Annotated in this window: 60 protein-coding genes and 1 riboswitch (2 of these 61 cut by a window edge); of the genes, 57 read left to right on the top strand and 3 right to left on the bottom strand. The window is 57.4% G+C overall.

The features are described from left to right. The 13 genes from xseA to BCM02_RS06950 form a co-directional block, all read left to right on the top strand. Positions 1–28, top strand: partial view of an exodeoxyribonuclease VII large subunit gene (gene xseA, locus BCM02_RS07010; protein WP_148928349.1) — the end only. 1,325 nt of this gene lie to the left of the window's left edge; only the last 28 of its 1,353 coding nucleotides appear in the window; the start codon falls outside the window, past its left edge; the stop codon is at positions 26–28. Positions 29–32: 4 nt separating this feature from the next. After that, entirely contained in the window at positions 33–278 is a 246-nt protein-coding gene (xseB, locus tag BCM02_RS07005; RefSeq protein ID WP_148928348.1) for an exodeoxyribonuclease VII small subunit, read from the top strand. A 2-nt stretch (positions 279–280) separates the two neighbouring features. Further along, positions 281–1,192, top strand: a complete 912-nt coding sequence (locus BCM02_RS07000) for a polyprenyl synthetase family protein (RefSeq protein ID WP_148928347.1) — start codon at positions 281–283, stop codon at positions 1,190–1,192. Positions 1,193–1,297: 105 nt separating this feature from the next. Continuing rightward, positions 1,298–3,202 (top strand): 1-deoxy-D-xylulose-5-phosphate synthase, encoded by a 1,905-nt coding sequence (gene dxs, locus BCM02_RS06995; RefSeq protein ID WP_187434058.1) that lies wholly within the window; start codon positions 1,298–1,300, stop codon positions 3,200–3,202. Positions 3,203–3,217: 15 nt separating this feature from the next. Continuing rightward, on the top strand, positions 3,218–4,036 hold the full coding sequence (locus BCM02_RS06990; RefSeq protein WP_148928345.1) for a TlyA family RNA methyltransferase: 819 nt from the start codon (positions 3,218–3,220) through the stop codon (positions 4,034–4,036). A 237-nt stretch (positions 4,037–4,273) separates the two neighbouring features. After that, complete coding sequence (locus tag BCM02_RS06985) at positions 4,274–4,741, top strand: hypothetical protein (protein ID WP_148928344.1); 468 nt, start codon at positions 4,274–4,276, stop codon at positions 4,739–4,741. A 23-nt stretch (positions 4,742–4,764) separates the two neighbouring features. After that, on the top strand, positions 4,765–5,214 hold the full coding sequence (gene ahrC / locus BCM02_RS06980; RefSeq protein WP_148928343.1) for a transcriptional regulator AhrC/ArgR: 450 nt from the start codon (positions 4,765–4,767) through the stop codon (positions 5,212–5,214). Positions 5,215–5,247: 33 nt separating this feature from the next. Next, entirely contained in the window at positions 5,248–6,948 is a 1,701-nt protein-coding gene (gene recN / locus BCM02_RS06975) for a DNA repair protein RecN (protein ID WP_148928342.1), read from the top strand. 123 nt (positions 6,949–7,071) lie between these two features. Then, positions 7,072–8,397 (top strand): SpoIVB peptidase, encoded by a 1,326-nt coding sequence (gene spoIVB / locus BCM02_RS06970; RefSeq protein ID WP_187434057.1) that lies wholly within the window; start codon positions 7,072–7,074, stop codon positions 8,395–8,397. A 230-nt stretch (positions 8,398–8,627) separates the two neighbouring features. After that, a complete protein-coding gene (spo0A, locus tag BCM02_RS06965; protein ID WP_148928340.1) occupies positions 8,628–9,455 on the top strand; it encodes a sporulation transcription factor Spo0A in 828 nt (275 codons plus the stop codon). Positions 9,456–9,733: 278 nt separating this feature from the next. Beyond that, complete coding sequence (locus tag BCM02_RS06960; RefSeq protein WP_148928339.1) at positions 9,734–10,462, top strand: RNA polymerase sigma factor; 729 nt, start codon at positions 9,734–9,736, stop codon at positions 10,460–10,462. A 79-nt stretch (positions 10,463–10,541) separates the two neighbouring features. After that, positions 10,542–11,126: an ATP-dependent Clp endopeptidase proteolytic subunit ClpP gene (gene clpP / locus BCM02_RS06955; protein WP_148928338.1), complete on the top strand. Its 585-nt coding sequence runs from the start codon at positions 10,542–10,544 to the stop codon at positions 11,124–11,126. Between the two features lie 80 nt (positions 11,127–11,206). After that, positions 11,207–13,207, top strand: coding sequence for a methyl-accepting chemotaxis protein (locus BCM02_RS06950; protein ID WP_148928337.1), 2,001 nt, complete (start codon positions 11,207–11,209; stop codon positions 13,205–13,207). Positions 13,208–13,384: 177 nt separating this feature from the next. Here the strand turns inward: BCM02_RS06950 and BCM02_RS06945 are convergent, their stop codons facing one another. Next, entirely contained in the window at positions 13,385–13,696 is a 312-nt protein-coding gene (locus BCM02_RS06945) for a DUF2627 family protein (protein ID WP_148928336.1), read from the bottom strand. A gap of 271 nt (positions 13,697–13,967) precedes the next feature. Between BCM02_RS06945 and lpdA the strand changes: the two genes are divergently transcribed. From lpdA to BCM02_RS06915, 6 genes are all read left to right on the top strand, one after another. After that, the gene (gene lpdA / locus BCM02_RS06940; RefSeq protein ID WP_148928335.1) at positions 13,968–15,395 is read left to right on the top strand and encodes a dihydrolipoyl dehydrogenase; all 1,428 of its coding nucleotides are present in this window, start codon (positions 13,968–13,970) and stop codon (positions 15,393–15,395) included. 163 nt (positions 15,396–15,558) lie between these two features. Further along, positions 15,559–16,590, top strand: coding sequence for a thiamine pyrophosphate-dependent dehydrogenase E1 component subunit alpha (locus BCM02_RS06935; RefSeq protein WP_148928334.1), 1,032 nt, complete (start codon positions 15,559–15,561; stop codon positions 16,588–16,590). Position 16,591: 1 nt separating this feature from the next. Further along, a complete protein-coding gene (locus BCM02_RS06930; RefSeq protein WP_148928333.1) occupies positions 16,592–17,575 on the top strand; it encodes an alpha-ketoacid dehydrogenase subunit beta in 984 nt (327 codons plus the stop codon). Between the two features lie 259 nt (positions 17,576–17,834). After that, positions 17,835–19,190: a dihydrolipoamide acetyltransferase family protein gene (locus BCM02_RS06925; RefSeq protein ID WP_148928332.1), complete on the top strand. Its 1,356-nt coding sequence runs from the start codon at positions 17,835–17,837 to the stop codon at positions 19,188–19,190. Between the two features lie 16 nt (positions 19,191–19,206). Next, positions 19,207–19,929 carry a lipoyl(octanoyl) transferase LipB gene (lipB, locus tag BCM02_RS06920; RefSeq protein WP_148928331.1) on the top strand — a complete coding sequence of 241 codons (723 nt, stop codon included), beginning with the start codon at positions 19,207–19,209 and terminating at the stop codon, positions 19,927–19,929. Between the two features lie 170 nt (positions 19,930–20,099). Then, complete coding sequence (locus tag BCM02_RS06915) at positions 20,100–21,233, top strand: M20/M25/M40 family metallo-hydrolase (protein ID WP_148928330.1); 1,134 nt, start codon at positions 20,100–20,102, stop codon at positions 21,231–21,233. Positions 21,234–21,334: 101 nt separating this feature from the next. Here the strand turns inward: BCM02_RS06915 and mciZ are convergent, their stop codons facing one another. Beyond that, positions 21,335–21,475 (bottom strand): Z-ring formation inhibitor MciZ, encoded by a 141-nt coding sequence (gene mciZ, locus BCM02_RS06910; RefSeq protein ID WP_148928329.1) that lies wholly within the window; start codon positions 21,473–21,475, stop codon positions 21,335–21,337. Positions 21,476–21,643: 168 nt separating this feature from the next. Between mciZ and BCM02_RS06905 the strand changes: the two genes are divergently transcribed. From BCM02_RS06905 to fur, 4 genes are all read left to right on the top strand, one after another. Continuing rightward, a complete protein-coding gene (locus BCM02_RS06905) occupies positions 21,644–22,201 on the top strand; it encodes an NUDIX hydrolase (RefSeq protein ID WP_148928328.1) in 558 nt (185 codons plus the stop codon). Between the two features lie 3 nt (positions 22,202–22,204). Next, positions 22,205–23,413, top strand: coding sequence for an endonuclease Q family protein (locus BCM02_RS06900; protein WP_148928327.1), 1,209 nt, complete (start codon positions 22,205–22,207; stop codon positions 23,411–23,413). Between the two features lie 165 nt (positions 23,414–23,578). Then, entirely contained in the window at positions 23,579–24,232 is a 654-nt protein-coding gene (spoIIM, locus tag BCM02_RS06895) for a stage II sporulation protein M (RefSeq protein WP_148928326.1), read from the top strand. Positions 24,233–24,323: 91 nt separating this feature from the next. After that, on the top strand, positions 24,324–24,785 hold the full coding sequence (gene fur / locus BCM02_RS06890) for a ferric iron uptake transcriptional regulator (protein WP_148928325.1): 462 nt from the start codon (positions 24,324–24,326) through the stop codon (positions 24,783–24,785). Between the two features lie 88 nt (positions 24,786–24,873). Here fur and BCM02_RS06885 read toward each other — a convergent pair whose 3' ends face one another. Further along, entirely contained in the window at positions 24,874–26,073 is a 1,200-nt protein-coding gene (locus BCM02_RS06885) for a S8 family peptidase (protein ID WP_187434056.1), read from the bottom strand. A gap of 226 nt (positions 26,074–26,299) precedes the next feature. On the opposite strand from BCM02_RS06885, the gene ald reads away from it, so the two are divergent. From ald to BCM02_RS06715, 34 genes are all read left to right on the top strand, one after another. Further along, on the top strand, positions 26,300–27,415 hold the full coding sequence (gene ald / locus BCM02_RS06880; RefSeq protein WP_148928323.1) for an alanine dehydrogenase: 1,116 nt from the start codon (positions 26,300–26,302) through the stop codon (positions 27,413–27,415). Between the two features lie 146 nt (positions 27,416–27,561). Continuing rightward, positions 27,562–27,849, top strand: coding sequence for a DUF4227 family protein (locus BCM02_RS06875; protein WP_148928322.1), 288 nt, complete (start codon positions 27,562–27,564; stop codon positions 27,847–27,849). 86 nt (positions 27,850–27,935) lie between these two features. Beyond that, a complete protein-coding gene (gene xerD, locus BCM02_RS06870; protein WP_148928321.1) occupies positions 27,936–28,835 on the top strand; it encodes a site-specific tyrosine recombinase XerD in 900 nt (299 codons plus the stop codon). 39 nt (positions 28,836–28,874) lie between these two features. Then, complete coding sequence (locus BCM02_RS06865; RefSeq protein WP_148928320.1) at positions 28,875–30,050, top strand: phosphopentomutase; 1,176 nt, start codon at positions 28,875–28,877, stop codon at positions 30,048–30,050. A 51-nt stretch (positions 30,051–30,101) separates the two neighbouring features. Then, complete coding sequence (locus BCM02_RS06860; RefSeq protein ID WP_148928319.1) at positions 30,102–30,926, top strand: purine-nucleoside phosphorylase; 825 nt, start codon at positions 30,102–30,104, stop codon at positions 30,924–30,926. Positions 30,927–31,045: 119 nt separating this feature from the next. Next, positions 31,046–31,228, top strand: a complete 183-nt coding sequence (locus BCM02_RS06855) for a Spo0E family sporulation regulatory protein-aspartic acid phosphatase (protein ID WP_148928318.1) — start codon at positions 31,046–31,048, stop codon at positions 31,226–31,228. 36 nt (positions 31,229–31,264) lie between these two features. After that, positions 31,265–32,596 (top strand): pyrimidine-nucleoside phosphorylase, encoded by a 1,332-nt coding sequence (locus BCM02_RS06850; RefSeq protein WP_148928317.1) that lies wholly within the window; start codon positions 31,265–31,267, stop codon positions 32,594–32,596. A 737-nt stretch (positions 32,597–33,333) separates the two neighbouring features. Then, the gene (locus tag BCM02_RS06845; protein ID WP_148928316.1) at positions 33,334–34,518 is read left to right on the top strand and encodes a D-alanyl-D-alanine carboxypeptidase family protein; all 1,185 of its coding nucleotides are present in this window, start codon (positions 33,334–33,336) and stop codon (positions 34,516–34,518) included. A gap of 221 nt (positions 34,519–34,739) precedes the next feature. Further along, entirely contained in the window at positions 34,740–35,093 is a 354-nt protein-coding gene (gene spoIIAA, locus BCM02_RS06840; protein ID WP_148928315.1) for an anti-sigma F factor antagonist, read from the top strand. Beyond that, entirely contained in the window at positions 35,090–35,536 is a 447-nt protein-coding gene (spoIIAB, locus tag BCM02_RS06835; protein WP_148928314.1) for an anti-sigma F factor, read from the top strand. The genes spoIIAA and spoIIAB overlap by 4 nt, the downstream gene beginning before the upstream one ends. A gap of 20 nt (positions 35,537–35,556) precedes the next feature. Beyond that, positions 35,557–36,312, top strand: coding sequence for an RNA polymerase sporulation sigma factor SigF (gene sigF / locus BCM02_RS06830; RefSeq protein ID WP_148928313.1), 756 nt, complete (start codon positions 35,557–35,559; stop codon positions 36,310–36,312). A gap of 205 nt (positions 36,313–36,517) precedes the next feature. Continuing rightward, positions 36,518–37,201, top strand: coding sequence for a stage V sporulation protein AA (locus BCM02_RS06825; RefSeq protein WP_148928312.1), 684 nt, complete (start codon positions 36,518–36,520; stop codon positions 37,199–37,201). Then, positions 37,194–37,634, top strand: coding sequence for a stage V sporulation protein AB (locus BCM02_RS06820; RefSeq protein ID WP_148928311.1), 441 nt, complete (start codon positions 37,194–37,196; stop codon positions 37,632–37,634). The genes BCM02_RS06825 and BCM02_RS06820 overlap by 8 nt, the downstream gene beginning before the upstream one ends. A 31-nt stretch (positions 37,635–37,665) precedes the next feature. Continuing rightward, positions 37,666–39,390 (top strand): spore germination protein, encoded by a 1,725-nt coding sequence (locus BCM02_RS06815; RefSeq protein WP_148928310.1) that lies wholly within the window; start codon positions 37,666–37,668, stop codon positions 39,388–39,390. Between the two features lie 136 nt (positions 39,391–39,526). Further along, on the top strand, positions 39,527–40,858 hold the full coding sequence (gene lysA / locus BCM02_RS06810; RefSeq protein WP_148928309.1) for a diaminopimelate decarboxylase: 1,332 nt from the start codon (positions 39,527–39,529) through the stop codon (positions 40,856–40,858). 121 nt (positions 40,859–40,979) lie between these two features. Next, a complete protein-coding gene (locus BCM02_RS06805) occupies positions 40,980–41,411 on the top strand; it encodes a peptidylprolyl isomerase (RefSeq protein WP_148928308.1) in 432 nt (143 codons plus the stop codon). Between the two features lie 169 nt (positions 41,412–41,580). Next, entirely contained in the window at positions 41,581–41,925 is a 345-nt protein-coding gene (locus BCM02_RS06800) for a hypothetical protein (protein WP_148928307.1), read from the top strand. 249 nt (positions 41,926–42,174) lie between these two features. After that, a riboswitch (FMN riboswitch) is annotated at positions 42,175–42,383 on the top strand. Positions 42,384–42,559: 176 nt separating this feature from the next. Then, positions 42,560–43,639, top strand: a complete 1,080-nt coding sequence (gene ribD, locus BCM02_RS06795) for a bifunctional diaminohydroxyphosphoribosylaminopyrimidine deaminase/5-amino-6-(5-phosphoribosylamino)uracil reductase RibD (protein ID WP_425466157.1) — start codon at positions 42,560–42,562, stop codon at positions 43,637–43,639. A 35-nt stretch (positions 43,640–43,674) separates the two neighbouring features. After that, positions 43,675–44,352: a riboflavin synthase gene (ribE, locus tag BCM02_RS06790; protein WP_148928305.1), complete on the top strand. Its 678-nt coding sequence runs from the start codon at positions 43,675–43,677 to the stop codon at positions 44,350–44,352. Positions 44,353–44,367: 15 nt separating this feature from the next. Then, complete coding sequence (locus BCM02_RS06785) at positions 44,368–45,585, top strand: bifunctional 3,4-dihydroxy-2-butanone-4-phosphate synthase/GTP cyclohydrolase II (RefSeq protein WP_148928304.1); 1,218 nt, start codon at positions 44,368–44,370, stop codon at positions 45,583–45,585. 148 nt (positions 45,586–45,733) lie between these two features. After that, entirely contained in the window at positions 45,734–46,204 is a 471-nt protein-coding gene (gene ribH, locus BCM02_RS06780; protein ID WP_148928303.1) for a 6,7-dimethyl-8-ribityllumazine synthase, read from the top strand. Positions 46,205–46,251: 47 nt separating this feature from the next. Next, positions 46,252–47,034, top strand: a complete 783-nt coding sequence (locus tag BCM02_RS06775; protein ID WP_148928302.1) for a segregation and condensation protein A — start codon at positions 46,252–46,254, stop codon at positions 47,032–47,034. Beyond that, positions 47,003–47,620 carry an SMC-Scp complex subunit ScpB gene (gene scpB / locus BCM02_RS06770; protein ID WP_148928301.1) on the top strand — a complete coding sequence of 206 codons (618 nt, stop codon included), beginning with the start codon at positions 47,003–47,005 and terminating at the stop codon, positions 47,618–47,620. Before BCM02_RS06775 ends, scpB begins: the two co-directional genes overlap by 32 nt. A 96-nt stretch (positions 47,621–47,716) precedes the next feature. After that, the gene (locus tag BCM02_RS06765) at positions 47,717–48,412 is read left to right on the top strand and encodes a DUF2953 domain-containing protein (RefSeq protein ID WP_148928300.1); all 696 of its coding nucleotides are present in this window, start codon (positions 47,717–47,719) and stop codon (positions 48,410–48,412) included. Between the two features lie 98 nt (positions 48,413–48,510). Then, the gene (ytfJ, locus tag BCM02_RS06760) at positions 48,511–49,005 is read left to right on the top strand and encodes a GerW family sporulation protein (protein ID WP_148928299.1); all 495 of its coding nucleotides are present in this window, start codon (positions 48,511–48,513) and stop codon (positions 49,003–49,005) included. Between the two features lie 184 nt (positions 49,006–49,189). After that, on the top strand, positions 49,190–50,377 hold the full coding sequence (locus BCM02_RS06755) for a D-alanyl-D-alanine carboxypeptidase family protein (protein WP_425466154.1): 1,188 nt from the start codon (positions 49,190–49,192) through the stop codon (positions 50,375–50,377). Next, positions 50,377–51,090 (top strand): nucleoside recognition domain-containing protein, encoded by a 714-nt coding sequence (locus BCM02_RS06750; RefSeq protein ID WP_148928298.1) that lies wholly within the window; start codon positions 50,377–50,379, stop codon positions 51,088–51,090. The genes BCM02_RS06755 and BCM02_RS06750 overlap by 1 nt, the downstream gene beginning before the upstream one ends. Before the next feature lie 7 nt (positions 51,091–51,097). After that, the gene (locus tag BCM02_RS06745) at positions 51,098–51,631 is read left to right on the top strand and encodes a spore maturation protein (protein WP_148928297.1); all 534 of its coding nucleotides are present in this window, start codon (positions 51,098–51,100) and stop codon (positions 51,629–51,631) included. A 139-nt stretch (positions 51,632–51,770) separates the two neighbouring features. Further along, the gene (locus BCM02_RS06740) at positions 51,771–52,511 is read left to right on the top strand and encodes a pseudouridine synthase (RefSeq protein WP_148928296.1); all 741 of its coding nucleotides are present in this window, start codon (positions 51,771–51,773) and stop codon (positions 52,509–52,511) included. Positions 52,512–52,601: 90 nt separating this feature from the next. Further along, positions 52,602–53,135 carry a redoxin domain-containing protein gene (locus BCM02_RS06735; protein ID WP_148928295.1) on the top strand — a complete coding sequence of 178 codons (534 nt, stop codon included), beginning with the start codon at positions 52,602–52,604 and terminating at the stop codon, positions 53,133–53,135. A gap of 20 nt (positions 53,136–53,155) precedes the next feature. Continuing rightward, on the top strand, positions 53,156–54,820 hold the full coding sequence (resB, locus tag BCM02_RS06730; RefSeq protein ID WP_148928294.1) for a cytochrome c biogenesis protein ResB: 1,665 nt from the start codon (positions 53,156–53,158) through the stop codon (positions 54,818–54,820). Beyond that, positions 54,817–56,082 carry a c-type cytochrome biogenesis protein CcsB gene (gene ccsB, locus BCM02_RS06725; RefSeq protein WP_148928293.1) on the top strand — a complete coding sequence of 422 codons (1,266 nt, stop codon included), beginning with the start codon at positions 54,817–54,819 and terminating at the stop codon, positions 56,080–56,082. Before resB ends, ccsB begins: the two co-directional genes overlap by 4 nt. A 32-nt stretch (positions 56,083–56,114) precedes the next feature. Beyond that, entirely contained in the window at positions 56,115–56,831 is a 717-nt protein-coding gene (locus BCM02_RS06720; RefSeq protein ID WP_148928292.1) for a response regulator transcription factor, read from the top strand. A 3-nt stretch (positions 56,832–56,834) separates the two neighbouring features. Beyond that, positions 56,835–57,671 carry the 5' portion of an ATP-binding protein gene (locus BCM02_RS06715; RefSeq protein WP_148928291.1) on the top strand. Its footprint extends 615 nt past the window's final position, so the window shows 837 of its 1,452 coding nt (coding positions 1–837); it begins with the start codon at positions 56,835–56,837; its stop codon lies off the right edge, out of view.

Below are 57,671 nucleotides of genomic sequence, written 5' to 3'. Positions count from 1 at the left end.
AGTTTGGTCGATGAAAGGGGAAGCTTGAGCAGATGGAAGAACAGCAGCTAAGCTTTGAAGAAGCGATGGAACGGTTAGAATTAATAGTAGGACGGCTGGAGAACGGCGACGTCCCGCTTGAAACCGCGATCGAGCTGTTTCAGGAAGGGATGAAGCTCTCTCAATTGTGCGGCTCGAAGCTCGAAGAAGTAGAACGCAAGATCGAGGTGCTTATTGAGGGCGAGAGCGGTCTTCAGAAAAAACCGTTTGCGCCTGCAAACGAAGATAGAGGGGAATAGACGTGAGCGTTTCGATTTCGATCAAGGAATATTTGAAAACCGTGACCGCGGAGGTGGAAGAGGCGCTGCGCGATTCCTTCCCGGTCGAGCTCGGCGTGCCCGCTACGCTGCGCGACGCGATGATGTATTCGCTGGAGGCCGGCGGCAAGCGGCTCCGACCCGCTCTCTTGCTCAGCGCGGCCGAAGCGGTGCACGGCAGCAAGCCGCTTCGCCAAGCTGCGATGCCGGTTGCGTGCGCCGTCGAGATGATTCACACGTACTCCTTGATCCACGACGATTTGCCGGCGATGGACAACGATGATTTCCGGCGCGGCAAGCCGACGAATCATAAGGTGTTCGGAGAAGCGATGGCCATACTGGCGGGCGACGGATTGCTCACGCATGCGTTCTATGCGGTTGCCCAGGCCGCGAAGCTTGGCGTTCCGGCCGAGACGGTTCTTGCGATATCGTCGGACCTGGCTTTGCTCGCGGGAGCGCCGGGTATGGTAGGAGGCCAAGCCGCTGATATTTTGGGCGAGCAGGGCATTACGTCGCTCGCAGAGCTGGAATATATTCATCTTCGCAAGACGAGCGATCTGATGGTGTTCTCCGTCACCGCGGGGGCAAGGGTCGGCGGGGCTTCCCAGACGCAGTTGGCGGCCGTAGGCGAATTCGCCCGCAAGCTGGGACTCGCGTTCCAAGTTCAAGACGATATTCTGGACGTGACGGGCGATGAAGCGAAATTAGGCAAACCCGTTAACAGCGACGTCGATCAGCAGAAAGTAACATATCCCTACTTAATCGGGCTTGAAGAGAGCGCGGCGCTCGTGCAGCGGTTGACGCTGGAAGCGAAAGACGCGCTGAACAGAGCTAATCTGGCGGCGTCTGAGCGGCTGATCGATATCGCGGACTATCTGATGCGTCGGGACCACTAACTGCTAGCGGCTAACATATTGGGGATTTTGTAACACTGTGATATAATATGTCACAAAGTCAGAGGTAATCGTGAACCGGTAGCCGCCTGCCATGAAAGCGAGGAAATGAATGTGTTGCTCGAACATATCAACGGGCCTAAAGATTTGAAAAACTTAACAGTTCCGCAGCTGGATGAGCTCGCTGCTGAGATACGCTCATTTTTGATCGAGAAGCTCTCCGTTACCGGTGGTCACCTTGCGCCAAATCTGGGCGTCGTCGAGTTAACGCTTGCGATGCATTATCTGTTTGACAGCCCGACCGATAAATTCATATACGATGTCGGACATCAATCGTATGTCCATAAAATATTGACAGGCCGGAAAGATCAATTCGATACGTTGCGTCAATATAAAGGTCTCTGCGGATTCGTCAAGCGATCCGAAAGCGAGCACGACGTCTGGGAAGCGGGTCACAGCAGCACGTCGCTCTCGGCCGCGATGGGCATGGCGCTCGCGCGCGATTTGAAGGGCGAGACGAACAAAGTCGTTGCCGTAATCGGCGACGGCGCGCTAACGGGCGGCATGGCGTTAGAGGCACTCAACCATATCGGGCACGAGAAGAAGAATTTGCTGGTCATCCTGAACGACAACGAGATGTCCATTGCCCCGAACGTTGGCGCGCTTCATCATTACTTGTCCAAGATCCGCACCGACCGCCATTACCAGAAGGCCAAAGAAGAGCTGAACCAGTTCCTGAAGAAAATACCGGCTATCGGCGGAACGCTGTCCAAAACCGCAGAACGACTGAAGGACAGCGTCAAATATTTGCTCGTCAGCGGCATTTTGTTCGAACAGTTCGGCTTTACGTATTTCGGACCGGTTGACGGACACGATATTCCGCAGCTGCTGGAAGTACTGGAGCAAGCGAAGAACGCGACAGGACCGGTAATGGTCCATGTCGTCACGACCAAAGGCAAAGGTTATTCCCCTGCGGAAGCGGATTCGCATAAGTGGCACGGGATTTCGCCATACAAAATCGAATCCGGACAGGTGCTCAAAGCGGTCGGACCGCCGATGTACACCGAAGTTTTCAGCGAAGCGCTGATCGATCTGGCGAAGGAGGATAAACGAATTGTAGCCGTTACGCCTGCCATGCCGGGAGGATCGGGATTGCTGAAGTTCGCGGAGCTGTTCCCTGGCCGGATGATCGACGTTGGCATTGCCGAACAGCATGCGGCGACGCTGTGCGCCGCGATGGCGATGGAAGGCTTGAAGCCGGTATACGCGGTGTATTCGACCTTCCTGCAGCGTGCATATGACCAAGTGGTGCACGATATATGCCGCCAGAACTTGAACGTGATCTTCGCGATCGACCGCGCCGGCTTCGTCGGTCCGGACGGCGAGACGCATCATGGCGTCTACGACATCGCGTATCTGCGACACGTGCCGAATATGGTGCTCATGATGCCGAAGGACGAGAACGAGTTGCGCCGGATGATGAAGACGGCGGTCGACTACAACGACGGTCCGATCGCGATCCGCTATCCGCGCGTGAACGGCGTCGGCGTAGAGATCGAGAAGGAGATGCACCCGATTCCGATCGGCTCATGGGAAACGGTCCGCGAAGGCGACTCTTCGGTCATTCTGGCGATCGGTCCGATGGTGGCGGTTGCGGAAGAAGCGGCGGAACAGCTGAAGCGCGAAGGGCAGAACGTACGGATCGTGAACGCGCGATTCGTGAAGCCGCTGGACGAAGCCATGCTGCTGCAGCTGGCGAAAGAAGGTCAGAGCATGATCGTGCTGGAAGAAGGATCCGAACAAGGCGGTCTCGGCAGCGCGATTCTAGAGTTCTATTCGCAGCGCGGCATCAGCGGCTTGAATATCCGGATCATCGGCGTACCAGACGTATTCGTCGAACATGGCTCCATCAAAGAACAACGCCAGGAGACGGGACTTACGGCAGAGCGCGTCTGCAAGGAGCTGCGCGCCTTGAAACCCGTGCTGCGCCAGCGCGCGAACGGAACGGCATAAGAGCGGGAGAGAAGCATGACCTTAGGGAAAGAACGAATCGATATTTTATTGGTGGAACAAGGGTTTTATGAGAGCCGCGAGAAGGCGAAGGCCGCGCTGATGGCGGGCCTCGTCATCGTGGATGGGGAACGCGTGGAGAAGGGCGGCATGAAAGTGCCGCGCTCCGCATCGATTACGGTCAAAGGAGCGCCGCATCCGTATGTGAGCCGCGGCGGTCTGAAGCTGGAGAAGGCAATCCGCGCATTCGAGCTTGATATGAACGACGTTGTCATGCTGGACATTGGGGCATCGACCGGAGGTTTTACCGATTGCGCGCTCCAGAACGGCGCAACCTATGTATACGCCATCGACGTTGGATATAATCAACTGGACTGGTCGCTTCGTCAGGATGAACGGGTGAACGTGATGGAACGTACGAACTTTCGTTATATGACGCCTGAAGACCTGAAGGGGCCGATACCTTCATTCGCGACGATCGACGTTTCCTTTATTTCGCTCAAGCTGATTTTGCCTACGCTCGGCACGTTATTCGCGCCTGGATCGGGCGTTATGGCATTGATCAAACCTCAGTTTGAAGCGGGACGGGAGAAAGTCGGGAAGTCGGGCGTCGTTCGCGAACCGGCCGTTCATCGCGAGGTGCTGCGCACGATTACCGACTTTGCCGCCGCCGCAGGTTATGAGCTGCGTCATTTGACCTTCTCGCCGATTACGGGCGGCGAAGGCAACGTCGAGTTTCTGGCGCACTGGCTGTGGCGGGGCGCGCCGGTAGAGGAAGTCCCCGGCGATGAGCAAATCGCGGCGGTCGTTGCCGAAGCCGGATCGACGTTCAAATAAGATACGGATTGGCCTGAAGGAGTCTCTTGAGCATACATAAGCTTAAGAGACTTTTTTCGTCTTGTTCCCCTTTGCACGGAAGCGAATTTTTGTTAAACTGAAAAAGCAAACAAGCGTTCGTAATTCGGCGCGTTGTTCGCTTAGGCTCCTACATTGAATTCGACATCACGTTATGGCCAAGAGGGCAAGCGATTTCGAAGCAGTTCTGACAGGAGATGAGCGAACGGAGGGATCCGCTTGGGGAAATACGGAGACTGGCTCGTTATGCTGGTCGCGGTGATGCTAATTATCCTGTTGATCTATCGGCTCTTCTACCGATGGCTGCATGAGCCGCCATCTATGCATTCCGAAGTGCTGCTCAGCCGGGCGGAAGAGGTAGACGACGACGATGAGCACGTGAAGCTGCTGGAAGAGGATGGATTCGAGGTTACGCACGGTCGTTACAAGGTTCCGATTCATATAGAGATCGATACGGGCGAGCAGCTGCAGAGCAGGCTGTTCATTGACATGATCGCGGAGAAAGACGGGAAGCATTACATTGTAAAGACGGCGCGAGAGCGCATGCCGATAGAATGGACGGGCAGCGGTTTAAGGGACAAGCTGATGGTTTATGCCTTGTTGCTTCCGGAGGCGTCAGGCGTAGTTTACGTGAATGCGCGCGAACGAACGGTGCGAGTCATTACGTTTCAGTTTCCGGACCAGTAGGCGCGAATATTAGGGAGGATTCCATGAAGAGTGTACGACATATGAAGATACGCGAGATTATAACCGGCGGCATCGTCGAAACCCAAGAAGAGCTCGTTGACTCGCTGCGCGAAGCCGGACTTCAAGTGACGCAGGCTACGGTGTCGAGGGATATTAAGGAGCTTCAACTCATTAAGGTGCCGGCGGAGGACGGGCGCTACCGATACTCGTTACCGCAAGAGCAGCGCATGAATCCGGTACACAAGCTGAAGCGGGCGCTGGTAGATCATTTTCTGCATATCGACTCGACGGATAATCTGGTCGTCATGAAGTGCCTGCCCGGAACGGCGAACGCCATCGGGGCGATGATCGACAACATGGAATGGACCGAAGTCATGGGCACGATTTGCGGCGATGACACCATACTGATCATTTGTCGCTCCAAAGAGCAAAGCGGCGAGATTATCGAGCGTATGCTCGCCTACATGAACTAATTATTAGGCACCGTTAACAAGGAGGAATTCTGCATGCTTCGCGAATTATCTATTCGTAATTTGGCGGTTATTGAATCGGTATCGGTCCGGTTTCACGATGGGTTTCACGTTCTGACGGGGGAGACCGGCGCCGGCAAGTCGATACTTATCGATGCGCTATCCCTCATTGTCGGGGGCAGAGGCTCTTCGGATATGGTCCGATACGGCTGCGATAAAGCCGAAATCGAAGCGATGTTCGAACTGCCGGCCGTCCATCCCGTGTGGACGACGCTACACGGATTCGGCATTGAAGCATCGCCGGAGGAAGGATTGGTCGTCCGACGCGAGCTGTCTGCCCAAGGGAAGAACGTAAGCCGAATTAACGGCCGAATCGTCACGATGTCCATGCTTCGCGAAGTCGGCGAATTCCTCGTTAACATTCACGGTCAACACGAACATCAATCGTTATTCAAGACCGAGCGTCATTTGGATTGGCTCGACTTGTATGCCGGCGAACGCGTCGAAGGCCTAATCGCGAGCTACAAGGAAACCCACCGCAAATACGACGACGCGCGCCACAAGCTCAAGGAGCTCGAAGATTCATCGCGGCAGAATATGCAGATGCTCGATCTCTACAGATTCCAGATCGAAGAAATCTCCGGAGCGAAGCTGAAGCCGGGAGAGGATGAATCGCTCCAGGAAGAAAAGCAAAAACTAATGTATGCCGTAAAGCGCAGAGATTCCGCGTCCGAAGCGTATGCGCTATTGTATGGAAACAAGGGACTTGATGCGATAAGCCGTTCGATTTCGCGGCTCGAAGATATAAGGGATTACGATCCCGAAGTGCTGAACCCGTTGCTGGAGCAGGTTCAGTCCGCCTTTTACCAGCTCGAGGATGCCGCATTCCAATTGCGCGACTACCGCGACGGCGTGGAGTCCGATCCGGAGCGGCTTGCGGAGATCGACGACCGCCTTGATCTCATTCACAGCTTAAAGCGCAAGTACGGAGAGACGATTCCGGATATTCTGGCGTACTTGAAGCGAATCCAGCACGAGGCCGACAAGATGGAGAACCGGGACGAGCATATTGAACGTCTGCGCAAAGAAGAGGAGCAATTGTACGAGGAAGCGGTGCGTTACGGCCTGTCGTTGTCCGAGCTGCGCCGTGGAGCGGCCCATAAGCTTGCGGCTGCCATCGAATCCGAACTGCGCCAGCTGCAGATGGAGCGGACGACGTTCCGGGTCGAGCTGCTCATGCATAAGGTCGGCGATAAGTACAAACTGCTTCACAACGGGATCGATGAAGCGGTATTCCTGATTGCGCCGAATCCGGGCGAACCGCTGAAGCCGCTGAACAAAATCGCTTCAGGCGGCGAGATGTCGCGGATCATGCTAGCGCTCAAAACGATTTTCGCATCGATCGATCAAGTGCCTACGCTTATATTCGATGAGGTGGATACGGGAGTTAGCGGACGAGCGGCGCAAGCGATCGCGGAGAAAATGTCGCGTTTGTCGCGTCAATGCCAGGTGTTCTCCATAACCCATTTGCCGCAGGTCGCGTGCATGGCGGACCACCATTACGAAATTCGCAAGTCGATCGTAGCCGAACGTACGTCGACGAACGTGACGGAACTGGAGTTCGTGACGCGCGTCGAAGAACTTGCCCGCATGCTGGGCGGCGTGGAGGTCACAGAGAAAACAAGGCATCATGCGCAAGAAATGCTCGACTTGGCCAAACAACAGAAAGGCGCGTAGTGAAAGGGTTTCAGGGAATGTTTTTATCGACATAAAACATTAGGGGCAGGGTTACCTTATAAGTACGCAAATGGCGAACGCCTTTCTCGTCAAGCGAAAGTATGCACAGGGAGCGTGAAGTCATTGAATGCCAATCAGCGTAAGCGGTGGCTCGGTCTTGTTCTCGTATTCTTCGTTTGCGTGCTTGGTCTTTCCTCCCCCTTTCAACATTTCGCCGCATTCCCGAACGAACTACGTTTGTTCTCCGGCCAGTTGAAGCAGTTAGACTATGGCATGCCCGTCCATGCGCAAGTGACTGTCGATCCGTCGATTCTTCATGTCAACGGTTCGAAGGGCCGGTCATTGTCGGTCGATTTGAACAAGCCGTTGTCGTTACAGACGGAACATAGCGGCGAAACAACGATGAAGCTGAAATTATTCGGCAAAATACCCTTCAAAACCGTTAAGGTAAACGTAGTGCCTGATCTTCGCGTCATTCCAGGCGGTCAAACCATTGGCGTCAAAGTAAAGTCTGCCGGCATTATGATCGTAGGCCATCATCAAGTCGCAACCTCCAAAGGCGTTAAGGTTTCGCCCGGGGAAACCGCTAATTTACAGCTAGGCGATCTAATCACCCATATTAATGGGAAGTCCATCCACGAAGTAAAGCTCGTCGCCGATCTAGCCGAGCAAGCGGGCAAAGCCAAGAAACCGCTGCAGCTAACCGTGAAACGCGGCGAACGGACATTTGACACGAAGCTCGACCCGATTTACGATGCCGAGGATCAAGCTTGGCGGCTTGGACTTTATATTCGGGATTCTGCAGCAGGCGTAGGTACGTTAACTTTCTACGCTCCCGATCAAGGCGTTTACGGCGCACTCGGCCATGTCATCACTGATATGGATACGCAGACGCCGATTGAAGTAGGCGATGGACAGATACTTCAATCGCATGTCACTTCGATTAACAAGAGCCAGAACGGCGAACCGGGCGAGAAACGCGCTACCTTCGTCAAGGAAGGCAAAGTGCTCGGTAATATCGAACGGAATACGCCATTCGGTATTTTCGGCAAAATGAATGAACTGCCAACGCATAGCTATGATTCGCAGGCGCTGCCGGTCGCATTCGCGGAAGAGGTTAAAGAAGGTCCCGCGCAGCTGCTTACCGTGGTCAATGGCCAGAAGGTCGAACGCTTTAACGTCGAGATCGTGCATGTGACTAAGCAAGCTTCACCGGCGACGAAGGGAATGGTCATTAAGATCACGGATCCTCGGCTCATTGAACAGACGGGCGGGATCGTGCAAGGGATGTCGGGCAGTCCGATTATTCAGAACGGAAAATTGATCGGCGCGGTGACGCATGTATTTGTCAACGATCCGACTTCAGGATATGGGTGTTTTATCGAGTGGATGCTTCAAGATGCGGGTGTATTGCTCAAGACAGAAGGGGCAAATCTTAAGGCGGCTTAGCCCCTTAGGATTTGTTTTTATTTTTGTTTAATTTGTCGAATGCGAACGAAAAAAGAATGATCTTGTTGTAAATTTTCCATTATAATTCATCCGAAAATAAAAATAAACAAAAATATTATTCGACAGAAGGAATTTACTTCAAAGTGTCGAAAACTTTAGTCAGCAGAAAAGAAATGAACTTGGATACTGATTGAGTATATACCGCTATTAACACTAAGGAGGATATTACCTTGCAAAGAATCGAAGTTCTGCTGGCTGACGATAACCGGGAGTTTACGAACTTACTGTCTGAATACATTTCGGAACAAAACGACATGGTCGTGACCGGAATTGCTTATAACGGTGAAGAAGTACTTCGTTTGCTTGAAGAAACGCGCAAAGCGCCAGACGTTCTTATTCTGGATATTATCATGCCTCATCTCGACGGCTTGGGCGTGCTCGAACGTCTTAGAGAGCTTAATCTGTCTCCGATGCCGAAGATCATCATGCTGACCGCATTCGGGCAAGAGAACATTACGCAGAAAGCCGTACAACTTGGCGCTTCGTACTACATACTGAAGCCATTCGATATGGAGATTCTGGCGAATCGAATCCGCCAATTGGTCGGCAACAATACGGTTGTTTCCGGATCGGGCGTAAGCGCGTTCAGCAGCAATTCCTCGATAATGAAATCGTCGTCCAATGTCGTGCCGCTTGGAAAAGGCAAAAACCTGGACGCGAACATTACGAGCATCATTCATGAAATCGGCGTTCCTGCGCATATTAAGGGATATCAGTATTTGCGCGAAGCGATCACGATGGTGTACAACAACATCGAGATCCTCGGCGCTATTACCAAGACGCTATACCCGGCGATCGCGGAGAAATTCAAAACAACGCCTTCACGCGTTGAACGCGCCATCCGCCATGCGATTGAAGTCGCTTGGACGCGAGGCAACATTGACAGCATCAGCCACCTCTTCGGTTACACGATCAACATCAGCAAGTCGAAGCCTACGAACTCCGAATTCATCGCGATGGTCGCCGACAAGCTGCGGATTGAGCACAAGGTATCGTGAGAGCGTAAGGATGAATAACAGAAGATACGCCGCCGAACGATATGTTCGGCGGTTTTTTCTTTTGCTTGCGCGCTAGGTCGTGCTATCCTCTGCCACGTTCAATCAGCGGCTGCATATTGCGAAGAGCCCAATGCAAAGGAGAGTTTCAGACTGTATTGTAATTCCCTGAACGAGAAGCAGCGCTGGGAAGACGGGAATCCAAAAAAATTTATTGCCCGTATCTTATGACGCCCCCCGTTCGTTTACACTATAAGTAACAAAGGAAGGAGGAGCTCCGCATGTCGACTAGCGCTCAGGAAGCTTCAACGACTCCGTGGCGCCAAGATCTTTACCGGTATTGCATCCGGCTGACGACTTCCGAATGGGAAGCGGAAGACTTGGTTCAGGAGACGAGTTTGCGCGCGCTTCCTTATTTAACCGGAGAGCGAAGGCATCCGAATCTGCAAGCGTTGCTGCTTCGTACGGCCAAAAATATATGGATCGATCAATGCCGCCGGCAGCGCAAACTAAAAACGATTTTGAACGAACAGCTGGAAGTTTGCAGAGAGGCCGTGGAAGGAATGCCGCTGAACGCCATAGAGACCGAACGGTTGTTAAGCGCGTTGAATCGTTCACTCAGTCCTCTTCAACTAACCATTTTTTTGCTAAGGGATGTTTTTCAATATACGGCTGTCGAAACGGCGGCTTTGCTGCACACGTCTGAAGGCGCCGCGAAAGCCGCATTATTTCGGGCAAGACGAAGCGTGGCCAGACTCCGGCATCGGTTAGTGGCGGAAGACGGGACTGAAGAACAACGCTCCGAGAAAGAACGGCAATTCGTACGCGCCTATACCGAAGCGTTCCAAAGCGCGAATACGGGTGCGCTGGTGGCGCTCGCGTTAACTCAGGTTCAATCTTCGGACACGACGGTTGCCGTCGGTATGCCCGGCTTTGCAATGCGTCAAGCAAGCAACGGCTTGGTTCAAGCGCGCGCAGGATCCGTAGTGATGGCATTGCGGGCGGCATAGAATCGAACGAGAGCAGTACGGCCTCTACAAGGGAGCTGGTACTGCTTTTTTCATACCTAACATTTAAGGAGGCAAGACTATGACACTAATACCTTATGTTGTTGAACAAACGGGGCGCGGCAGCGAACGCAGCTATGATATCTATTCCCGTTTGCTGAAAGATCGGATCATTATGGTGAGCGGCGAGATTGAAGACAATATGGCGAACGCGATCGTGGCGCAGCTGCTCTTCTTGGCCGGCGACGATCCCGACAAGGATATCCAGATGTATATTAATTCGCCCGGCGGCTCCGTGACGGCCGGATTCTCGATTTATGATACGATGCAATATATCAAACCGGATGTGTCGACGATTTGCACGGGGTTCGCGGCCAGCTTCGGGGCTATCCTGCTTGCGGGCGGCGCGAAGGGAAAGCGCTACGCGCTGCCGAATAGCGAGATCATGATTCATCAGCCGCTCGGCGGCGCGCGGGGACAGGCGAGCGATATTCAAATCCATGCGAACTGGATCATTCGGACGCGCGCCAAAATCAATGAATTGCTCGCAGGCCATACCGGCCAGTCTATTGCCCAAATCGAGAAGGATTCCGATCGCGATCGGTTTATGAGCGCCGAGGATGCCAAGGCATACGGGCTCGTGGATGCGATTATTTTGAAGGCATAAGAATCGCCTTCGGTCCCCACTAACTCCCAGTACAATTCTTTCTTCTTACGGTCGACAGATATAGTAAGGAGGAATGACAGATGGGAAAGGGACTTACTAGATTAAACTCGCTCCGCGTCAAAATCGCCGGACTCCTGCTTCTTGTTTCGCTCGTTCCGCTGGCGACGGTTAGCGCGGTCCAATATGACCAATCCATTGACGCGTTGAACAAGAAAACGATGGATGGCTTGACGCAGCGCGCCGAGCTTAACGCGATTATCATGAACAACTGGATGACGACGAAAATCGGAGTGTTGGAAACGTTGGTGAAGGAGAAGCCGGAGCTTACGGCAGGGGACGCTTCTACTATTCTTGCACATCTTCAAACGTTGGACGCCAGTGATGCCGATATCATCAAAGCGTCGTTCATTGACAAGAACGGCATGCTTCGCAATACGTTAGGCGAGACGAAAGATGCTTCGAAGTTCGCCAACTTTAACAAAGTAAAAGAGTCAAAGAAAGTTAACATTTCGAGTATCATGAAAGACTCGCTGACCGGCAAGGATATCGTCATTATCGACGTGCCGATCGTTGACGGGAGCAACAATTTCATCGGGCTGATTCAGTCGGTCCTCGATCCGCAGCTAATCAGCACGGTCGTATCCCGGATTCATTTCGAGAATAGCGGGTACGGCATCTTGCTTGCGCCGGACGGCGCGGTTATCGCTTCGGCTGATAAAGCATTGATCGGACAAAATATTTTCGACAGCTATGCGGAGGAAACGAGAGAGGCGGCCAAATCGTCGCTGGCCAACACGCCTAAAGCGCTGGCGACGGTAACGGACACCGAAGGCGTCGCTCATTCGACCGCTTACTCTACGGTAGAGAGTACCGGATGGCGCGTACTCGTAAGCGCGCCGGAGAGCGAAGTGTATGCGGATGCCAATGCGTTGAAGCGCATGGTGTTCATCATGATCGTCATCTCGATCGTGCTCGTCGCCGTCATCGCGCTGCTCGTCGCGCGTTGGATTCTGACGCCGATTCTGGCCCTCTCCGCCATTATGAAGAAGACGGCTACGGGCGATTTGACGCATCGCTTGCCGGAGAAAGGCACCGATGAATTCGGCGTTCTTCGTCAAAACGTCAACTATATGCTGAACTCGTTCAGCGATATTTTGGATCGGATGAAAAGTTCGATCGAAGTCGTGGCGGCTTCATCGGAACAGCTCAGCGCGACGTCGATTCAATCATCCGAAGCGGCGGAGCAGGTTAACGTCGAGGTAGGGCGCGTTACGGCGGGCTCGCGGACGCAACTGGAGTCGGCGGGTCAAACGTCCACGGCGACGGAAGAGATGGCGGCAGGCGTGACGAGAATCGCGCATTCGTCCTCCGACGTGGCGGAATCCGCGAGCGGCGTAACGTCGGAAGTGAGGCGCGGACGCGAAGGCGTCATGCAGGCGATCGGCCAAATTCAGGCCGCCAGCCATTCGGTTGAAGCGTCGGCGCAAACCGTCAACACGCTGCAGCAAAAATCGATGCATATCAAACAGATCGTCGGCGTCATCTCGGAGATTTCGTCGCAGACGAATATGCTGGCGTTGAACGCCTCGATCGAAGCGGCGCGGGCAGGCGAACATGGACGGGGATTCGCGGTCGTCGCGGGCGAGGTCAAAAAGCTGGCGGACCAAACGAGCCGCTCGGCGGTCGAGATTGAAAGCATCATTGCGGATATGCTGTCCGCTGTCGCTTCGGCGGACCAAACCATGCACGTCGGCTTGAACGAAGTGTCGCAGGGCGAAGCGCTCGTCCTCCGCGTTGGCGAGACGTTCGATACGATTCTGCGTTCGGTTCAAGACGTGAACGATCAAATTCAGGAAGTATCGGCGGCTGCGCAGCAAATTTCCGCGGGCACCGAGGAAGTGGCGGCATCCGCGACCGATGTATTCGGCATCGCGCAGGATACGTCGACTCGCTTGGAGAACGTCGCCAAGCATATGAGCGATCAGCTTCAAGCGATGAAAGAGATCAGCGGTTCATCCGAAGCGCTGAGCCATATGGCGGTTGGTTTGCAGGAAGCGGCATCGAAGTTCAAAACAAAATAACCTTAAAGTAAAGGAGACCGCGCAGCGCGCGGTCTCCTTTACTTTAATTCTAAGCATTTATATGTTTGGCGTGTATAAATGAGTTTAGAATTCTCCGGCGTGAAACGTGCTTCGCCGACGAAGACGGCATCAGACGTTTCACCTTGGTCTATTCGATCGGGATTCTGCTCATCCTTATTAGGAGCCGGATTGTCCCGCGCCGGGCCGCGGGGGCCGAGGTCGTTTCTGCCGGAAGCGGGGGGCAACGTAATTGCGCTTGCGGTCGCGGAAGAACGTCCAGCCGCCGATAAAGCCGACGCCGATGCCGAAGAGCAGGAATCCGGCGATAAAACGGCCGAATTCGAAACCGCGCGCCGCGGCTTCTTCATGGCCGAACGAGGAGAAATAATGGAAGACGGCATCCTTCATCAGCAGAAAACCGTAAGTGGCGCCAATGCCGGGAATAACGAGTAATAAAATCGCGATGAAGCGGGCAACAACAGGTTTCATGATCAGGTAGAGCCTCCTGCGCGTAATCTACAAGTTTCACGTTCGGGAATGAATCTTACTCCGCTGCCTATGCGGCGCATGCCAATTCAATTTCACTTTGAGATTCAAACAAATCTAATGTTTCACGTTGATGCGTTTGACCTTTTATCCTAATCATACTCTGTCGGGACGGGGTTGTCTATTTGGATCGGCGCGTGGTTTTCCCGGAGGATGAAAAAAGGTACAATAGAAGGCGGGAAGGCAAAAATCGGCGTAAGGAGCTTTAACCAATATGACAATACAATGCGATATTGCGGTCCTTGGCGGCGGCATTGCGGGATATACGGCTGCCATTCGGGCGGCGCAAGCAGGCAAGAAGGTCGTGCTGATCGAGAAGGAGAAGCTGGGCGGAACATGTCTGCACAAAGGCTGCATACCGAGCAAATCTCTGCTGCGCAGCGCGGAAGTATTCGCCACGCTGAAGAAAGCGGATTACTACGGAATCCGGGTCGCGGATGATGCCGTGGCGGTCGATTTCGACGGTGTGCAGGCGCGCAAGGAGCAGACGGTCGATCAGCTGTATCGCGGCCTGCAGCATCTCATGAAGAAGAACGGCATCGAAGTGGTAGCCGGCAGCGGACGAGTGATCGGACCGTCGATCTTCTCGCCGAGAAGCGGCAGCGTGGCCGTCGAGCTGGCAGATGGGGAGATGGAGACGGTCGTATCGGCTAACCTGATTATTGCGACAGGTTCGCGCCCCCGCACGCTTCAGGGACTCCCGCAAGACGGCGAGCGCGTGATGACAAGCGACGATGCGCTGCGGTTGGAGCAGCTGCCATCCTCGATCATCATCGTGGGCGGCGGCGTTATCGGCGTGGAATGGGCATCGATGCTGGCGGATTTCGGCGTCAAGGTCACGCTCGCGGAGACGGCGCCGCGCCTGATCGCCGGCGAAGATCCGGACGTATCAACGGAGCTGGCCAAGCAATTGAAGCGGCGCGGCGTCGAGGTGCTGACGGGTATTAGCCTGAAGCTGGAGACGTATACATACGAAGAAGGACAAGTTTCCATCGAGGCAGCTAGCGGCGAGGAGACGATCCGTCTCCAAGCGGAGCGTATGCTGGTGTCCGTCGGGCGGCAGGCGAATACGGAAGGCATCGGGCTCGAAAACACGGATGTGCAGATCATTAACGGCGCGGTGAAGGTGAACGGTTACTTCCAGACGACGGAGCCTCACATTTATGCGGTGGGAGACGTGAACGGCGGTCTGCAGCTCGCCCATGCGGCCGCGCATGAAGCGCTGATCGCGGTCGATCATATTCTGGGCGGCAAGGAGGGCGCCGGAGACGCAAGCCTCGTGCCGCGGTGCATCTATTCCCGTCCGGAGATCGCCTCGGTCGGCATAACGGAGGAAGAAGCGCGCAAGCGGGGGCATCGGGTTAAAGTCGGGCGCATCCCGTTCCAAGCGATCGGCAAGGCGCTCGTGCTGGGCGATCCGGAAGGATTCGCGAAAGTGGTCGCAGACGCGGACACCCACGATATTCTGGGCGTGCATCTAATTGGCGCGCATGCGACCGATCTGATCTCGGAAGCGTCGCTTGCCATGCTGCTGAACGCCGCGCCGTGGGAAGTCGGAGCGGTCATCCACCCGCACCCGACGCTGTCGGAGGCGATCGGCGAAGCGATGCTCGCCGTGGACGGCAAAGCGATCGCGTTCTAAGGGGCATAACTAAGTTCGGACAAGCTTGCCGGCTGCCAACGGTTCGGTAGGCGGGGCACGCGTTTTGCCGCTTCACGACATTTCCTTTTTTGCGCTGTTCGGGTATAATAAAATCAAGTCTTAGTACCAGGTTTTAAGAGTAGCTAAAAGGAGGGGTTCCCAGATGACACCAACCGGGTCCACCCAGCAAGCGTCCAGACATGCGGAGCTCGGCTTATCAGATGATCAAGCTATCGATATGTATGCCACCATGCTAACCGCTCGGAAATTCGACGAGCGCAATTTGCTGCTTCAACGCGCGGGCAAAATCAACTTTCACGTATCGGGGATCGGTCAGGAGCCGGCTCAAGTGGCGGCTGCGTTCGCCCTCGATCGCGAGCAGGACTATTTTCTTCCATACTACCGGGATTACGGATTCGTGCTCGGCGTCGGCATGACGGTGCGAGAGCTCATGCTATCGGTGTTCGCCAAGGCCGAAGACCCGAACAGCGGAGGCCGCCAGATGCCGGGCCACTTCGGCCACAAGAAGCTGCGGATCGTCACGGGATCGAGTCCGGTCACGACGCAGGTGCCGCATGCGGTCGGCATCGCGTTGGCCGCGAAGATGAAGCGCAAGAAGTTCGTGTCGTTCGTCACCTTCGGCGAGGGCTCAAGCAATCAAGGCGACTTCCACGAAGGCTGCAATTTCGCGGGCGTACATAAATTGCCGGTCATCATCATGTGCGAGAACAACCGCTATGCGATATCCACGCCGCTGCACAAATCGGTCTCGGGCAACATCTACGAGCGCGCGATCGGCTACGGCTTTCCGGGCATACGGGTGGACGGCAACGATCCGCTCGAGGTATATCGCGTCGTGAAGGAAGCGCGCGAACGCGCGGTCGCCGGAGAAGGCCCGACGCTGATCGAAGCGATGATGTACCGGTTGTCGCCGCATTCAACGTCGGATAACGATCTGGCGTACCGGACGAAGGAAGAGGTCGACGAATACCGCGCCAAAGACGGCGTGCAGCATTACAAGCAATATTTGATCGACTGCGGCATCTGGAACGAAGAGAAGGACGCGGAGCTGCTGCAGAAGATCCGCGCCGTCATCGACGATGCGACCGAATACGGCGATCGAGCGCCGTTCCCTCAGCCGGAGAGCGTCCTGCGCCACGTGTATGCGGAAGACGACCGCGAAGGGGGACGTTAAGATGGCTAGAATGGAATATATCGACGCGATTCGCCTGGCCATGAAGGAAGAGATGGAGCGGGACGAAGACGTGTTCGTGCTCGGCGAGGACGTCGGCGTCAAGGGCGGCGTGTTCACGACGACCAAGGGGCTTCAAGAACAGTTCGGCGAAGAGCGCGTGCTGGATACGCCTTTGTCCGAATCGGCCATCGCCGGCGCCGCGATCGGGGCAGCCATGTACGGCATGAAGCCGATCGCCGAGATGCAGTATTCGGACTTCATGTTCCCGGCGACGAACCAGATCATCAGCGAGGCGGCTAAGATTCGCTACCGGTCCAATAACGATTGGTCGTGTCCGCTCGTCATCCGCGCGCCGATCGGCGGCGGGATCTTCGGGGGGTTGTACCATTCGCAATGTCCGGAGTCGGTCTTCTTCGGCACGCCGGGCTTGAAGATCGTCGCGCCGTATACGGCGTATGACGCTAAGGGGCTGCTGAAGGCAGCCGTACGCGATCCGGATCCGGTGCTATTCTTCGAGAACAAGAAGTGCTATAAGCTGGTTACCGGCGAAGTGCCGGAGACGGACTATATCGTGCCGATCGGCAAAGCCAACGTGCTGCGCGAAGGCGACGACATTACGGTCATCAGCTACAGCCTGCCGCTGCACTTCGCGCTCGAAGCGGCGGAGGAGTTGGCGCAGGAAGGCATCACGGCTCATATTCTCGACCTGCGCACGCTGCAGCCGCTCGACAAGGAAGGCATTCTGGAAGCGGCGCGCCGCACCGGCAAAGTCCTCATCATTCATGAAGATAACAAATTCGGTGGCATCGGCGGCGAAGTGTCGGCGATTCTGGCGGAAGAAATGCTTTACGAGCTGGATGCGCCGATCATGCGGCTGTGCGGTCCGGACGTGCCGGCGATGCCGATCAATCCGCCGAGCGAGAAGTTTTTCATGCTGAACAAAGACAAGGTCAAAGAAGCGATGCGCCAGCTGGCGCAATATTAATGCGAAAACGGCTACGGCCGCAGGAATTTATGAGTTTCACGCATATAAATTCACGTTTGCTGAATGCTGCATTCCCAATCTTCGGATAGTGAACGCAAACCAATCAGCTGATCCGGAATGAAACGCGCTCCGCCGTAAAGACGGCGTTAGCCGTTTCATCTAGCATCTTAGGGAAGCTGCCGTCTATGTAGGCGGCTTCTTCCCGAATGCGGCCCATACAAGGCCGCGAAGACGCGAACAACGTTCAGGAGTTGATACGATGAAAACCGTAACGGAAGTCTTCATGCCGCAGCTGGCCGAATCGCTGGTGTCGGCTACGATCGACAAATGGCTGAAGCAGCCTGGCGACACGGTCGATATGTACGAACCAATCGCCGAAATCATTACGGACAAAGTGACGGCAGAGCTGCCGTCGACGTTGCGGGGAACGCTGGTCAAAATATTGGCGGGCGCCGGCGAGACCGTGCCGGTCGGCGCGCCGATCTGTCTGATCGAAACGGCAAGCGAAGGAACGGCGGCGGCGGGCAGCGCAAGCGGCGGAACGGAGGTCGCAGCAGGCGCCGCAAGTGCGCAAAAGCAGGCGCAGACCGAAGGCGATCATTCGATGCGAGGCCGCTATTCGCCGGCCGTCCAACAGCTGGCCGCGGAGCACAAGCTGGATCTGACGCTCATCCCGGGGACGGGATTGGGCGGGCGCATTACGCGCAAGGACGTATTGGCTTACGTCGCCGCTGGCGGCAATGCCGGCGGACTTCGGCAGACGAGCGCGCCTCAGACGCAACCGGCGGCGATTCCGAGCCCTGCCGCGGCGCAACCGGAAGACGCGAAGCACGCGGCGGTACGATCGAGCGGATTGCATTTGTCCGAGACGCCGCGCATTCCGCAAGTGGAGGTCGAAGGCCAGCCGATTCCGGGGCGCGGCGAGACGTTCATCGACGTGACGCCTATCCGCAACACGATCGCGCAGAAGATGCGCCAGAGCGTGACGGAAATTCCGCACGGATGGATGATGATCGAAGTCGACGTGACGAACCTCGTCGTGGCGCGCAACAAGCTGAAGGACGAATTCATGAAGCGCGAAGGCATCAATCTGACCTATCTCGCGTTCTTTATCAAGGCGGTCGTCAACGCCATCAAGGAATATCCGATCATCAATTCCGTCTGGGCGGTCGACAAAATCATCGTCAAGCGCGATATCAACATTTCCCTGTCGGTCGGCACGGAAGATTCGGTCATTACGCCGGTCATCAAGAACGCCGATCAGAAGAACATTGCGGGCCTGGCCCGGGAGATCGACGTGCTCGCCCGCAAGACGCGCGAAGGCAAGCTGAAGCTGGACGACGTGCAAGGCGGTACGTTCACGGTGAATAATACCGGATCGTTCGGCGCGATTTTGACCCAACCGATCATTAACTACCCGCAAGCCGCCATCATTACGTTCGAATCGATCGTGAAGCGTCCGGTCGTCATTAACGACATGCTCGCCGTCCGTTCCATGGCGAACGTCTGCTTGTCGCTGGATCACCGGATCTTGGACGGCGTCATCTGCGGCCGGTTCCTGCAGAAGGTGAAGGAGACGCTGGAGGCGTTCGACGCGGAGACGAAATTGTACTGAAACGAGGCGATGAAGCATGACGACGGCAAGCGCGACACCGCTCGACGTCAGCTATGACAAGCTGATCGGCTATGCTGAAGCTTGGGATCTGCAGAAGACGTACGTGAAAGGCATCGATAAGGAGGGGCACGTCGAGAAATTGATGCTCCTCCAGCATCCGCCGACGTATACGATCGGCTCGCAGCGCCATCCGGAGCATCTGCTGTATTCGGAGGAAGAGCTGCGGGCGCGCGGCATTGAGCTGTTCCAGATCGATCGGGGCGGCGACATCACGTACCACGGACCCGGACAGCTCGTCGGCTATCCGCTCATCTATTTGGACGCGGTCGGTCTCGATCTGCACGCGTATTTGCGGCAGCTGGAACAAGTCATCATCGACTGGCTGGCGGATTACGGCATCGAAGGCGGGCGGAAACCGGAGTATACGGGCGTGTGGGTCGGAGATGCGAAGATTGCGGCCATCGGCGTGAAGTTCAACAAATGCCGTGCCCGCCGCGGCTTTGTCACAAGCCACGGCTTCGCGCTGAACGTGCGGGCCGGCATAGGGGAAGAAGGATTTAAAGGGATCATTCCTTGCGGCATTCAGGAGTACGCCGTGACGTCCTTCGCGGATATCACGGGCAACCACTTGTCCGTCGAACAGGCGGCGAGGGAGCTTATCCCGCATTTCAGCCGTCTGTTCGGGTTCGCGGCTCAGATACCGGAGGCGTTACTGGAACAGCCAGCCCATGCTGAATAGCAGCGTCGAGAGCAGCATGGAGATGATAATGAACCAGACGAATACTTTGGCGATCCGGTTTACGCGCATATGATCGATGTCTCCTTTCGATACTGAGATAGAAGCAGCACCAGAATATATTAGTTTTACATGTATTATTGTAAACGATAGACACGGATGGAGGAAAGCCAATGGTATCGCAAGACCGCTTGGTGGAGCATTTTATGTCGCTGGTCCGGGTGGACAGCGAGACCAAGAACGAACGCGAGATTTGCGACGTTCTGACGAAGCAGTTTCAGGAGCTGGGGCTGACGGTCGAGGAAGACGACGCGGCGGCCAAGACGGGCCATGGCGCGGGCAACCTGATCGCGAAGCTGAACGCAAGCGGAGCGGAGCACGCGGTGCCGATCTTCTTCACGTCGCATATGGACACGGTCACGCCGGGTCAAGGCATTAAGCCGCAGTTGGACTCGGACGGCTATATTCGCAGCGACGGCACGACGATTCTCGGCTCGGACGATAAAGCCGGCCTAGCGGCGATGTTCGAAGCGATCCGCGCGTTGAAGGAGAACGGAATCGCGCACGGGCCGATCCAATTCGTCATCACGGTCGGCGAAGAGTCCGGTCTCGTCGGCGCGAGCGTGCTTGACCGCTCGAAGCTCGAAGCGAAATTCGGCTATGCGCTCGATTCCAACGGCGAGATCGGCTCGATCGCGGTGGCGGCGCCGTCGCAGGCGAAGGTGACTATCGAGTTCTACGGGAAGTCGGCGCATGCCGGCGTGAATCCGGAGAAGGGTATTAGCGCGATTCAGGTCGCGGCCAAAGCGATCTCGCGCATGCCGCTCGGTCGCGTCGATCACGAGACGACGGCGAACATCGGCCGGTTCGAGGGCGGCGGCGCGACGAACATCGTGTGCGATTACGTGAAGCTCGAAGCGGAAGCGCGCAGCATCGTGCAGCCGAAGCTGGACGCGCAGGTGGCGGCGATGAAGGAAGCGGCGGAAGCGGTTGCGGCGGAGTTCGGCGCGACGGCCAACTTCGTCAGCAAACTGATCTATCCGTCATATCAATATGGCGAGGGCGATCCGGTCGTGGAATTGGCGAAGACGGCGATCGGCAATATCGGCGGCACGCCGCGCCTGTTCCATTCCGGCGGCGGCAGCGACGCGAATATTTTCAACGGCCTCGGCGTGCCGACAGTGAACCTCGCGGTCGGTTACGAGGAAATTCATACGACCAAAGAACGCATCAAGGTCGCGGATCTGGTGAAGACGACCGAGCTCGTGCTCGAAATTATTAAGCTGGCGGCGCAGAAGCAAGCCTAAGGCAGGCAAGAGCCGGACGTGGCGCCACGTCCGGCTCTTTGTTGTGGCGATATAATGTAGACGGCAGTCCGATATTCGAGGTAACGAAGCGACGGAGATCGCTATTGCGTGCTTCGCGGCTGGCGTTTCCCCAAATATTCTTCGAGCGTGCGTCCTTCCGCGATCAGGCTGCGGAGCCGGGTGCGGATTTCCCACGCCTTGCCGACGAGGGTTAGTTGATTGGAGACGGAAAATTGTTTCAAGGTCATTCCCTCCTTAATATGGTATTAATCCCAAATGGGCCCGTCGTAAGCAGTTTGTTTTGATATAATGGAGATTATGCGCAGACAGGACAAGATATGCATGGCAAGTAGGCGCTTAAAGCAAACCGCTTGTTATCCGTATCCGCCTAACTAAAGGAGGAAATGCACATGTTGAAGAATACCGAAGAATTCCGCGAGCCTACGGTGAGCACGCAGCCGATATTCGAAGGGAAAGTTATTTCGCTTCAGGTCGATACCGTATCTCTGCCGGATGGAAAGACGGCAACGCGGGAAATCGTGCGTCATCCGGGCGCAGCCGCGGTGCTGGCGCTAATCGACGATAAGATGCTCGTCGTGGAGCAGTATCGCAAGCCGATGGAGAAATTCCAGGTCGAGATTCCAGCCGGCAAATTGGACGCGGGCGAGGATCCGATGGTCGCGGCGGCGCGCGAGCTGGAAGAGGAGACGGGTTACCGGGCTGGCAAGCTGCGCCCGCTCAGCGCGTTCTATACGTCGCCGGGCTTCGCCGACGAGAAGCTCTACGTCTACATCGCGGAGGAGCTGACGCTCGGCGAGAGCCGGCCGGACGAAGATGAATATTTGAACGTGAGCGCCATTACGTTCGAAGAAGCGCAGCGGTATATCCAAGAAGAGCGCATTAGCGACGCGAAGACCGTGCTAGCCGTCTATGCGTGGCATATCTACCGGCTGACCGGGGAGATTTAACCGATGACGGAGCAGCCGCTGTCGCGCGTCTTCGCGGATTTGCATATTCATATCGGCAGCACGAGCCGCGGCGAAGCGGTCAAAATCAGCGGCAGCCGGGAATTGACGTTCAACCGGATCGCCCAAGAAGCCGTGCACCGCAAAGGCATCGGCCTGCTTGGCATTATCGACTGCCATTCGCCTGGCGTGCAGGCGGATATCGCGAACTGTCTCGAGTCGGGCGAAATGGCCGAGATCGCCGGGGGCGGCATCCGATACCAAGACACGACGATTCTGCTCGGCTCCGAGATCGAGGTGAAGGAACCGGACCGCGGCGCGGCGCACTTTTTGGCGTTCCTGCCGACCTTTGCGCTGATGCGCGACTTTACGTCTTGGATGAGCCGGCATATGCGCAATGTGCAGCTGAGCTCCCAGCGGATCTACGTGTCGACGCGAGAGCTGCAGCGGGAAGTGAAGGCGCGCGGCGGTTTATTCATTCCGGCTCATATATTCACGCCGCATAAGAGCCTGTACGGCAGCTGCGCGGATTATATGAGCGACGTGCTGGATCCGGGAGAGGTGGATGCGGTCGAGCTCGGCTTGTCCGCCGACAGCGCGATGGCCGGCTTGATTCCGGAGCTGGACGGGTTGCCGTTCGTGACCAATTCGGACGCGCATTCGCTGGGGAAGATCGGGCGGGAGTACAATGAGATGCGGCTGCTGGAGCCATCGTTCCGGGAACTGGCGCTGGCGCTCAAGAAGCGGGAGGGACGTCATATCGCGGCGAATTACGGTTTGAATCCGCTCCTGGGCAAATACCACCGCACCTACTGCCTGAATTGCGGGTCGCTTGCGGAGGAGGAGCGAAGCACGGAGCGCTGCGCGCAATGCGGAAGCACGAAGCTCACCCGCGGCGTCATGGATCGAATCGAGGAGCTGGGCGCGCTGCAAGGCCGCACGGAGGCGCATATGCCGAATGATCGGCCTCCCTACTTCTATCAGGTGCCGCTAGAGTTCGTGCCGGGGATCGGCAAGTCGGCCATGGCGAAGCTGCTCGGCCGGTTTGGCACCGAGATGAACATTTTGCACGATGCGCCGGAGGAAGAGATCGCGAAGACCGTCCCGGCCAAGACGGCGGAGATGATCGCGAGAGCTAGAGAGGGGAAGCTTACGCTTGACGCGGGCGGAGGGGGGCGCTATGGGCGGGTGGCCAAAAGCGGGGCCGACGCATAGCAGCCAAGTCGCTGATCACGCGGCTCGCGTAGGGCCCCAAAGTAGCGAAGCGCGGACGAATCCAAGTCGGGGCAGCGCTCGTCGAACGGACTGTAGGGGATGAGGGTCATAGCTTCGCGGGCTTGCTCATATAATGGGGTACAAGCCTGTGAAGGAGGTGTGCGGATGGGGTCGCCGATTAGCGGGTCGCTTGTACGTGATCAATTGACGCTTTATATATTCGTCTCCGTGTTGTTCGTCGTTGGCGGCGTCTTCGGCGCGCTGCTCGTCAGCGCGCTTACGCTCGACCAGCAGCAGAAGCTTGCCTCGGAGGTGGGACAGTTCGCGCTTCGGCTCCAAGAAGGGGCGACGCTTGACGGGGCAGACGCCTTCTGGGATCGCGCGCTGTTCCATGCCAAGTGGTTAGTTCTCGTGTGGGTACTCGGCATTACCGTCGTCGGCATGCCGCTCGTGCTCGCGCTCGACTTTCTGAAAGGGGTGCTCGTCGGTTTCGCGATCGGAACGCTCGTCAGTCAGCATGAATGGAAGGGGCTCGTGTTCGCGCTCGTCTCCGTCGCCCCTCATAATCTCATCGTCGTGCCGGCGCTCTTGATCGCCAGCGTCTCTGCGCTGTCCTTCTCGTTGTTTATCATCAAAGGAAGGCTGCTCGGCAGCTCGGGTACGCTTGCGCAGCCGCTGCTATCCCATACGTCGACGGTCGTCGCGATGGTACTCGTCATCGGCGCGGCCGCCATGGTAGAGGCGTTCGTCTCGCCCGGGCTTCTGCGCTGGGCCGCTCCGCTGTTGGACAATTCCGGATTCATATCAGGTTTGGAATGATTCTAAAAAAAATTGACTTTCCTCGCGAAGTGCCCCTATAATGAAAGCAAATGTTCCGGCGATGGGTACTAGCCATGCGAGGGGGGAAACCATGGAATCCCGGATTGATAAAATTAAGCAGCAGCTGCAGTCACAAGGGTATAAACTTACCCCGCAGCGTGAGGCGACCGTACGCGTCTTGCTCGAGAACGAAGAGGATCACTTGAGCGCCGAGGACGTGTTTATGCTCGTTAAAGATAAAGCGCCCGAAATCGGGCTTGCGACCGTATATCGAACGCTCGAGCTCTTAAGCGAACTGCACGTCGTGGAGAAGATGAATTTCGGCGACGGCGTGGCGCGTTACGATCTCCGAACGGATAATAACAAACACCACCATCATCATCTGATCTGCGTGCAATGCGGCACGATGACCGAGATATTGGAAGATTGGCTCGGACCGCTGGAAGAGCGGCTCGAGAAGGAATACGGTTTCCAAGTTATCGATCACCGCCTTGATTTTCAAGGCGTCTGCAGCAAGTGCCGTCTGAAGAACGACAGTCAGCAACAGCAATAACTCCCATGTGCAGCGTGCGCCGCGTCTACAGCGCGCGCCGCGCAGAGGGAGTTTTTTTGCACTTGAACCGAGGTTCGCTGAAGGTCGCCTAACCGCACGGACGCTTATGCTTGCCGCAGGGCTTTCTGGCGCCGGCCGCGCGAGCAAGCTGGAGCAGACCGGCTCCTTGCGCGCGGGGGCCATAGCCGGGCAGCACTCGCGCGGCGCGCCGGAGTTTGCAGGCGATGCCCTTCGGCCCGATCCCAGGATAACGGGCGAGTAGCAACGCCGCGCCTCCCGCGACGTGCGGGGCGGCCATGCTGGTTCCGCTCATGACCGCATAACCGCCGCCGGGCTTCGTCGAACGGATCAGATTGCCCGGCGCGGCAACCAGGATGCGCTTGCCGCGGCTGCTGAACGGCGCGATCCGGTTCGAGCGCGTCGAGGCGGCCACCGCCATCGTTTGCGGATAACTGGCGGGCGCATCCAGCCCGGGATTGAACGGACCGTTGTTCCCTGCCGAGGCTACCAGGGCGATGCCGCGCTTGTAGGCTTGCCGGACCGCCGCATGGAGCGCGGGACTTTCGCCGCCGAACAGTCCGAAGCTCATGTTGATGACCTGCATCCGGTTGCGGATGCACCATTCGATGCCTTCGATAATATCGGAGACGTACCCGCTGCCGGTCGCGTCGAGCACCTTGACCGCGTATAGCGCGGCGCGCGGAGCTACGCCGAACGGATGGCACTTGGCGCCGCGGGCGGCGGCGATGCCGGCCACATGCGTGCCATGTCCGTTGTCGTCCCGATACGAACCGCCGGTAATCGTATTGACGCCGCCGGCTACGCGGAGATCGGGATTAGGGCCGATGCCGGTATCCAGGATAGCGATCTTCACGCATGCGCCTTTCGTGATGGGCCATACGGCGGGTGCTTGCACGCGACATACATTCCAAGGGATCTGGGACCGCCGTTTCTGCGGATGAGCCGCCCGCGCGGAGGCGCTTCGCGAGTGGCGCGACCGAACGGACGATGGCAGGTCATGCGCGGCAGCCCGGCCGTCCGGCTCCACGGAATGCACGTGCGGATGACGCCGGAGCGCCGCGAGCGCTTGCTTGCGGGCAGGGTCGACATGCACGCAGATGAGCCGGCTGTACGGCAGACACTTGACCGAATGAACGCCGCTTGCCTTCAATTCTGTCAGACAAGCCTCGTAATGCTTACGGTGGACGAATCGGATGAGCATCCGCTCGCCGCTTTTTGCGGCCGGCGTGGATGAACATCCTGCGATCAGATTTGCAGCGCTGGGCAAATTCATTATCCTCCTTGGCCTTGGCATGTAGATTCCCGCTTCGCGCGGAAGCTGGCCGTGTATCATACTATGTAGCCGGGCTGTGCCGGGGATGGGCAATCATGCCACGGGCTACATATTTGGGATTGTCGTTGGACACCGTAGTGGTAGGACTGTCAATCTCGCCGTCGGATGCATAGAAGGAATGAAGGGTGTTTTCCGATAGCGGTTGGAGGAGGAATTCGTGATGCTGATCGGCGTACCGAAGGAAATTAAAGCCAATGAATACCGCGTCGCGCTGACGCCGGCCGGTGCCGGCATGTTGAAGACGGCCGGGCATCGGGTGCTCGTGCAAGCGGGCGCGGGGAGCGGCAGCGGGTTCGATGACGAGCTGTATGCCGCCGAAGGCGCGGAGATCGCGGCCGACGCTTCAGATGTTTGGGCTAGCGCGGACATGATTATGAAGGTTAAAGAGCCGCTGCAGGAGGAGTTCGGGTTCTTTAAGGAGGACTTGCTGCTATTCACGTACTTGCATTTGGCGGCGGCCCCGGCGCTAACCAAGGCGCTCGCCGACGCGAAAGTAACGGGCGTTGCCTACGAGACGATTCAACTTCCCGGCGGCGGTCTACCGCTGCTAACCCCGATGAGCGAAGTGGCGGGGCGCATGGCGGTGCAGGTCGGGGCGCATTTTCTGGAGGCTTATTTTGGCGGCAGAGGCATTCTGCTCGGCGGCGTGCCCGGCGTACCGCCTGCCGAGGTCATCGTGCTCGGCGGCGGCATCGTCGGCTTGAACGCGGCGCGCATGGCGCTCGGCATGGGGGCGAGCGTAACCATACTCGAACGCAGCGCCGAACGGATGCGCTATATCGATGAAGTGTTTGCGGGACGCATCCATACGCTGATGTCGAACCCGTATAATATCGCCAATGCGGTCAAGAAGGCCGATCTGCTAATCGGAGCCGTGCTCATTCCGGGGGCGCGGGCGCCGCATCTGGTGACCGAGGCGATGGTGCAAACGATGAAGAAAGGCGCGGTCATCGTCGACGTCGCCGTGGACCAAGGCGGATCGATCGCCACGATCGACCGGGTGACGACGCATAGCGATCCCGTGTACGAGAAGCATGGCGTGCTTCATTATGCGGTCGCGAATATGCCGGGAGCCGTGCCGCGCACCTCGACGTTCGCGCTCGCCAACGTGACGCTGCCGTATGCGCTCGAGCTGGCCGGCAAAGGCTTCGAGGCGGCGGCGCAAGCGAGCGAGCCGCTGCGCAAAGGCGTGAACACCTACAAAGGTCACGTGACTTACAAGCCGGTTGCCGAGGCGGTATCTCTGCCTTACGTGGATATCGCGACATTACTTTAGCGAATCAAGGCAGGCTGGTTCAAGCCGGCCTTGCTCGGTCAAGCCATGACATGATTGCCAACCCTCCATCATAAATTGAGAAGACAGGCTGATTGGTTTGCGTTCACGGTCACGGTCACAAGACCGGGAATGCAGCATTCAGCTTTATGAAACCGCCGTGGCGGTCTTCTCTTTTGGCTGATAAGGGGGTAATCGCGTTGTTCGTCTTCTCCGCGCGCCGTTGGTATCGAAGAGCGGCTTTCATGATTTTGCTTGTTCTTGCCACATTCGTCATGTATAATGGCTGTCGCGTATTGGGTCAGTGGATCGTTCCCTCGGATCCGTACCGGGTGCCGCAGGGCGCAGCGCTGAAAGTGTTCGGTTCCTCGAGTTATGCGGTGCACGAGCCGACGTTCGCCGATCGGCTCCGTTTGTTTTACTGGTACGGCGAATGAGGCAGTTTGCCGACTGCGGCAGGAGAATGAGCCTTTTCTGCGGAATATAGCTACTCGTGGACCGCGCGTGAAGAAAGGATCGATCTATGAGAGCGCACATGCAGACCTTTATCCGGTATTTGGAAACGGAGCGTCAGTTATCCCGCAATACGCTCGACTCCTATGAGCGCGATTTGGCCGGTTTTGCCGATTATGCGGAATCGCTGGGGTTGCTCGAACCGGAAGACATACAGCCGCATCATTTGACGATGTACGTGCAGTCGCTTCGCCAGCAGGGCAGAGCGGTAGCCACGGTATCCCGGCATATGGTGTCGCTTCGTTCATTCTTTCAATATTTGACCCGCGGACGCGTGCTTGTGTACGATCCGTCGGTGCATTTGGAAACGCCCAAGCCCGAGAAGCGTAAGCCGCTCATTCTGCCCGTCGCGGATATGGAGCGGCTGCTCGCCGCGCCGGATGGCCGCTCGCCGGCGGGCGCGCGCGACAAGGCGATGCTCGAGGTGCTGTATGCCACGGGCATCCGGGTTAGCGAGCTGATCTCGCTGCAGCTTGACGAAGCGAACGCCCAGCTCGGCTTTATCCGCTGCACGGGAGCGGGGGACAAGGAGCGAATTATCCCGCTCGGCCGCTTAGCCTGCGACGCGCTGCGCGCGTACTTGGATGGCCCGCGGGACGGCTTGATGAAGCGCGATGGCGGCGAACAAGCGCTATTCCTCAATCAGCAGGGCCACGCTATGACCCGGCAAGGCTTCTGGAAGATTATCAAGAAATACGCCCAGGAGGCCGGCATCGAGGCGGATATAACGCCGCATACGCTGCGCCACTCGTTCGCCGCGCATCTGCTCGAGAACGGGGCGGACCTGCGGTCGGTGCAGGAAATGCTCGGCCATGCCGACATTTCCACGACGCAAATTTATATGGGGATGGGCAAGGCGCGCATCAAAGACGTGTACAATCAAGCTCACCCCAGGGCGAAAGCGAAGTAAACACGGCGCCGCATGAGGCGCCCGCAAGGAGAGGACACCATGACTTTTAAACGCATGACCGTAATCGTGCTCGACAGCGTCGGCATTGGCGAGCTGCCGGATGCGGCAGCATTTGGCGACGAGGGGGCGCACACGCTCGGACATATTTTGGATCGGATGCCGCAGCTGGCGCTGCCTAACATGAGAAGCTGGGGCTTGGACCGGATCGCTGCGCTCGGCGAGTGGAAGAGCGAAGATTCGCCGCGCGCGTATTATGGCAAGATGGCGGAAGTTTCCGTCGGCAAGGACACGATGACCGGACATTGGGAGTTGGCGGGCCTTAAAGTGACCGTTCCGTTCCGCACGTTCGAGCACGGATTCCCGGAGGAACTGCTCGCGGCGTTCGAAGCGCGGACAGGCAGGGGAGTGCTCGGCAATAAGGCGGCCAGCGGTACGGAAATATTGGACGAGCTGGGCGAGGAGCAGATGACGACCGGCAAGTGGATCGTCTATACGTCGGCCGACAGCGTCTTCCAGATAGCCGCGCACGAAGGAATCATCCCGCTGGAGGAATTGTACGAGGCGTGCCGGATCGCCCGCGAGCTGACGCTCGACGATCGCTATGCGGTCGGGCGCGTCATCGCAAGACCGTATGTCGGCGAGCCGGGGGCGTTCAAGCGTACGCCGAACCGTCACGATTACGCGGTCGATCCGCCGGAGCCGACCGTATTGAACGCGCTGCAGGAGAAAGGGCTGGACGTGATTTCCGTCGGCAAAATCAACGATATTTTCAGCGGGCACGGCATCACCGAATCGCATCCGACCAAGAGCAACGCGGACGGCATCCAGAAGACGATCGACGCCTTGTCGCGGCCTTTCGAGGGCTTGCTGTTCACGAACCTGGTCGATTTCGATTCGCTGTACGGCCATCGACGCGATCCGATCGGATACGGCCAGGCGCTTGAGGAGTTCGACCGCGCGCTGCCGGAGCTTGCGAGCAAGCTCGGCCCGGACGATCTGTTCATCGTGACGGCCGACCATGGCAATGACCCGGTGCATCCCGGAACCGATCATACGCGCGAATACGTGCCGCTGCTCGTCTATGGCCCGTCCTTGCAATCGCCGGGATCGCTCGGCATTCGCGCCACGTTCGCGGACGTCGCCGCGACGATCGCAGACAACTTCGGCGCGAAGGCGCCGGCCAACGGCACGTCGTTCCTATCTTCGCTCGTATAACACAGACAACAGGCATGCGGCCGCACGGGCCGCATAAGGAGGAACTATCCCATGAACACATTAACAGCCGCACAAATCAAAGAAGCAGCCGCCTATATTCAGTCCAAGACATCGATTCAGCCGGAAATCGGCCTAATTATGGGTTCGGGACTTGGCGTCCTGGGCGATTACATTGAGCACCCCGTGGTCATCCCTTACCATGACATCCCGCACTTCCCGGTATCGACCGTCGAAGGCCATGCCGGCGAGCTGCTGATCGGCACGTTGTCGAACCGGCCGGTCGTGCTGATGCGCGGACGCTTCCATATGTACGAAGGATACGGTCCCGAGCTGACGGCGTTCCCGGTGCGCGTCATGAAGGCGATCGGCGCAGCCAAGCTGGTCGTGACGAACGCGGCTGGCGGCATCAACACGAATTTCCAGGCCGGCGACCTGATGCTCATCAGCGATCAGATCAACTTGACGGGCCGCAACCCGCTGATCGGTCCGAACGACAACGAGCTCGGCGTGCGATTCCCCGACATGTCGGAAGCGTACAGCGGACGTTTGCGCGCGCTGGCCCGCGAAGTGGCGCAGCAACAAGGTTTTGATCTGCAGGAAGGCGTGTACTTGAGCGTGCTCGGCCCCTCGTACGAAACGCCGGCCGAAATCCGCATGATGCGGACGCTTGGCGCGGATGCCGTCGGGATGTCGACCGTCGCGGAAGTCATCGCGGCGCGCCATGCCGGTCTGGAAGTGCTTGGCATTTCCTGTATTAGTAACATGGCATCGGGTATTTTGAACCAGCCGTTGTCGCACGACGAGGTTATGGAGACGACCGAAGCGGTCAAATCCCGATTCCTCGGACTAGTGCAAGGCGTAATGCCGCTGATCTAGTTCCATCTTGTCATAATATTGTAATATTAGACTCGACCGATTATGACATATTTTGTGCGATCGTCGTCGTATAATCTCCTTCATACAATATTTATTTATGGATAAAAGTGGGGATTTATATGGACAAAGAATACGGTCGACTAGAACGAATGCGCGGCGAGCTGATCGAAGCCGCGGCGCGAAAAAAGACGTTTCTTCACCATGACGTGCTGCTCCTGAGCCAGTCGCTGGATTTGCTTATCGTGAAGGCGCAGGCGGAGAAACTCAGACGGTGGAAAAGCACCAATGCCACGGGCGGTTGATTCGGCTCGCAGCGTACTATAGAGGAGGCTTCTTAGATGCGGGCGGTAGATCTCATACATAAGAAACGGGAGGGCGAGGAGCTTACGGCTGCCGAGCTCGCTTTCCTAATCGAAGGATATAGCAAGGGAGATATTCCCGATTACCAGATGTCGGCGTTCGCGATGGCGGTGTTGTTCCGCGGCATGACGGCGCGAGAGACCGCGGAGCTGACGCTTGCGATGGCCCGCTCCGGCGATCAGATCGACCTGTCCCCGATTCAGGGGGTCAAAGCGGACAAGCATAGCACGGGCGGCGTCGGCGACAAGACGACGCTGATCATCGGGCCGCTCGTCGCTTCATGCGGAGTGCCGGTGGCGAAGATGTCCGGCCGCGGCCTTGGCCATACGGGCGGAACGATCGACAAGCTCGAGTCCATCGCAGGATTCCGCACGGAGTTGACGCGCGAGCAGTTTTTCGCCCAAGTGAATGAGATCGGTCTTGCCGTTATCGGCCAGAGCGGGAACATTACGCCGGCCGACAAGAAATTGTACGCGTTGCGCGACGTGACGGCGACGGTCGAATCGATTCCGCTCATCGCGAGCTCGGTCATGAGCAAGAAGATCGCCGCCGGCGCGGATGCGATCGTTCTAGATGTCAAGACCGGCAGCGGCGCTTTCATGAAGTCGGTCGACGCGGCGGAAGAGCTGGCCAAGGCGATGGTCGAAATCGGCACCGAAGTCGGCCGGCAGACGTCCGCGCTCATTAGCGACATGGATCAGCCGCTCGGTTTCGCGATCGGCAATGCGCTCGAAGTACAGGAGGCGCTCGACACGCTTCGCGGCAGCGGCCCTGCCGATCTGACGGACTTGAGCATCGCGCTTAGTGCGCACATGGTCGTGCACGGCGGCTCGGCGGCGACGCACGAAGAAGCCGAAGCGATGCTTCGCGAACGTCTCTCTTCGGGGGCAGCCTTGGCCAAGTTCCGCGAGTTCGTCGCGGCGCAGGGCGGCGACCCGGCGGTCGCCGACGATCCATCCCGTCTGCCGCAAGCGGAATTCGTGATCGAAGTCAAGGCGGAAGCAGATGGCTACGTTCAACGGATCGACGCGGAGGAGCTCGGTCTCGCGGCGATGCTGCTCGGCGCGGGAAGAGCGACGAAGGAAGCGGTCATCGACCACGCGGTCGGCGTCGTGCTCCGCCGCAAAGTCGGCGAGCAGGTGCAAGCGGGCGATACGATTGCCGTTCTGCATGCCAGCAGAAATGACGAATCGGTTGCCGACGTCGCGCGCAAAACCCTAGGCGCGTACACGATCGGCGAAGAACGCCTGGCCGTCTCGCCGCTGCTGCTATCCGTCGTCACGGCGGAGGGCGTCAAGCGTTTCGTCTAACGCAAGCCGCGAAAGGCGAGTTGTTCAAGCCCGGAACAGGCAAAGCCTGTTCCGGGCTTTTTAGCATGTCCACAGGATCGGACGAAAGCGAAGGACCGGCTTGAAATTGCGGGAGGGAGGAACTCCTACGAAAAGCTTTGTCCGTCAGGACAAAAGCGTGCCAGGCTCAAACCAAACCGCCGACCACTAACAATCGGGGCAGAACGAAAAGGGGAGTTCTTGAGCGTTTTCAAAGGAAAACGCACTTCGGGAGCATACGCTTAGGCAAAGCCCTGAGCGCTTTCCAACGGAAAGCGCACTTCGGAAGCATAGGCTTTGGTTCCCCTCGGCGGAGGGGGCAATGCTGTCAGGTTAAGGAAAAACGGCTGGTTGATCGGCTTACGCACATGCAGATGTCTTAGGACGAACTTCAAAACCCACTGAAGCTTTGTCCGTCAGGACAAAAGCGTGCCACACTCAAGCCTTCCCGCCGACCGCGAACAAACATGGCAGCACGAAATAGGGAGTCCAGAGGGCGAAGTCCTTTGGTTCCCCTCAGCGGAGGGGGAAGGGGGAGGGAGCAATAAAAGATGGGTCAAAAGGGCGTAGCCCTCATAACAACCTCATGAAGGGATTGCTTCCGTTGGAATAAATTAACGCTTATCGGTCCACACTAAGGATGAGATTTTAGGAGTGCTTTTGGCAATCGCGCCTTGCGTTTGCGGCAGAGGCCAACATTTCAGGAGGGGACCGATAGAATGAGAAGCAATCGAACGAAATTTGTGCTCGCGTGCTGCACCGCATTGCTGCTGGCGCTGGCGCCGGCTTCCGCGTGGGCGCAGGAGCCCGCGGCGAAGCAAGCGCCGGCCGCGCAGGCGAATTTGGCGCCGTCGGCGCGCTCCGCGATTTTGATGGATGCCGACAGCGGCACGATTATTTTCGAGAAGAACAGCCACGACAAACTGCCCCCGGCCAGCATCACGAAAGTCATGACGATGCTGCTGATCATGGAGGCGCTGGACGAAGGCGTCATCAAGCTGACCGATAAAGTATCGACAAGCGAGTATGCCGCATCGATGGGCGGCTCGCAGATCTTCTTGGAACCGGGCGAAGAAATGACGGCCGACGAAATGCTCAAGGGGATCGCGATGGCATCGGGCAACGACGCTTCCGTCGCGATGGCCGAGAAAATCGCGGGCACCGAGGCCGAGTTCGTCAACATGATGAATAAACGCGCCGAGGAGTTGGGCCTGAAAAATACCCGTTTCTCGAACGTGAATGGCCTGCCGGTCGACAACCATTACACCTCGGCGCACGATATCGCGGTCATGTCGCGCGAGCTGCTGAAGCATCCGGAAATTACGAAATACACGGGTTTGTATCAGGATTACCTGCGCAAATCGAGCGAGAAGCCGTTCTGGCTCGTGAATACGAACAAGTTGGTCCGCTTCTACAACGGCGCGGACGGTCTCAAGACGGGCTTTACGAGCGAGGCGAAGTTCTGTCTGACCGCTACCGCCAAACGGGACGGCTTGCGCGTCATCGCGGTCGTCATGGGCGAGCCGAACACGAAAACCCGCAACGCGGAAGTGTCGCAAATGCTCGATTATTCGTTCGCCCAATACATGAACCATACGATCTTCAAGAAAGACGACGTGATGGGCACGGTCAAAGTCGAAAAGGGCAGCTTGCCAGAACTTACGCTGACGGCGAAGCATTCCTACAGCGTGCTGCTGAAGAAAGGCAGCTCGGTCAAGGACATCCGCTACGAGTTGCAAATGCCGAAGCTGAAGGCGCCGATTAAAGTGAATGAGCCGATCGGCAAGCTGATCGTCTATCAAGGCGACCAAGTGCTCACCGAATTCAACGTCGATTCGCCGGCAACGGTCGAGCGCGCAGGCTGGTGGAAGTTGTTCAAACGGTCGGTCGGCAGCCTCTTCTAGAAGGCGTCGCTGCACGACAACGTTCGATAAGGATGCGCGGCGCGCAGGTTTTTGTCGTCTTCTATCGCCTTGGTTCTAGTTTTGTCGGGAGGCAGGAAATTCCAATCCGCATGTGGAAATGCTAGTTCAAGCCAAAACCGAAGCGTTCGTTTCGCCCAGTAAGCGGAATGAAGCTGCAACGAGGCCTACTTCGAAGATTTCCGTTGAGGAGTGAACAGGCGATGAGTTTGCAGGTTGAACTGGAGCATTACCGCGATGTGCTGATCGTCCGGCTGAAAGGCGAATTGGACCATCATACGGCCGACATCGTACGGTTTAAGATGGAAGAGGCGATTTTACGCGGCAACAGCGCGCACGTCATCCTTAGCTTGAAGGATCTCCTCTTTATGGACAGTTCCGGTCTCGGCGTCATTTTGGGCCGCTACAAGCAGTTGAAGGCAAGAGACGGCAAGATGGTCGTATGCGACGTGAATCCCGGCGTATATCGGCTGTTCGAACTCTCCGGCCTGTTCAAAATACTGCCGATTCACGAGAACGAGCGCTCCGCGCTCACAAGTCTGGAGGTCGTTTCATGAGCGCATCGAACGAAATGAGGCTCGCGTTCTCCGCGCGTTCGGAAAATGAGGCGTTCGCCCGCATTACGGTTGCCGCCTTCGTGTCTCAGCTGGATCCGACGATGGAGGAGCTGAACGACTTGAAGACGGTTGTGTCGGAGGCCGTCACCAACGCCATTATCCATGGCTACGACAGCGATCCGGCCGGCATGGTAACGATCGAGGCGAGCATCGTCGGAGACACCGTGTCGCTGGTCATCAAGGACAGCGGCAACGGCATCGAGGATTTGGAATTGGCGCGTCAGCCGCTCTTCACGTCCAAACCGGAGCTGGAGCGTTCGGGCATGGGCTTTACGATCATGGAAAATTTTATGGATGGCTTCGAAGTGATCAGCGAACCGGGCAATGGGACATCAATTGCAATGACGAAGCGCATCGAATCGAAAAAAGCGCTGTTCAATTAGGCGCGTAGGGGTTGGACCTCATGGAAGTCGATTTGAAACAAACGGCGCAGCCGTATTTGGACGATTCGGAAGTCAAACGGCTCATTGCGCTCAGTCAATCCGGCGACTCGATCGCGCGCGATACGCTCGTGCAGTGCAATATCCGCCTCGTCTGGTCGGTCGTGCAGCGCTTTATCGGCCGCGGCTACGAACCGGAGGATTTGTTCCAGATCGGATGCATCGGCTTGCTGAAGTCGGTCGACAAATTCGACCTCTCGTACGAGGTCAAGTTCTCGACGTACGCGGTTCCGATGATCATCGGAGAAATCCAGCGGTTCCTGCGCGACGACGGCACGCTCAAGGTCAGCCGGTCGCTGAAGGAAACGGCGAACAAAGTACGCAAGACGAAGGACGAGCTGTCCAAAGTGCTGGGCCGGCTGCCGACGATCAAGGAAGTGGCCGAACGGCTGGGCATCAGTCCGGAGGACGTCGTCTTCGCGCAGGAGGCGAACAAACCGCCGACCTCGATTCATGAGACGGTGTTCGAGAACGACGGGGATCCGATTACGCTCATGGACCAAATTGCCGACGATTCCCAGGAGCGCTGGTTCGACAAGCTGGCCTTGTCCGAAGCGATCGGCGGTTTGACCGAGCGGGAACGCTTAATCGTCTTCCTGCGCTACTATCGGGACCAGACGCAGTCGGAGGTCGCTTCGAGGCTTGGAATCTCGCAAGTGCAAGTGTCGCGGCTCGAGAAGAAAATATTGCAGTCCATTCGAGACCAGATCGCTCAATGAGAGCGGTTTGGTCTTTTTGCTTGTTTTGGGAGTACGGCGGCTATCGTTTTCTCATACTAACGGAGAGGCTGCGGCGAATTTCTTGAAATACAAGGTTGTATAAGTTCACGCTTATCAATGAGCTTGTATTTCTCCGGAATGAAACGCGCTGCTGCCGCAAATACGGCGCAGCCGTTTCACCTTGGTACGGCAGGAGGGATGCGCGTTGGCAACGGAAGCGCGTTCGGTGCTCTACTTGCGCTTGCGCAGAAGGATCGGGATCAAACCCGGCGGGATCGTGACGCTTGGCATGGCGGCCAGGCTGTTCGCGGCGGACCCCGAGCTGGAGCAGCGGCTCCAGGCGCTCGAGCTTCATCGGCACCGCGAGAAGGACGGCAACCGCGTCGTCATCGATTTGCTTCAGACGGTCAAGACGATCCAGGAGACTTATCCTCAGATCGAGATCGAGACGTTCGGCGATCCGCAGGTACTGGTCATCGTAAGGGAAAAGGAGCCCAAGCCGCGCATGTTCATGCTCGTGATCGCCTGGCTGCTGTTGTTCTTCGGATCCGGCTTGGCGATCATGAATTTCCATACGGATGTCAGCATGAAGGAAGTGCACCAACGGATTACGGAACTGGTGACGGGAACCAAATCGGAGCATCCGCTATGGCTGCAAATTCCGTATTCGCTCGGGATCGGCATCGGCATGGTGCTTTTCTTCAACCATCTGTTCCGCAAACGGTTCAACGAAGAACCGAACCCGCTGGAGGTGGAACTCTATTTGTACGAAGAGAACGTCAACAACTACGTCATTGCCGATGAAATGCGAAGAAAGAATAAGAGCCGGCAGGCGCTCGAGGCTGAAGGAGACACCAGTTTGAATCGGGGCGGCGAGGACGATGGCTAATGCCGCGGGCAATTTGTTCGTCGCGCTGCTCGGCTTGGCCGGAGGGCTTGCGGTCGGCAGCGGTCTCGTCGCGCTGCTCATCGTGCTCGACTTGATCCCCCGCCTTGCCCAAGTGGCGAGCGCGTATCGCAAATCGTTCTGGTTCGAGACGGCCGTGCTGTCGGGAGCGATGTATTGGTCTGTCGCGGATATGATGGATTGGAAGCTCAGGCTCCCCGTACCGGACATCGTCTTGCTCGTCCCGGTTGGCGTGCTATCGGGTATTTTCGTCGGGATGCTGGCGGCGGCGCTAACGGAAGTCATGAACGTGCTGCCCATATTGGCGAGACGGCTGCATCTGCATGATTATATGGTTTCGCTCGTAATGGCGATGGTGCTCGGCAAAATCATCGGCTCCTTGTTTGATTGGCTCGTATTTCAGCGCCTGAATTGACAATTTCGAAACGAGGGAGAAGTGACGACAGATGACGGATTTCGATCAGGATCAGCAATCACGGGAAGGCGGCGGACGCCGGACGGTCCATCCGATTTGGTTGGATGACGCGGAGCTCGCGGACGAGCATGGCGATCGCGAAGACCCGGCTCGGCATGATTACCATCTGTCCACGTTCGGCATGGCGCTCACCGGACGCCGCAAACGGGCGGATCGTAAGGAACAAAAGCCTGAACCGGTTCCGATTCCCGAACATATCGATGATTATATCGACCTGCTGGAGCAGGAGGTCGGCTATAAGAAGAGTTTTGACGTCGTCGTGCGCGAGATGACGTTCGGGGAGCGGAAGACGGCGCTTTTTTTCATGAATGGGTTCGGCAAGGATACGATTCTGCAGGACGTGCTCAAACGTTTGAGCTATTTGCACCCGGAAGACTTGTCGACAGGGGCGCTCCAATCCTTCTTCGATAACTACGTGCCGGCCGTGCAGGTCGTGAAGGAAGCGGATTGGAACAACATGATGACGAACGTCTTGGCAGGCGCGAGCGCGCTGTATATCGACGGGGAGAAGGAAGTGCTCCTCATCGACGCGAAGTCGTTCCCGTCGCGCGGTCCTGAAGAGCCGACGCTGGAGCGGGTCGTGCGCGGCAGCCGCGACGGCTTCGTCGAGACGCTCATGACGAACGTGACGCTCGTGCGCCGCCGCTTGCGCGACAAACATTTGCGCTACGAAATTATGCGCGTCGGCGAACGGACGCAGACAGACGTCTGTATTGCATATATTGACGATATCGTCGACAAGGAACTCGTGGAGTCGATTCGCGACAAAATATCGATGATCAAAATCGACGGGCTGCCGCTGGCCGACAAACAGCTGGAAGAAGCAACGGTCAAACGCGGATGGAGCCCGTTTCCGCTCGTGCGCTATTCGGAGCGCCCCGACACGGTGGCCTCCCATTTGCTCGAAGGACATGTCGCCGTGTTCGTGGATACGACGCCGAGCGTCATGATTTTACCGACGACGTTCTTCGACCATATCCAGCACGCGGAGGAGAACCGGCAGGCGCCGTTCATCGGCACGTATTTAAGATGGGTCCGCTTCTTCGGTATCTTCGCATCGCTGTTCCTGCTGCCGATCTGGTTCCTGTACGCGCTGGATCCCGCCTTGAAGCCAGAGGCGCTCGCGTTCCTCGGCGCGCAGAAGGAGAGCAGACTGCCGATGGTCGTGCAATTCCTTATGGCGGAGCTCGGGGTCGATTTGCTCCGGATGGCCGCGATCCACACGCCGACGCCGCTCGCGACCGCGATGTCGTTGATCTCCGCCATCTTGATCGGCGATATCGCCGTCCAGACCGGCCTGTTCATCAATGAAGTCATTCTATACATGGCCGTAGCCGCGATCGGCATGTTCGCGACGCCGAGCTACGAGCTGGGGCTGGCCAACCGCATCGTTCGATTGTTGTTCATCATCGTCGTCGCCACGCTGCACGTGCCGGGGTTCATGATCGCTGCGGCCGCCATTACGGTCATGCTGGCGACGGAGCGCTCCTTTAACCGTCCGTATTTGTGGCCGTTCATTCCGTTCGATGTCAAGGGGATGTGGAATATAATCGTCCGTCCGCCGGTACTGCAGAACCGAACGCGTCCGAATTTGCTCAAGCCGCAGCAGCGCGACAGACTGCCGGGCGGAACCGGCGGCAGCGGCTCTGGCGGCAGCGGGGGAGGCGGAGCCGGCGGCGGAGGCCAGGTGCATTAACGGCCATCGCGAACGCAATAATGCAAATGAAATGCGGATTTATCCATTTTACCAGGGGACAGGGGTAGGATATACTTTCGTTAAATGATGCAAATCAATCGTCATGGGATTTCATGGAGAAGCCGGAGGGGAAACAATGTATTTACACGGAACAAGCGCAATTAACGGCCAAGGGCATTTGACAATCGGCGGCTGCGATGTCACCGAATTGGCGAAACAATACGGAACCCCGCTATACATCGTGGACGAAGCGCTCGTGCGTCAGCGCGCGCGCGAATACGTCGAGGCGTTCAAGGCATCGGGCTTGAAATTCCAGGTCGCTTATGCCAGCAAGGCGTTCAGCGTCATGGCGATGTGCGCGATCGCGGAGCAGGAAGGCCTGTCGCTGGACGTCGTCTCCGACGGCGAACTGTATACCGCCCTGAAGGCCGGATTTCCGGCGCAGCGCATCCATTTCCACGGCAACAACAAGACGCCGGACGAAATCTTGATGGCGCTGGATGCCCAGATCGGCTGCTTCGTCGTCGATAACTTCGACGAGCTCGCGCTATTGAACGCGCTGGCCGGCGACAAGGGCTTGAAAGTAAATGTATTGCTGCGCATTACACCAGGCGTCGAGGCGCATACGCACGAGTATATCTCGACCGGCCAGCAGGATTCCAAATTCGGGTTCGACGTCGAAAACGGCGCGGCGTTCCGTGCGGTGCGGGAGGCAAACGAGCTGCCTAACATGGAATTGCTCGGCGTCCATTCCCATATCGGCTCCCAAATCTTCGAGGTCGACGGCTTCGAGGTGGCGGCGAGCAAAGTGGCGCAGTTCTCGCTGCGCGTGCGCGATGAGCTGAACATCACGTTCCCGGTCATCAACTTGGGCGGCGGCTTCGGCATCCGCTACGTGGAAGGCGACACGCCGCTGCCGGTCGCGACGTATGTCAAGGCGATTACGGACGCGATTAAAGACAACTTCGGCGCGGCAAGTTACCCGATCCCGGAAATTTGGGTAGAGCCTGGCCGCAGCATCGTCGGCGATGCCGGAACGACGTTGTATACGATCGGGACAAGCAAAGATATTCCCGGCGTGCGTAAGTACATTTCCGTCGACGGCGGCATGACCGACAACCCGCGGCCGGCGCTGTACGAGTCCAAGTACGAGGCCGTCGTCGCGAATCGTGCCGCCGCCGCCGCCGAGGAGACCGTGACGGTTGCCGGCAAATGCTGCGAGAGCGGCGACAAGCTGATCGTCGATTGCGTATTGGCGAAGCCGCAGACGGGCGATCTGCTCGCGGTACTGTGCACGGGCGCCTACAACTATTCGATGGCGAGCAACTACAACCGGATTCGCCGCCCGAGCGTCGTATTCGTCAAAGACGGACTTTCGGATCTTGTCGTTAAGCGCGAGTCGTTGGACGACGTCGTGGGCAACGATATTTTGCCGGCGCGGATGAAGAAAGCGTCCGCCGTCCAATAATCCGCTATCATCCCCCGTGCTTTCGGCCGCTTCATGCGGCGATCGCCGGGGGACAAGCTTTTTATCGGGAACGCTTTCTGCTATAATGGCAATGTTTATACAACCGAAAGGGTGGATTACAATGGCAAAGCAAGCGAAAATTACGATGGCGGACGGAGCGGAAGTCGTCCTTGATCTGTTCGACCAAGACGCGCCTAATACAGTAGCTAACTTCGAGAAGCTCGCGAACAGCGGTTTTTACAACGGTCTTACGTTCCACCGCGTCATTCCCGGTTTCGTCGCGCAAGGCGGCTGCCCGGACGGCATGGGCACGGGCGGCCCGGGCTACACGATCAACTGCGAGATCAACCCGAACAAACACGAGCGCGGCACGCTCGCGATGGCGCACGCCGGCCGCAACACCGGCGGCAGCCAATTCTACATCTGTTATCAGCCGCAGCCTCACCTGGACGGCGGCCATACCGTATTCGGCAAAGTGACTAAAGGCATGGAGCACGTCGACACGTTCAAGAACGGCGTGAAAATGGAGAAAGTCGAAATCGTCGAAGTGTAAGCAACCCTGCATGATCGAATCCCCCCCGCGGCGGCGACGCCCGCTCGGGGGATTTTGCTGTTTCGAGGGCAGCTTGGCCGTGTATTAACAACTAACGAAGACCGGTACCGGTCGACGGCTACAAGCCGCTTGCCTGTGCCGAGTTAAGGGTTGAAGGGGGAGCTGCCTTATGGAACGCAATCCGTATTACGTATCGGTATCCGCGCGCACGATCGAGACGGCGCCGTCGATCGCGGAGCAGCTGACGATATTCGCGAGCGAAGAGGAATTGCTCGAGCTAAAGAAGCTGCTCGAGCAGGAGGACAAGGACGACCAGCTGACGCATGCGCGGGCCGTAATTCCGTATAAGTCCGCCGAACGCGATCCGGCGACGGACCGGTTCAGCGAGCATTTGGAGATGCTCTATGCCTATATTTATAAGATTGGCACGCCGGAGACAAAGGCGCATATCGAGTCGATGAACATTTTGCCGAAGCTGGAGAATCAGAACCACTACTTGCCTGGATACCAGTGACCGAATGGAGAGCACAGGGGCATAGTAACAATCGGTCTATGCGATGAACGCGTTCTTCGAAAGCTTCCGTCTACCTTGCAGAGGAATACCACGAAATTGACGCTCGGCCGCCTTATGGGCGCCGGGCGTTATTACTTATGACAGTTTCCAATCCAACCGTCGCGCGCTCGAAGGAAGGGCGATGCTGCGAAAAGGATAGCTGGTTGCTTTTTTTCAGGGGGAGTGGTAACATTTTGTCAAAGTATTGCAGCTTACCTTCGGGGCAGGGTGAAATTCCCAACCGGCGGTGATCAAGGCGGTTTCGGCCACGTATCGCGTATGCGAGCCGGAGACGAACTTGTCAGTCCGTGACCCGGACAGGCGCGGCGCTTCTCGACTTGCGAGAGCGGCGGCGAATGGACGGTGGACCCGGTGCGATTCCGGGACCGACAGTATAGTCTGGATGGGAGAAGGAGGCGGCAGCGTATACCGTTCAACGATATAACCTCTCGACTCGTTCTTTTTTTCACGTAGTCAAGGGTTTTATTTGAGCGCGTCCTAGTGCTGTTTCCTTATGTCTCTCCCATCACCCCGTCGGCTTTATGCGGATAGGGGTGTTTTTATTTTGTCGATCGTGTTAAATGACGCATACTATATGCAGCTCGCCTTGGATATAGCGGCGAAAGCAAGCGGCCAGACCGACATTAATCCGGTCGTCGGCTGCGTCATCGTGAAGGAAGGGCGCATCGTCGGTCTTGGCGCTCATCTGAAGCGCGGCGAAGGCCACGCCGAAGTGCATGCGCTGCGCATGGCCGGCGAACAAGCCGAAGGGGCCACCGCATACGTGACGCTCGAACCGTGCAGCCATCACGGCAAGACGCCTCCGTGCTGCGAACGGCTCATCGAGGCTAAAGTGTCCCGCGTCGTCGTCGCCTGCACGGATCCGAATCCGATGGTCGCCGGCCGGGGCGTGAAACGTCTGCAAGAGGCGGGAATCGACGTCGAGGTCGGCTTGCTCGGCGATGCTTCGGAGCGGATGAACGAGAAATTCAACAAATTCATTACGACGCGCAAGCCGTTCGTAACGCTCAAGACCGCGATGACGCTGGATGGCAAAATCGCCGCCAAGACCGGCGATAGCCGCTATGTTAGCGGACCGGCCGCCCGCGAACAGGTACATACGCTTCGGCATCAGCATATGGGCATCATGGTCGGCGCGCAAACCGCGCTCGCCGACGATCCGGAGCTCACGACAAGGCTCAGCGTGCCTGCGGTTCATCCGGCTCGTATTATCGTCGACTCGAAGCTTCGCCTTCCGGTAACCTCCCGCCTCTTTCACAATCAGGACGTACCCGTCATCATCCTGACCGTCAAAGGGGCGGAAGAGAAGCGTAGAGCCGCGCTGGAAGCCGCAGGGGCGCAAGTGCTGGCGTGCGGAGACGGCGAACAGGTCGATCTGGAGATCGCCATGACGAAGCTTGGAGAGCTTGAGATCGGCTCGATTCTGCTCGAAGGCGGCGGCAAGCTGAACGGCGCCATGCTGGAGCGCGGCTTGATCGATAAGATCATGTTGTTCATCGCGCCGAAGATTATCGGCGGCGACGCCGCGCCGGAGGCCTTCTCCTTCGGCGGCTTCGAGCGGATGAGCGAGGCGATCGGCCTTAGCGGCGTGACGATGGAACAGGTCGGCGATGACTACTGCTTGACCGGGTATCCGACGTACGCGGATCGCTGAGACGGGATCGCGTTTGAAGCGGGAGGAGGAGTACCTTGTTTACGGGATTAATTGAAGAAGTGGGGACGCTTAAGCGGACCTACAAGCAAGGCGAGGCCATGAAACTGACGATCGAGGCGTCGCGCGTACTCGGCGACGTGAAGGACGGCGACAGCATCGCCGTCAACGGCGTGTGCTTGACCGTGACCGATTTCGACGCCGCCTCTTTTACGGTCGATGTCATGCCGCAGACCTATCGGCATACGAATTTGAAGGATATGCGTCCGGGAGAACGGCTCAATCTCGAGCGCGCCATGCAGGCGGGCGGACGATTCGGCGGCCATATCGTGCAGGGACACGTCGACGGAACAGGGACGATCGTCGCGCGCACGCCGGATGCGAACGCGGTCGTCTTTACGATTCAGCCCCATGATCCGTCGCTGATGCGTTATGTCATCGGGCAAGGGTCGGTAACGTTGGACGGAATCAGTTTGACGGTCATCGACCGGAGCGACGGCGAATTTTCCGTCTCGATCATCCCGCACACGCTGCGGGAGACCGCGCTTCAATTGAAGCAGCCCGGCAGCGTCATCAATATCGAAGGCGACGTGCTGGGCAAATACGTAGACCATCTGCTGCGCTATCCGGGCGGCGCCGGTCAAGACGGCGAGCATAGCCGGAAGAAGAGCGGCGGCTTAACGGCGGCTTTTCTCGCCGAGAACGGCTTTTTCTAGGGAGAGTGAACAGGCATGACAACGGACCAAACGATATTCGACCCGATTGAAGACGCGCTGCGGGATTTGCGCGAAGGCAAGTGCATAATCGTGGTGGACGACGAAGACCGGGAGAACGAAGGCGATCTGATCGCGCTTGCGGACAAGACTTCGCCGGAGGTCATCAACTTCATGATTACCGAAGCGCGCGGGCTCGTGTGCGTGCCGATTACGCAGGAGCGGGCGGAGGAGCTGGATCTGCCGCCGATGGTCACGCATAATACCGATTATCACGGGACGGCCTTCACTGTGTCCGTCGATCACGTCACGACCTCGACGGGGATATCGGCCGGCGAACGGTCGCAGACGATTCAAGCGCTTATCGACCCGTCCGCCAAGCCGTCCGACTTCCGCCGCCCCGGTCACATTTTCCCGCTCATCGCCAGAGCCGGCGGGGTGCTGCGCAGGGCTGGGCATACGGAAGCGGCCATCGACCTGGCGCGGATGTGCGGTTCCGCGTCTGCCGGCGTTATTTGCGAGATTATTAAGGAAGACGGCACGATGGCGAGATTGATGGACCTAGTAGAGTTCAAGAAGCGCCACGGGTTGAAGCTAATCTCCATCGAGGGCATGATCGAATACCGCAACAAGAAGGAAAAGCTCGTGCACCGCGCCGTGGACGTGAATCTCCCGACGGACTTCGGCACGTTCCGTGCCGTCGCGTATACGAACGACGTCGATAGCAAGGAGCATGTGGCGCTCGTAAAAGGCGATATTGCCTCGAATCAACCGACGCTCGTGCGGGTGCATTCCGAATGCCTGACCGGCGATTCGTTCCACTCTCACCGCTGCGACTGCGGGCCGCAACTGGCCGCGGCGCTCCGGCAGATCGAGGAGGCGGGCAGCGGCGTGCTGCTGTACATGCGCCAGGAAGGCCGAGGCATCGGGCTTATCAACAAATTGAAAGCCTATGCGCTGCAGGAGCAGGGATTCGACACGGTCGACGCGAATATTAAATTGGGATTCGCCCCCGACCTGCGCGATTACGGCATCGGCGCGCAAATCTTGAAAGACCTTGGCGTTAGCCAAATGAGGCTGATGACGAATAATCCGCGCAAGATTCGCGGTTTGGAGGGCTACGGGCTCGAAGTGGTGGAGCGCGTTCCGATTCAGACGGAAACGAAGGCGGACAATTCGGACTACTTGCATACGAAGAAGACGAAACTCGGCCATTTGCTCGAGTTTGAAATCTAAAATTTGAAGCTGATTGGTTTGCGTTCCCAATCCGAAGATTGGGAATGCAGCTTTCAGCGATCATGAAGCTGATTGGTTTGCGCTCCCAATCGAAGATTGGGAATGCAGCATTCAGCGTTACACGAACTATGAGAGGATGACGGATATTATGCCGCATGTATACGAAGGGCACTTAGTTTCGCAAGGGCTGCGCTACGGAATCGTCGTCGGCCGTTTCAACGAATTTATCGTCAGCAAGCTGTTGAGCGGCGCACTGGACGCCTTGAAGCGTCATGGCGTGGACGATAGCGAAGTCGAGATCGCATGGGTACCGGGCGCATTCGAGATCCCGTTGATTACGCAGAAGATGGCGGAGAGCGGCAAATACGACGCCGTTATTACGCTCGGCGCGGTCATTCGCGGCTCAACGCCGCACTTTGATTTCGTTTGCAATGAAGCGGCCAAAGGCGTGGCGGCGGTAGGACTGAAGACCGGCGTGCCGACGATTTTCGGCGTGTTGACGACGGACTCGATCGAACAGGCGGTCGAGCGCGCGGGAACGAAGGCGGGCAACAAAGGCTGGGAGTCGGCGGTCAGCGCCATCGAGATGGCGAATCTGACGAAGGCGCTCAAAGGCTAATATAAGCCCGGAACGTAAGCATATTTCACGCAGGAGGCAGCCGCAACATGTCGGTGACATACAAACTGGAATCTTTTGAGGGTCCGCTTGACCTGCTTCTTCACTTGATTGACAAGGCGGAGATCGACATTCACGAGGTGTCCATCAGCGAAATCACGGATCAATATATGGACTACTTGAATGCGATGCAGGAGCTGGAGCTTGAGGTAACCAGCGAGTTTCTCGTCATGGCGGCCACGCTGCTGTCGATTAAGAGCAAGCAATTGCTCCCGAAACCTCCGGTCATCGAAGAAGAATTCGACTACTGGCAGGACGAAGGCGAGCTCGATCCGCGCGACGAGCTGATCGCCAAGCTCGTGGAGTATCGGAAATTCAAGCAGATCGCGGAGGAACTTCGCGGCATGGAGTTCGCGCGGAGTCTCGTGTATACGAAGGAAGCCGAGGATTTGACGCCTTATATGCCGGTCATTCCGGACAACCCGGTGAAAGGGCTGCATATCGGCGATCTGATTAAGGCGTTCCAGAAGGCGCTGAAGCGCGCCTCGCGCCGCAACGTGGTCGCGACCGTGCACCGGGACGAAATCTCGGTGAAGGACCGCATTCGCGACATTGTCGAAGTGCTACGGCAGCACGAGACGGTCCGATTCTCGAAATTGATCAATCAGGAGATGAGCCGTCACGAGATCGTCGTGACGTTCCTCGCCCTGCTCGAGCTCATGAAGATGAAACATATCCGTTGCTATCAGCATGGGCTGTTTGACGATATCGTAATCAATTGGAGAGGGGAAGCGGCAGAAGGTGGATTACTCGAAGTGGAAGACAGTTATTGAAGGCTTGCTGTTCATGGCGGGGGACGAGGGCTTGACCGCCAAGCAGCTAGCCGACATTTTACAAACGGACGCCGCCGTTGCCCACGATATCGCCAAAGAGCTGATGGCTGAGTTGAAAAAGAAGAAACGGGGCATTCAGATGTCGCTCGTCGCCGGAGCTTTCCGGTTGACGACGAACCCGGATCACGCGGCGTATTTCGAACGGATGGCGTATTCGCCGACCCGCTCGAGCCTATCCCAGGCGGCGCTCGAGACGTTGTCGATCGTGGCCTACCGGCAGCCGATTACGCGCATCGATATCGAGGAGATCCGCGGCGTGAAGACCGACCGCGCCATCGCGACGCTCGTGTCCAAAGACTTGATCGAAGAAGTGGGGCGCGCCGAAGCCATCGGACGTCCGATTCTGTACGGGACGACGAAGTCGTTCCTCGACTACTTCAGCTTGCCCAGTCTGGAATCGCTGCCGGAGCCGGCATCGGTGGACGACGACTCGCTGGACGAACAGACGCAGTTGTTGTTCGAGAAGTTGGAAGAACGCCAAATGACGCTCGAAGAGATGCCGCAGGCCGAGGCGGATAAGAAGTAGAACGACGCTAGCAGGCAAGACCGCGATGCGCATGAGATCTGTACGCTTGATCCATACTATAGCCGACTATAACAGGAAGCAGAGGGGGAATCGCCCATGCTTGGTTATCCGTTCGGCTGGTGGATCACGGCAGGTCTTTTTTTGTTGCTGATCGGTTCTGCCCTTATGTCCCGCATCGTCATTCGGGGAACGCTCAAACGGATCGGGACCGACGATCACGCCGAGCTGCGGGTGCGCGGGTTATTAGGGCTTATTCATTACCATTGGGAAATGCCGATCATGAAGATGAACGGGCTTAGCGTCGAGGTCAAAGAAGAGAAGTCGAAGCAAAATATGGGCGGCGACAGCGAGCAAGTCACGAAGGATAAAGTCGATGCGCACACCGTATTTCAATCGATCGATTGGATGAACATGCTGCTCAAGCAGACGGATTCGCTCTTGGGCTGGGTGAAGACGACGCTGGGCCACGTTCATTTGACGGAATGGAGATGGCGTACGGCGGTCGGCACGGGCGACGCGATGTGGACGGCGATGGCGACCGGGATGGTGTGGACGATCAAAACGACGGGGATCGGCGTCCTCTCCCAGATGATTCGGTTGAAAACGGAGCCTCAAATCAGCGTAGAGCCGGTATATGCGTCGGCACATTTTTCCACCGAGTGGCATTTCACCGTCAAGCTGAGATTCGGCTATATGATCTTCGCAGGGATATATTTACTGTTTAAAATGCGCCATATGCGCGGCATTTTCCGCGGATTGGTCGGCTGGCAGCGGATATTGCTCCGCGCGTGACGCCCGGCGCGCGTCCACATAAGATGCGAAGCGACAGGGCATGATGATAGGGCAGGAAACCAACAATGTTACGATGAGCCGAAGGAGGGCCTACAACGATGAATGAGCACCCGATACAAGGTCTAATGCAGACGGCCATGGAAAATATCAAGGAAATGGTCGACGTCAACACGATCGTTGGCGATCCGGTACAGACGCCTGACGGCAGCGTGATTATGCCGATCTCGAAAGTCGGCTTCGGCTTCGTAGCCGGCGGCAGCGACATCCGCCTCGGTAATTTGGCGGATCAGACGCAGACCGGAAGTCACGCCACGGCGGACGCCCACAACTCGCTCGTCAGCATGCCGTTCGGCGGCGGCAGCGGCGGCGGCGTGTCGATCACGCCGATCGCGTTCCTAGTCGTCGGCGCGCAAGGCGTGCGCGTCGTGCCGCTGGACAGCCAGACCCATCTGGTGGAGCGCGTAATCGAGTCCGCGCCGCAAGTATTCGACAAGCTGCAGGGCATGTTCAAGAAGAACGGCGGCAACCAAATGGAGGATACGACTTCGGTCTATATCGATACGATCAACACCACGGATGGGCATATCATCTAGTGCGCCAAGCTACAAAGGGAACTGCTCTGACGAGCAGTTTTCTTGTTTTCGGCGTTTCTTTGCTGTTCGCGCGCGCCGCTGAGTCAGGCATCCGCGGCATAACGGAATAACCTTGTCCCGCGCACATATACTGTACAAGACCCGGCGCTTCCGTGCGTCCACGACACAAGGAGGATCACTCTATATGAGGCAATTCATCCCACGCCCTTGGATAACCGCCATGCTTGCGTTAGCAATAGCGTGCGCAGGCATGCCGTTTCTGCCGGCGGCCAAAGCCGCTGCGGCGCCGCCGATCTATACGAACGCGCAGGCGACCTCGCTGATCGACGTTGAATCGGGCCGGATTTTATATAGCGAAGACGGCGATAAGCCGATGTTGATCGCGAGTTTGACCAAAATCATGACCGCGATCGTCGCGATCGAGCATGGCAAGCTGACCGATAAGGTCAAAACGAGCAAAAGAGCGGCAGGCAAAGAAGGCTCCTCGATCTATCTGAAGTTGGGCGAAGAAATGACGCTGGAGGAAATGCTTTATGGGCTGATGCTGCGCTCCGGCAACGACGCGGCGACGGCGATCGCCGAACATGTCGGCGGATCGGAGGAAGGCTTCGTCTATCTGATGAACGAGAAGGCGAAGATGATCGGGCTCATGAACAGCCAGTTCATGAATCCGAGCGGCTTGGACCAGAAGGGCCATTACTCGACGGCGAACGACTTGGCCAAGCTGACGGCTTACGCGATGCACAACCCGGTGTTCAAGGAAATCGTGAAGACGAAAGGGAAACTCGCCTCCGGCCGGGACTACAAATGGATGAATAAAAACAAGATGCTCAATATGTATGAAGGCGCGGACGGCGTCAAGACCGGCTACACGAAAGCGGCGCTGCGCTGTCTCGTCAGCTCGGCTACGCGCGACACCCAGCAACTGGCCGCGGTCACGCTCAGCGACCGAAGCGATTGGGTCGATCATAGTCGTCTGCTGGATTGGGGATTCGCGAACTTCCCGCTTGACGAGGTGGTGCGCAAAGGGCAGCCGATCGCCGGTCAGCCGTTAGCCGCGGGGCGCACGTTCCGCTACCCGTTCGGCAAGGGCGAGCGGGCGCAGCTAACGAATAAGCTGGTGCTCGTTAGCCCGATGACCATGGATTATACGCTGGGCGAGCGGGGGCGGATCGAGTGGTATTTGGGCGCGAAGAAAATCGCCGAGACGCCTGTATACGATCCGGACGGCCCGCGAATCGACCTGCCGGAGAAACCGGCCTGGTCGAGCGCCGACCGGACAGCGCGGCTGAACGAGCCCTGGACCTACGTGTTCGCAAGTTCGCTTAAGCAGGTGCTTAAAGTTTTGTTTGGGGGGAAGGAGGCCATTTAATGGTCAATTGGATATGGCTGTTCTTCATCACGGCGAGCTTCGTGGCGGCAGTCGTCAACGGCCGGATGGAGCTCTTGACCGAAGCCGCGTTCGACGGCGCGAAGAACGGAGTCTCGGTCAGCTTCGGCTTGATCAGCGTCATGGTATTCTGGATGGGACTCATGCGCGTGGCAGAGGAGGGCGGCCTGCTGAACAAGCTGGCCGCTTTGCTTCAGCCGGTCGTGCGCTTCTTGTTTCCCGATGTTCCGAAAGGTCATCCGGCGCTCGGTTACATCATGAGCAACATGAGCGCCAATATTCTAGGTCTTGGCAACGCGGCGACGCCGATGGGCATCAAGGCGATGCAGGAGCTGCAGAAGCTGAACCCCGATAAGGAAACGGCGACGCCGGCGATGTGCACGCTGCTTGCCCTGAACACCGCGAGCATCACGCTTGTGCCGACGACGCTTATCGCGATCCGCATGACGTACGGCTCGGCGCATCCCGCGGAGATCGTCGGCACGACGCTCGCGGCGACGGCCGTCGCGACGGCGGCGGCCGTTCTGGCCGACCGTTGGTATCGGTATCGAAGCAAACCGCCGATCAGCGGCGACCGAAGCGGTCCGCGAAGCGTCGGGCGGGATCCTTCAATGTCGTCTCACGCGGCTGGTTCAGGGGGCGGCACGATCGCCTCGATAACAGCCGCGCCGCCGGTCTCCGGCGGAAAGGGGTGAGCGCGGCATGTACGGTTGGATTACGACGATATCGGCCTGGACGATTCCGTTTATGATCGTTTTTATCCCGCTCTACGCGGCTTTTCGCAAAGTTCCCGTTTACGAGAGCTTCTTGGACGGCGCGAAGGACGGATTCGGCACCGCGATTAATATTATTCCGCATTTGGTCGGCATGATGGTCGCCATCAGCATGTTCCGGGCTTCCGGCGCGATGGATCTGCTTATTGCTCTTATACGTCCCTTATTCGATCAGTTGGGCATTCCTAGCGAAGTGCTCCCGCTTGGCCTGCTCCGGCCGATCACCGGCGCGGGGTCGCTCGCATTCACGACCGAGCTGATCAAGACGCACGGACCCGATTCCATGATCGGCCGCATCGCGTCCACCATCCAGGGCAGCACGGACACGACGCTGTATGTGTTGACCGTTTACTTCGGCGCCGTCGGCATCCGCAAAAGCCGCTATGCGCTCAAGGTCGGCTTATTCTCGGACATCGTAGGTTTCCTCGCCGCGATTTTCATTTGCTTGTACATATTCGGTTAATTAATATAGGCTCGTTGAGCCAAAGCCCGTTTACGTCTGCCGCGCCCCGAGGCGCATCGACGTAAAACGGGCTCTTTTCGCGGCCCGGCTTTTCTTCTTTGTCGATTTTAGGGTATGATGAAAGGTGAGGTGAAAGAAAGTGGAACGATTACAGAAAATATTGGCGCAAGCGGGCGTCGCGTCGCGCCGCAAATGCGAAGAATTGATTTTGGCCGGGTTGGTCGAAGTGAACGGGGAAACGGTTACGACGCTAGGCGTCAAGGCAGATCCGGCAACGGACGTCATTACCGTGAAAGGAAAGCCGATCCGCGGCGAGCAGAAGCTCTATTTGATGATGAACAAGCCCAAGGGCGTCATTACGAGCGCGAGCGATCCGCAAGGCCGCAAAATCGTATCCGATTTCCTGCCGGGCATCAAGGAGCGCGTCTATCCGGTAGGTCGTTTGGACTATGATACGGAAGGCTTGCTGATTCTGACCAACGACGGCGAATTCGCGAACCTGCTTACGCATCCGAGCCACCACGTGCCGAAGACTTACCTGGCCACGGTTAAAGGCGTCCCGCACGGCACGGCGCTCGAGAAGCTGCAGAAGGGGATCAAGTTGGAAGACGGCATGACGCAGCCCGCGGAGGTCGAATACCAAGACGTGGATCCGGAGAAGAAGCAGGCGACGATCATGATCACGATTTACGAGGGACGCAACCGTCAGGTTCGCCGGATGTTCGATGCGATCAACCATCCCGTGTCCCGCCTGAAACGGATTCGCTTCGGCGAACTCGGGCTCATGAACCTGCAACGAGGCAAATATCGCCATTTGACGCCAAAGGAAGTGCAGGAGCTTCGGGATATCGCGGTCAAGACACATAAAATTCAAAAATAGCGTCGCGACGGCAATCTAACTGCCGTCCGATTTTCGTTATAATGAAATCGGAACTCAAGTTCAACATGGCAAGGTCGGTGACGCACAACAATGGGGAAATACCGCAGAACGACGCAAATCGTCATTTTTATCGGGGTCTTGCTGCTCGGCGGCTACGCAATCGGCAAGGCGCTTTTTTCGTCCGAGGACGGCTTGGTTCGCAAAGGGGAAGCGCCTCCGGCATTCGCGCTGCTCGGTACGGACGGTGCCGCCCACAAGCTGGAGGACTACAAGGGCAAGGCGCTCGTCATTAACTTCTGGGGCACGTTCTGCCCGCCCTGCGTAACCGAAACGCCCGATTTGCAGAAACAATACGAGAAGTGGACCGGGCAGGGGCAGCCGTTCGAAATTATCGGCATCAATCTGGGCGAGGACCAGCTGACGGCGAATCATTTCGCCCGGCAGTACGGCGTAACGTACGACATTCTTCTCGACAAAGGGCGCAAGATAATGGCGGAATACGGCGTGAAGTCCTTTCCGACGACGTTCTTCGTTAAGCCCGATGGTACGGTCATGGACGTATTCGTTGGCGGTATGACGGAGAAGGACATTGATTCGCGCGTCACGAAACTGCTTCAGTCCTGACCCGGAGGAGGGTGTACACGTTGTTATCTTTTAAGAACACCAAATGCGAATGCGGCCACCAGAATCCGGTCGGCACTGTGCTTTGCGAGAGCTGCGGCAACCCGCTCGAGGAAGCCGAGGCCACCTCGCACGCGCCGCTCGAGATGCGCTACGACGGGGCGGCCAGGCGTTCGCAGAAGGTCAATCCGAGCGTGATCGACCGGGTATGGAATTTTTTCTCGTCGGTCAAAATCGCGGTGTGGCTCATCGTCATCACGCTGATCGGGGCTATGATCGGCACCGTGTTCACGCAGGAAAGCGCCTTTATCTCGTTCGATCCTTCCACGTATTACGAGGAGCGATACGGATGGGTCGGCGAATGGTATTATAAGCTCGGTTTCTCGCATACATACGAATCCTGGTGGTTTACGCTCCTGCTCGTCATGATCGGCACGTCGCTCGTCATTTGCAGTCTTGACCGGGTGCTGCCGCTGTACAAGGCGCTCAGCAAACAGCAAGTACGCAAGCACGAGCAATTCCTCAGACGACAGCGTACCGTGTACGAAGGCGAATTGGCGCAAGAGGCCGAGAGCTGGACGGCGCGAGCGGAGGAAGAACTAAAGCGCAAGCGATACCGGGTCAAGCGCGAAGGCTCCGCGCTGTTGGCCGAGAAGAATCGGTTCAGCCGCTGGGGGCCTTACATTAACCATATCGGGCTCATCGTCTTCCTCATCGCGGTGCTGCTGCGTTCGATGCCCGGCTGGTCGATGGACAACTACATGGCGATCCGGGAAGGCGAAACGCTTCAGATCCCGGAGACGGATTATTACATCAAGAACGAGAAATTCACGATCGACTATTACACGGACGAAGAGCTGCCGGAGGGCCTGAAAGGAACGGCGAGACCCAAGCTGTTCAAGACGGACGCGGTGCTCTATACGTGCGCTGCCGACTGCGAGGATCCGACCAAGGAACCGGTTCTGCAGGAGGTCATGCGCCATGGTATTATCGTCAACGAGGCCCTGTCTTACAAGGGCTTGAATATTTATCAGTACGGTTACGACGATACGGCGAAGATCGCCGCGGTGAACCCGGTTCTGGTCAACAAGCAGACGGGCGAAACTTACGGGCCGTTCAAGCTGTCGATGCGCAGCCCGGAGCTGAATTATGAATTGGGCCCGTACACGCTCGAGTTGAATTCGAAGTATTTGGATTTCGCGATCGACGAGGCGGGCAATCCGCGCACGAAGTCGGACGAGCCTAATGCGCCGGCGTTTATTTTCATGCTCAAGGGCCCCGGCCTCGCGGAGAAGGGCGAACCGTACATCTACTTCGTCAAGCAGAACGATCGGGTCACGTTCAGCCAAGACAAGATCAACGGCGAACTGGCCGAACGGTTCGAGATTAAGGTGCCGTCCATGGAGGGCGTTACTTTCGCGGGCATGTCCAGCACCCTTAATATCCGGATCGACAAAGCGATGCCGTATATTTGGGTCGGCGCCGGTATCTGGATCTTCGGCGTTTTCCTCGGCTCGTACTGGCATCATCGCCGGATTTGGCTGAGAGTGGACAACGGGCGGTTGCTGCTCGGCGCCCACACGAACAAAAACTTTCACGGCATGCGTGGCGACGTCGCCGCCGTTCTGAAGCGGACGGGAATCGACGTAGAGCCCAAGTCGCTCGATAACGGAGGTAATCGGTCTTGAACGCTTTGCTTAATTTCAGCAGCGACGTTTTTCTCGTCGCGTTCTTCCTATATTGTCTCGGGTTTATCTCATACGGGGTAACGATCGCGGGCGCGCGGTTGACCAAACGGGATCCCGAGAAGCACATCCGCAAGTGGGGCAGAATATCGTACGCGATCTCCCTGCTTGGCTTGGTTAGCCATGCGACGTCGTTCATTACGCGCTGGATCGGCGGCGGTCATATTCCGACGAGCAACATGTACGAGTTCATGTCGTTCTTCGCCATGATGATTATGCTCGCGTTCGTCGTGACGTATGCCATCTACCGGAAGCATTTGATCGGCCTATTCACGCTGCCGCTCACCGTAATTATCGTCGCGTACGCGATGGTTTTCCCGCAGGAAGTGCAGCCCCTCATTCCGGCGCTCCAATCGCCGTGGCTGAAAATTCACGTCACGACGGTCGCGCTCGGCGAAGCGTTCCTCGCGGTCGGCTTCGCGGTCGCGTTGCTGCAGCTGTTGCGCATCGTCGACTTCCGGGAGAAAGGGCCGCGCGCCCGCCGTTCCCAGCGTTGGGTCGAGGTGCTGATGGTCATCGCGGTAATAATGGTCGGTTATTTGATCAGCGTATTCGGTTTCCGCGCGGCCGGCTATGAGGCCACATTCCTGCAAGAGAACGTACACATTAGCGACGCGGGCGTCGAGAGCACCGAGACCGACACGGTCGCATATAAGCTGCCGCCGATCTTCAAACCCTATAATAGCCAAGTTCAGGAGATGGATTCGTTCCTCGGCTTGAAGGACGGCGTATTCGAGACGCCGCATTGGATGAAAGGCGTCGATGCCGCGCGCAAGTGGAATACGATCGTATGGTCGATTATTATTGGCCTTATTCTCTACGCCATAATTCGGATCATCATTCGCAAACCGATCGGCGCGGTCATTCATCCGCTCACGCGGGGGATGGATCCAGACGACCTGGACGAAATCAGCTACCGGATCATCGCCATCGGCTATCCGATCTTTACGCTGGGCGGTCTCATCTTCGCGATGATTTGGGCTTATCTGGCTTGGTCGCGATTCTGGGGCTGGGATCCGAAGGAAGTATGGGCGCTCATCACGTGGCTGTACTACACGGCTTACCTGCATCTGCGTCTTTCCCGCGGATGGCACGGCGAGAAGTCGGCTTGGCTTGCGGTCATCGGATTTATCGTCGTCATGTTTACCCTCGTGGGTGTCAATCTTGTACTTGTCGGCCTGCACTCGTACGCGGGCGTAGAATAATTAGACTAAAGTCGTAAAGGGGCCGGTACGCCATGTCCGAACAGCAGCACCGTATTCTCGTCGTAGACGATGAAGAACGTATCCGCAGATTGTTGAAAATGTACTTGGAGAAGGAAGGTTACGTCATCGAAGAAGCGGAAGACGGGGAAAGCGCGCTTCGGATGGCCAGCGGCAAAGATTTTGATCTCATCCTGCTTGACGTCATGCTCCCCGGCATTGACGGCATCGAGGTGTGTTCCCGGCTCCGTCAGGTGAAGGCGACGCCGGTAATCATGCTCACCGCCAAAGGCGAGGAGATGAACCGCGTGCAAGGGTTTGAAGTCGGCGCCGACGACTATGTCGTAAAGCCGTTCAGCCCGCGCGAAGTGATCTACCGGGTGAAGGCGATTCTACGCCGTTCGTCGGCGACCGCGTTCCTGTCGAAGGAGACGCTCACCAGCAATAACATCGTGTTCCCGCATCTGATCATCGAGCATGATGCGCACCGCGTCATGGCAGGCGGCCACGAGGTCAGCCTGACGCCGAAGGAATACGAACTGCTGCATTATTTGGCGATTTCCCCGGACAAAGTATTCTCCCGCGAAGAGCTGCTGAAGGATGTCTGGAACTACGAGTTCTTCGGCGATCTTCGCACGGTCGATACGCACGTGAAGCGGCTGCGCGAGAAGCTGAACAAAGTATCGCCGGACGCGGCCTCCATGATCACGACCGTGTGGGGCGTCGGCTACAAGCTGGAGGTTCCGAAGTAACCAATGCTAGGACCGCTATGGCGCAGTGTTGTCGGTAAGCTATGGATGACGATCATCGGGCTGGTAGCCGTCGTCCTGCTCATATTGGGCGGGTTTCTGCTTCAGTATATCGATTTGCAGTTCGATGATACGACCTCGCACCGGGTCAAGGTACTGTTCGTTTACACGTGCATAATCGGGTTTCTGTTGTCCACTTTTTTTGCCTTTTTTCTATCGACGAAGATCACGCAGCCGCTCATCCAGATGAAGAAAGCGGCGGACCTGATCGCCAACGGCGAGTACCGGACGCGCGTCTCCGTTCGTTCGAACGACGAGATTGGAGACCTGGCAGATACGTTTAACCATATGGCGCAGGAACTGGATACGCTTATCCGTGACTTGAACCATGAGAAGGATCATTTGGCGAGCGTGCTTCGCAGCATGGCGGACGCGGTGATCACGTTTGACGCGGAAGGGGCGGTCATTCTTTCGAACCCGCCCGGTCAGCAGCTGCTGGACCGGTGGAGCGCGCTCGATTGGTCCGAAGCGGAAGCGTCGGGCAAATACCGGGTTCGCAATCAAGTGCCCATCCCGCTATTCGAGATCTATCGGAACGTGCTTCGCAAAGGCCGGGATATGACGGACAAGCTCCATGTCCAGAGCGGCGTATGGTCGATCGTTATGGCTCCGCTGAAGTCGCATGAATCCGTTCGCGGCGCGGTTGCCGTCATGCGGGACGTCACCGAGGAGTCCAAGCTCGAGAAGCTTCGCCGCGATTTCGTCGCGAACGTATCGCACGAAATCCGGACGCCGCTCTCCATGCTGCAGGGCTATAGCGAAGCGCTGCTGGACGACATTGCC

Origin of the sequence: Paenibacillus methanolicus (genome assembly GCF_008124765.1) — a bacterium.
Taxonomy (GTDB): domain Bacteria; phylum Bacillota; class Bacilli; order Paenibacillales; family Paenibacillaceae; genus Paenibacillus_Z; species Paenibacillus_Z methanolicus.
This window is presented reverse-complemented; position numbering and strand designations above follow the sequence as displayed.

What these genes read in the sequence shown, in the direction of transcription:
- xseB (WP_148928348.1), top strand. Translation starts at nt 33, where the DNA reads ATGGAAGAACAGCAGCTAAGCTTTGAAGAAGCGATGGAACGGTTAGAA.
- dxs (WP_187434058.1), top strand. Translation starts at nt 1,298, where the DNA reads ATGAATGTGTTGCTCGAACATATCAACGGGCCTAAAGATTTGAAAAAC.
- BCM02_RS06990 (WP_148928345.1), top strand. Translation starts at nt 3,218, where the DNA reads ATGACCTTAGGGAAAGAACGAATCGATATTTTATTGGTGGAACAAGGG.
- ahrC (WP_148928343.1), top strand. Translation starts at nt 4,765, where the DNA reads ATGAAGAGTGTACGACATATGAAGATACGCGAGATTATAACCGGCGGC.
- recN (WP_148928342.1), top strand. Translation starts at nt 5,248, where the DNA reads ATGCTTCGCGAATTATCTATTCGTAATTTGGCGGTTATTGAATCGGTA.
- BCM02_RS06960 (WP_148928339.1), top strand. Translation starts at nt 9,734, where the DNA reads ATGTCGACTAGCGCTCAGGAAGCTTCAACGACTCCGTGGCGCCAAGAT.
- clpP (WP_148928338.1), top strand. Translation starts at nt 10,542, where the DNA reads ATGACACTAATACCTTATGTTGTTGAACAAACGGGGCGCGGCAGCGAA.
- BCM02_RS06950 (WP_148928337.1), top strand. Translation starts at nt 11,207, where the DNA reads ATGGGAAAGGGACTTACTAGATTAAACTCGCTCCGCGTCAAAATCGCC.
- BCM02_RS06945 (WP_148928336.1), bottom strand. Translation starts at nt 13,696, where the DNA reads ATGAAACCTGTTGTTGCCCGCTTCATCGCGATTTTATTACTCGTTATT.
- lpdA (WP_148928335.1), top strand. Translation starts at nt 13,968, where the DNA reads ATGACAATACAATGCGATATTGCGGTCCTTGGCGGCGGCATTGCGGGA.
- BCM02_RS06935 (WP_148928334.1), top strand. Translation starts at nt 15,559, where the DNA reads ATGACACCAACCGGGTCCACCCAGCAAGCGTCCAGACATGCGGAGCTC.
- BCM02_RS06930 (WP_148928333.1), top strand. Translation starts at nt 16,592, where the DNA reads ATGGCTAGAATGGAATATATCGACGCGATTCGCCTGGCCATGAAGGAA.
- BCM02_RS06925 (WP_148928332.1), top strand. Translation starts at nt 17,835, where the DNA reads ATGAAAACCGTAACGGAAGTCTTCATGCCGCAGCTGGCCGAATCGCTG.
- lipB (WP_148928331.1), top strand. Translation starts at nt 19,207, where the DNA reads ATGACGACGGCAAGCGCGACACCGCTCGACGTCAGCTATGACAAGCTG.
- BCM02_RS06915 (WP_148928330.1), top strand. Translation starts at nt 20,100, where the DNA reads ATGGTATCGCAAGACCGCTTGGTGGAGCATTTTATGTCGCTGGTCCGG.
- BCM02_RS06905 (WP_148928328.1), top strand. Translation starts at nt 21,644, where the DNA reads ATGTTGAAGAATACCGAAGAATTCCGCGAGCCTACGGTGAGCACGCAG.
- BCM02_RS06900 (WP_148928327.1), top strand. Translation starts at nt 22,205, where the DNA reads ATGACGGAGCAGCCGCTGTCGCGCGTCTTCGCGGATTTGCATATTCAT.
- spoIIM (WP_148928326.1), top strand. Translation starts at nt 23,579, where the DNA reads ATGGGGTCGCCGATTAGCGGGTCGCTTGTACGTGATCAATTGACGCTT.
- fur (WP_148928325.1), top strand. Translation starts at nt 24,324, where the DNA reads ATGGAATCCCGGATTGATAAAATTAAGCAGCAGCTGCAGTCACAAGGG.
- ald (WP_148928323.1), top strand. Translation starts at nt 26,300, where the DNA reads ATGCTGATCGGCGTACCGAAGGAAATTAAAGCCAATGAATACCGCGTC.
- BCM02_RS06875 (WP_148928322.1), top strand. Translation starts at nt 27,562, where the DNA reads ATGAAACCGCCGTGGCGGTCTTCTCTTTTGGCTGATAAGGGGGTAATC.
- xerD (WP_148928321.1), top strand. Translation starts at nt 27,936, where the DNA reads ATGAGAGCGCACATGCAGACCTTTATCCGGTATTTGGAAACGGAGCGT.
- BCM02_RS06865 (WP_148928320.1), top strand. Translation starts at nt 28,875, where the DNA reads ATGACTTTTAAACGCATGACCGTAATCGTGCTCGACAGCGTCGGCATT.
- BCM02_RS06860 (WP_148928319.1), top strand. Translation starts at nt 30,102, where the DNA reads ATGAACACATTAACAGCCGCACAAATCAAAGAAGCAGCCGCCTATATT.
- BCM02_RS06855 (WP_148928318.1), top strand. Translation starts at nt 31,046, where the DNA reads ATGGACAAAGAATACGGTCGACTAGAACGAATGCGCGGCGAGCTGATC.
- BCM02_RS06850 (WP_148928317.1), top strand. Translation starts at nt 31,265, where the DNA reads ATGCGGGCGGTAGATCTCATACATAAGAAACGGGAGGGCGAGGAGCTT.
- BCM02_RS06845 (WP_148928316.1), top strand. Translation starts at nt 33,334, where the DNA reads ATGAGAAGCAATCGAACGAAATTTGTGCTCGCGTGCTGCACCGCATTG.
- spoIIAA (WP_148928315.1), top strand. Translation starts at nt 34,740, where the DNA reads ATGAGTTTGCAGGTTGAACTGGAGCATTACCGCGATGTGCTGATCGTC.
- spoIIAB (WP_148928314.1), top strand. Translation starts at nt 35,090, where the DNA reads ATGAGCGCATCGAACGAAATGAGGCTCGCGTTCTCCGCGCGTTCGGAA.
- sigF (WP_148928313.1), top strand. Translation starts at nt 35,557, where the DNA reads ATGGAAGTCGATTTGAAACAAACGGCGCAGCCGTATTTGGACGATTCG.
- BCM02_RS06820 (WP_148928311.1), top strand. Translation starts at nt 37,194, where the DNA reads ATGGCTAATGCCGCGGGCAATTTGTTCGTCGCGCTGCTCGGCTTGGCC.
- BCM02_RS06815 (WP_148928310.1), top strand. Translation starts at nt 37,666, where the DNA reads ATGACGGATTTCGATCAGGATCAGCAATCACGGGAAGGCGGCGGACGC.
- lysA (WP_148928309.1), top strand. Translation starts at nt 39,527, where the DNA reads ATGTATTTACACGGAACAAGCGCAATTAACGGCCAAGGGCATTTGACA.
- BCM02_RS06805 (WP_148928308.1), top strand. Translation starts at nt 40,980, where the DNA reads ATGGCAAAGCAAGCGAAAATTACGATGGCGGACGGAGCGGAAGTCGTC.
- BCM02_RS06800 (WP_148928307.1), top strand. Translation starts at nt 41,581, where the DNA reads ATGGAACGCAATCCGTATTACGTATCGGTATCCGCGCGCACGATCGAG.
- ribD (WP_425466157.1), top strand. Translation starts at nt 42,560, where the DNA reads ATGCAGCTCGCCTTGGATATAGCGGCGAAAGCAAGCGGCCAGACCGAC.
- BCM02_RS06785 (WP_148928304.1), top strand. Translation starts at nt 44,368, where the DNA reads ATGACAACGGACCAAACGATATTCGACCCGATTGAAGACGCGCTGCGG.
- ribH (WP_148928303.1), top strand. Translation starts at nt 45,734, where the DNA reads ATGCCGCATGTATACGAAGGGCACTTAGTTTCGCAAGGGCTGCGCTAC.
- BCM02_RS06775 (WP_148928302.1), top strand. Translation starts at nt 46,252, where the DNA reads ATGTCGGTGACATACAAACTGGAATCTTTTGAGGGTCCGCTTGACCTG.
- BCM02_RS06765 (WP_148928300.1), top strand. Translation starts at nt 47,717, where the DNA reads ATGCTTGGTTATCCGTTCGGCTGGTGGATCACGGCAGGTCTTTTTTTG.
- ytfJ (WP_148928299.1), top strand. Translation starts at nt 48,511, where the DNA reads ATGAATGAGCACCCGATACAAGGTCTAATGCAGACGGCCATGGAAAAT.
- BCM02_RS06755 (WP_425466154.1), top strand. Translation starts at nt 49,190, where the DNA reads ATGAGGCAATTCATCCCACGCCCTTGGATAACCGCCATGCTTGCGTTA.
- BCM02_RS06750 (WP_148928298.1), top strand. Translation starts at nt 50,377, where the DNA reads ATGGTCAATTGGATATGGCTGTTCTTCATCACGGCGAGCTTCGTGGCG.
- BCM02_RS06745 (WP_148928297.1), top strand. Translation starts at nt 51,098, where the DNA reads ATGTACGGTTGGATTACGACGATATCGGCCTGGACGATTCCGTTTATG.
- BCM02_RS06735 (WP_148928295.1), top strand. Translation starts at nt 52,602, where the DNA reads ATGGGGAAATACCGCAGAACGACGCAAATCGTCATTTTTATCGGGGTC.
- BCM02_RS06720 (WP_148928292.1), top strand. Translation starts at nt 56,115, where the DNA reads ATGTCCGAACAGCAGCACCGTATTCTCGTCGTAGACGATGAAGAACGT.